47 protein-coding genes and 1 riboswitch (1 of these 48 only partly in view) are annotated in these 57,671 nt (G+C 56.3%); of the genes, 21 read left to right on the top strand and 26 right to left on the bottom strand.

The features are described from left to right. The 7 genes from rimM to gcvA form a co-directional block, all read left to right on the top strand. Positions 1–123, top strand: the end of a protein-coding gene (gene rimM / locus DFP90_RS15065) for a ribosome maturation factor RimM (protein WP_115937333.1). The gene continues 420 nt to the left of window position 1, outside the view; 123 of the gene's 543 nt are visible here — the last part of the coding sequence; its start codon lies beyond the left edge, outside the window; it ends in the stop codon at positions 121–123. Further along, on the top strand, positions 120–824 hold the full coding sequence (gene trmD / locus DFP90_RS15070; protein WP_115937334.1) for a tRNA (guanosine(37)-N1)-methyltransferase TrmD: 705 nt from the start codon (positions 120–122) through the stop codon (positions 822–824). The genes rimM and trmD overlap by 4 nt, the downstream gene beginning before the upstream one ends. Before the next feature lie 62 nt (positions 825–886). Further along, positions 887–1,267: a 50S ribosomal protein L19 gene (rplS, locus tag DFP90_RS15075; RefSeq protein ID WP_115937335.1), complete on the top strand. Its 381-nt coding sequence runs from the start codon at positions 887–889 to the stop codon at positions 1,265–1,267. A 227-nt stretch (positions 1,268–1,494) separates the two neighbouring features. Further along, a complete protein-coding gene (gene leuC / locus DFP90_RS15080; protein WP_115937336.1) occupies positions 1,495–2,901 on the top strand; it encodes a 3-isopropylmalate dehydratase large subunit in 1,407 nt (468 codons plus the stop codon). Further along, positions 2,901–3,074, top strand: coding sequence for a hypothetical protein (locus DFP90_RS22930; RefSeq protein ID WP_181905383.1), 174 nt, complete (start codon positions 2,901–2,903; stop codon positions 3,072–3,074). Before leuC ends, DFP90_RS22930 begins: the two co-directional genes overlap by 1 nt. Before the next feature lie 15 nt (positions 3,075–3,089). After that, positions 3,090–3,710 carry a 3-isopropylmalate dehydratase small subunit gene (gene leuD, locus DFP90_RS15085; RefSeq protein ID WP_115937337.1) on the top strand — a complete coding sequence of 207 codons (621 nt, stop codon included), beginning with the start codon at positions 3,090–3,092 and terminating at the stop codon, positions 3,708–3,710. A gap of 199 nt (positions 3,711–3,909) precedes the next feature. Beyond that, positions 3,910–4,818: a transcriptional regulator GcvA gene (gcvA, locus tag DFP90_RS15090; RefSeq protein ID WP_115937338.1), complete on the top strand. Its 909-nt coding sequence runs from the start codon at positions 3,910–3,912 to the stop codon at positions 4,816–4,818. Between the two features lie 36 nt (positions 4,819–4,854). Here gcvA and DFP90_RS15095 read toward each other — a convergent pair whose 3' ends face one another. After that, complete coding sequence (locus tag DFP90_RS15095; RefSeq protein ID WP_115937339.1) at positions 4,855–6,960, bottom strand: methyl-accepting chemotaxis protein; 2,106 nt, start codon at positions 6,958–6,960, stop codon at positions 4,855–4,857. Positions 6,961–7,133: 173 nt separating this feature from the next. Continuing rightward, entirely contained in the window at positions 7,134–7,586 is a 453-nt protein-coding gene (locus tag DFP90_RS15100) for a hypothetical protein (RefSeq protein WP_115937340.1), read from the bottom strand. A 281-nt stretch (positions 7,587–7,867) separates the two neighbouring features. On the opposite strand from DFP90_RS15100, the gene leuB reads away from it, so the two are divergent. From leuB to DFP90_RS15115, 3 genes are all read left to right on the top strand, one after another. Further along, on the top strand, positions 7,868–8,980 hold the full coding sequence (leuB, locus tag DFP90_RS15105) for a 3-isopropylmalate dehydrogenase (protein ID WP_115937341.1): 1,113 nt from the start codon (positions 7,868–7,870) through the stop codon (positions 8,978–8,980). 403 nt (positions 8,981–9,383) lie between these two features. Then, a complete protein-coding gene (locus DFP90_RS15110; protein ID WP_115937342.1) occupies positions 9,384–10,400 on the top strand; it encodes an aspartate-semialdehyde dehydrogenase in 1,017 nt (338 codons plus the stop codon). Between the two features lie 60 nt (positions 10,401–10,460). Then, the gene (locus tag DFP90_RS15115) at positions 10,461–11,930 is read left to right on the top strand and encodes a tetratricopeptide repeat protein (RefSeq protein ID WP_115937343.1); all 1,470 of its coding nucleotides are present in this window, start codon (positions 10,461–10,463) and stop codon (positions 11,928–11,930) included. Between the two features lie 49 nt (positions 11,931–11,979). On the opposite strand, the gene DFP90_RS15120 is transcribed toward DFP90_RS15115, so the two are convergent. Beyond that, the gene (locus DFP90_RS15120) at positions 11,980–14,385 is read right to left on the bottom strand and encodes a YbcC family protein (RefSeq protein ID WP_115937344.1); all 2,406 of its coding nucleotides are present in this window, start codon (positions 14,383–14,385) and stop codon (positions 11,980–11,982) included. A 1-nt stretch (position 14,386) separates the two neighbouring features. Continuing rightward, positions 14,387–15,973 carry a proton-conducting transporter transmembrane domain-containing protein gene (locus DFP90_RS15125; RefSeq protein WP_245957087.1) on the bottom strand — a complete coding sequence of 529 codons (1,587 nt, stop codon included), beginning with the start codon at positions 15,971–15,973 and terminating at the stop codon, positions 14,387–14,389. 102 nt (positions 15,974–16,075) lie between these two features. Here DFP90_RS15125 and DFP90_RS15130 point away from each other — a divergent pair, with 102 nt between their 5' ends. The 3 genes from DFP90_RS15130 to DFP90_RS15140 all read left to right on the top strand — a co-directional run bounded on the left by DFP90_RS15130 (position 16,076) and on the right by DFP90_RS15140 (position 18,092). Further along, the gene (locus DFP90_RS15130; protein WP_115937346.1) at positions 16,076–16,981 is read left to right on the top strand and encodes a LysR family transcriptional regulator; all 906 of its coding nucleotides are present in this window, start codon (positions 16,076–16,078) and stop codon (positions 16,979–16,981) included. 75 nt (positions 16,982–17,056) lie between these two features. Next, entirely contained in the window at positions 17,057–17,533 is a 477-nt protein-coding gene (locus DFP90_RS15135) for a MarR family winged helix-turn-helix transcriptional regulator (RefSeq protein WP_115937347.1), read from the top strand. 133 nt (positions 17,534–17,666) lie between these two features. After that, a complete protein-coding gene (locus DFP90_RS15140) occupies positions 17,667–18,092 on the top strand; it encodes an organic hydroperoxide resistance protein (protein ID WP_115937348.1) in 426 nt (141 codons plus the stop codon). 102 nt (positions 18,093–18,194) lie between these two features. Here the strand turns inward: DFP90_RS15140 and fghA are convergent, their stop codons facing one another. Further along, positions 18,195–19,034 carry an S-formylglutathione hydrolase gene (gene fghA, locus DFP90_RS15145; RefSeq protein WP_115937349.1) on the bottom strand — a complete coding sequence of 280 codons (840 nt, stop codon included), beginning with the start codon at positions 19,032–19,034 and terminating at the stop codon, positions 18,195–18,197. A 362-nt stretch (positions 19,035–19,396) separates the two neighbouring features. Between fghA and DFP90_RS15150 the strand changes: the two genes are divergently transcribed. Both DFP90_RS15150 and DFP90_RS15155 read left to right on the top strand, forming a co-directional pair. Beyond that, positions 19,397–20,173, top strand: a complete 777-nt coding sequence (locus tag DFP90_RS15150; RefSeq protein WP_115937350.1) for a class I SAM-dependent methyltransferase — start codon at positions 19,397–19,399, stop codon at positions 20,171–20,173. Positions 20,174–20,189: 16 nt separating this feature from the next. After that, the gene (locus tag DFP90_RS15155) at positions 20,190–21,281 is read left to right on the top strand and encodes a hypothetical protein (protein WP_115937351.1); all 1,092 of its coding nucleotides are present in this window, start codon (positions 20,190–20,192) and stop codon (positions 21,279–21,281) included. A 58-nt stretch (positions 21,282–21,339) separates the two neighbouring features. On the opposite strand, the gene DFP90_RS15160 is transcribed toward DFP90_RS15155, so the two are convergent. Continuing rightward, positions 21,340–22,452 (bottom strand): S-(hydroxymethyl)glutathione dehydrogenase/class III alcohol dehydrogenase, encoded by a 1,113-nt coding sequence (locus tag DFP90_RS15160; protein WP_115937352.1) that lies wholly within the window; start codon positions 22,450–22,452, stop codon positions 21,340–21,342. A 214-nt stretch (positions 22,453–22,666) separates the two neighbouring features. After that, a riboswitch (cyclic di-GMP riboswitch) is annotated at positions 22,667–22,794 on the top strand. A 10-nt stretch (positions 22,795–22,804) separates the two neighbouring features. Here DFP90_RS15160 and DFP90_RS15165 point away from each other — a divergent pair. Beyond that, positions 22,805–23,356, top strand: coding sequence for a hypothetical protein (locus tag DFP90_RS15165; RefSeq protein WP_115937353.1), 552 nt, complete (start codon positions 22,805–22,807; stop codon positions 23,354–23,356). Positions 23,357–23,433: 77 nt separating this feature from the next. On the opposite strand, the gene DFP90_RS15170 is transcribed toward DFP90_RS15165, so the two are convergent. Beyond that, on the bottom strand, positions 23,434–24,249 hold the full coding sequence (locus DFP90_RS15170; RefSeq protein WP_147301026.1) for a hypothetical protein: 816 nt from the start codon (positions 24,247–24,249) through the stop codon (positions 23,434–23,436). Positions 24,250–24,495: 246 nt separating this feature from the next. Here DFP90_RS15170 and DFP90_RS15175 point away from each other — a divergent pair, with 246 nt between their 5' ends. Then, complete coding sequence (locus DFP90_RS15175; RefSeq protein WP_181905384.1) at positions 24,496–26,667, top strand: putative bifunctional diguanylate cyclase/phosphodiesterase; 2,172 nt, start codon at positions 24,496–24,498, stop codon at positions 26,665–26,667. A 63-nt stretch (positions 26,668–26,730) separates the two neighbouring features. Next, complete coding sequence (locus DFP90_RS15180) at positions 26,731–27,198, top strand: MmcB family DNA repair protein (RefSeq protein WP_115937356.1); 468 nt, start codon at positions 26,731–26,733, stop codon at positions 27,196–27,198. A 3-nt stretch (positions 27,199–27,201) separates the two neighbouring features. Here the strand turns inward: DFP90_RS15180 and rfaE1 are convergent, their stop codons facing one another. The 11 genes from rfaE1 to DFP90_RS15235 all read right to left on the bottom strand — a co-directional run bounded on the left by rfaE1 (position 27,202) and on the right by DFP90_RS15235 (position 40,401). After that, the gene (gene rfaE1, locus DFP90_RS15185; RefSeq protein WP_115937357.1) at positions 27,202–28,674 is read right to left on the bottom strand and encodes a D-glycero-beta-D-manno-heptose-7-phosphate kinase; all 1,473 of its coding nucleotides are present in this window, start codon (positions 28,672–28,674) and stop codon (positions 27,202–27,204) included. A 127-nt stretch (positions 28,675–28,801) separates the two neighbouring features. After that, positions 28,802–29,230, bottom strand: coding sequence for a universal stress protein (locus DFP90_RS15190; RefSeq protein WP_115937358.1), 429 nt, complete (start codon positions 29,228–29,230; stop codon positions 28,802–28,804). A gap of 16 nt (positions 29,231–29,246) precedes the next feature. Beyond that, a complete protein-coding gene (locus tag DFP90_RS15195; protein WP_218044689.1) occupies positions 29,247–32,069 on the bottom strand; it encodes a TRAP transporter permease in 2,823 nt (940 codons plus the stop codon). 152 nt (positions 32,070–32,221) lie between these two features. Further along, the gene (locus DFP90_RS15200) at positions 32,222–33,190 is read right to left on the bottom strand and encodes a TAXI family TRAP transporter solute-binding subunit (RefSeq protein ID WP_115937359.1); all 969 of its coding nucleotides are present in this window, start codon (positions 33,188–33,190) and stop codon (positions 32,222–32,224) included. Between the two features lie 348 nt (positions 33,191–33,538). Then, on the bottom strand, positions 33,539–34,360 hold the full coding sequence (locus DFP90_RS15205) for a beta-keto acid cleavage family enzyme (RefSeq protein WP_115937360.1): 822 nt from the start codon (positions 34,358–34,360) through the stop codon (positions 33,539–33,541). Next, a complete protein-coding gene (locus DFP90_RS15210; protein ID WP_115937361.1) occupies positions 34,360–35,697 on the bottom strand; it encodes an aspartate aminotransferase family protein in 1,338 nt (445 codons plus the stop codon). The genes DFP90_RS15205 and DFP90_RS15210 overlap by 1 nt, the downstream gene beginning before the upstream one ends. 155 nt (positions 35,698–35,852) lie before the next feature. Then, positions 35,853–36,785 carry a LysR substrate-binding domain-containing protein gene (locus DFP90_RS15215; RefSeq protein WP_115937362.1) on the bottom strand — a complete coding sequence of 311 codons (933 nt, stop codon included), beginning with the start codon at positions 36,783–36,785 and terminating at the stop codon, positions 35,853–35,855. Between the two features lie 4 nt (positions 36,786–36,789). Beyond that, positions 36,790–37,440, bottom strand: coding sequence for an ABC-type transport auxiliary lipoprotein family protein (locus DFP90_RS15220; RefSeq protein ID WP_115937363.1), 651 nt, complete (start codon positions 37,438–37,440; stop codon positions 36,790–36,792). Continuing rightward, the gene (locus DFP90_RS15225; RefSeq protein WP_115937364.1) at positions 37,437–38,474 is read right to left on the bottom strand and encodes an MlaD family protein; all 1,038 of its coding nucleotides are present in this window, start codon (positions 38,472–38,474) and stop codon (positions 37,437–37,439) included. The genes DFP90_RS15220 and DFP90_RS15225 overlap by 4 nt, the downstream gene beginning before the upstream one ends. A 2-nt stretch (positions 38,475–38,476) precedes the next feature. Continuing rightward, the gene (locus tag DFP90_RS15230) at positions 38,477–39,259 is read right to left on the bottom strand and encodes an ABC transporter ATP-binding protein (RefSeq protein ID WP_115937365.1); all 783 of its coding nucleotides are present in this window, start codon (positions 39,257–39,259) and stop codon (positions 38,477–38,479) included. Continuing rightward, positions 39,259–40,401: an ABC transporter permease gene (locus tag DFP90_RS15235; protein WP_245957088.1), complete on the bottom strand. Its 1,143-nt coding sequence runs from the start codon at positions 40,399–40,401 to the stop codon at positions 39,259–39,261. The genes DFP90_RS15230 and DFP90_RS15235 overlap by 1 nt, the downstream gene beginning before the upstream one ends. A 143-nt stretch (positions 40,402–40,544) precedes the next feature. Here DFP90_RS15235 and DFP90_RS15240 point away from each other — a divergent pair, with 143 nt between their 5' ends. Then, a complete protein-coding gene (locus DFP90_RS15240) occupies positions 40,545–41,060 on the top strand; it encodes an adenine phosphoribosyltransferase (protein ID WP_115937367.1) in 516 nt (171 codons plus the stop codon). Here DFP90_RS15240 and DFP90_RS15245 read toward each other — a convergent pair whose 3' ends face one another. From DFP90_RS15245 to DFP90_RS15255, 3 genes are all read right to left on the bottom strand, one after another. Beyond that, positions 41,061–42,269: an amidase gene (locus DFP90_RS15245; RefSeq protein WP_115937368.1), complete on the bottom strand. Its 1,209-nt coding sequence runs from the start codon at positions 42,267–42,269 to the stop codon at positions 41,061–41,063. It abuts the gene before it with no gap. A gap of 73 nt (positions 42,270–42,342) precedes the next feature. After that, positions 42,343–43,404, bottom strand: coding sequence for a catalase family protein (locus DFP90_RS15250; RefSeq protein WP_115937369.1), 1,062 nt, complete (start codon positions 43,402–43,404; stop codon positions 42,343–42,345). Next, positions 43,405–44,811, bottom strand: a complete 1,407-nt coding sequence (locus tag DFP90_RS15255) for a c-type cytochrome (protein WP_147301027.1) — start codon at positions 44,809–44,811, stop codon at positions 43,405–43,407. Positions 44,812–44,892: 81 nt separating this feature from the next. Between DFP90_RS15255 and DFP90_RS15260 the strand changes: the two genes are divergently transcribed. Then, complete coding sequence (locus DFP90_RS15260) at positions 44,893–46,857, top strand: peroxidase family protein (RefSeq protein ID WP_218044690.1); 1,965 nt, start codon at positions 44,893–44,895, stop codon at positions 46,855–46,857. Positions 46,858–47,016: 159 nt separating this feature from the next. Beyond that, on the top strand, positions 47,017–47,838 hold the full coding sequence (locus DFP90_RS15265; protein ID WP_115937371.1) for an alpha/beta fold hydrolase: 822 nt from the start codon (positions 47,017–47,019) through the stop codon (positions 47,836–47,838). A gap of 22 nt (positions 47,839–47,860) precedes the next feature. Here DFP90_RS15265 and DFP90_RS15270 read toward each other — a convergent pair whose 3' ends face one another. The 5 genes from DFP90_RS15270 to DFP90_RS15290 all read right to left on the bottom strand — a co-directional run bounded on the left by DFP90_RS15270 (position 47,861) and on the right by DFP90_RS15290 (position 57,645). After that, entirely contained in the window at positions 47,861–48,319 is a 459-nt protein-coding gene (locus DFP90_RS15270) for a lysozyme inhibitor LprI family protein (protein ID WP_115937372.1), read from the bottom strand. Then, positions 48,316–48,831, bottom strand: coding sequence for a P-loop nucleotide/nucleoside kinase family protein (locus tag DFP90_RS15275; protein ID WP_115937373.1), 516 nt, complete (start codon positions 48,829–48,831; stop codon positions 48,316–48,318). Before DFP90_RS15275 ends, DFP90_RS15270 begins: the two co-directional genes overlap by 4 nt. Positions 48,832–48,855: 24 nt before the next feature. Beyond that, positions 48,856–50,175 carry an HlyD family type I secretion periplasmic adaptor subunit gene (locus DFP90_RS15280; protein ID WP_115937374.1) on the bottom strand — a complete coding sequence of 440 codons (1,320 nt, stop codon included), beginning with the start codon at positions 50,173–50,175 and terminating at the stop codon, positions 48,856–48,858. Positions 50,176–50,221: 46 nt separating this feature from the next. After that, positions 50,222–52,765 (bottom strand): type I secretion system permease/ATPase, encoded by a 2,544-nt coding sequence (locus DFP90_RS15285; RefSeq protein WP_218044691.1) that lies wholly within the window; start codon positions 52,763–52,765, stop codon positions 50,222–50,224. A 191-nt stretch (positions 52,766–52,956) separates the two neighbouring features. After that, on the bottom strand, positions 52,957–57,645 hold the full coding sequence (locus DFP90_RS15290; RefSeq protein ID WP_115937375.1) for a cadherin-like domain-containing protein: 4,689 nt from the start codon (positions 57,643–57,645) through the stop codon (positions 52,957–52,959). Positions 57,646–57,671: the final 26 nt, after the last annotated feature.

Here is a 57,671-nt window from a genome sequence, read left to right on the forward strand (position 1 = left end):
ATGCTCCCCTTTGATAAGGAAACCGTTCTGGAGGTCGATCTGGAAAATGGCCGCCTGGTCATCAATCCACCGGTCATGGTTGTTGCTTCCGAAGATGCAGAAAGCCAGGGAGAGGCCTCATGACCGCCCCCTGGCAGGCAAAGATACTCACCCTTTTCCCGGAAATGTTTCCGGGTTCATTGGGCCAATCCATTCCCGGTCGCGCTTTGAATGCGGGTATCTGGGAATTGGAAACGGTGCAGATTCGTGACTTTGCCACCGACAAACATAAAAGCGTGGATGACACGCCGTTTGGCGGCGGTGCCGGCATGGTGATGCGGCCCGATGTGGTGGATGCGGCCATCGGCTCGGTTGAAGAAACCGGCTGTCCTGTTGTTTACCTGAGCCCGCGCGGCCAGGTCTTCAATCAGGAACTGGCAAGTGAACTGGCCGAAGGCCCGGGGGTCACCCTGGTCTGTGGCCGATATGAAGGCATCGACCAACGGGTTCTGGACAAGCGCCAGGTGCGTGAGATCAGCCTGGGTGATTTTGTCCTGTCCGGCGGCGAGCCCGCGGCCCTGGCCCTGCTGGATGCCGTTGTCCGTTTGTTGCCGGGTGCGCTTGGTGCCAATGAGTCCTTGAACGAGGAAAGCTTCAGCAGCGGATTGCTTGAATATCCGCATTATACCAGGCCTGCACAATGGGAAGGCCGGGATGTCCCGGAAATCCTACTGAGCGGCCATCATGAGAAGATCAGCGCCTGGCGCCTGGCGGAAGCAGAGAAAGTGACGCGCGAACGCCGCCCCGATCTCTGGAAACGCTATGAGTCAGGCATGAACCGTTAGGCCTCTGGCCCCGTTATCGGGTGTATGCCTGCTAGTCATTTGAGTGAAGAAGGACTGGAACTATGAACATTATCGAACAGCTCGAAAAAGAGCAGATTGAAAAACGCACCCCGGAAGGCGGTCACCCGGAATTCCAGGCTGGTGACACCGTCCGCGTCAACGTGAAGGTTGTCGAGGGCAACCGTGAGCGTGTGCAGGCATTTGAAGGCGTTTGCATCGGCCGCAAAAATGCCGGCCTGAACAGCTCTTTCACCGTACGCAAGCTGTCCTACGGCGAAGGCGTTGAGCGTGTATTCCCGCTCTACAGCCCGCGTCTGGATTCCGTTGAAGTCATTCGCCGCGGTAAAGTCCGTCGCGCGAAACTGTACTACCTGCGTGGTCGTACCGGTAAATCCGCACGTATCGCAGAACGTCGCGACACCAAAAAAGCGTCTGCCGAATAAGCAACGCTTGACCGGGCAGAAAGGGACTTGTTCCCGAAAGCCCGATAGTATCCAGCCCTCGCGTCTGGTACACAGTCGCTTCACGATTATCCGCAAAGGCAGACCCTGTGCTGCCTTTGCGGAAGCGTGTCCGGGTTGTTTACGTCCCCAGCCGGAAAACCAAAATCAACCGGCCGGAACCTTATAATCCAAGGGGACATTGGTCAGGAATTCAGGAGAGGAAGAACATGGGCTCACCCCGTACGCTCTTTGACAAGATCTGGGACTCTCATGTGGTCGACGTGCAGGAAGACGGAACCTGCCTGCTTTATATCGATCGCCACATGGTTCACGAAGTCACCAGCCCACAGGCATTTGAAGGGCTGCGGAATGCGGGCCGTCCGGTCCGGCGCACGGGTCAGACGCTGGCGGTTGCCGACCATAACGTTCCCACCGAAGGGCGCGACAAGGGTATTGCGGATGAAGAGAGCCGCACCCAGGTTGAGACGCTGGCCGCCAACTGTGCGGAATTTGGTGTTCCCTATCTTGAAATGAATGATATCCGCCAGGGTATTGTGCATATTGTCGGCCCGGAACAGGGTTTCACCCTGCCCGGCATGACCATTGTCTGCGGTGATTCCCACACCGCCACCCATGGTGCTTTTGGCTCGCTTGCCTTTGGTATCGGCACCTCCGAGGTAGAACATGTTCTGGCCACCCAGACCCTGCTGCAAAAGCCTGCCAAAAACATGCGCATCACCGTTGAAGGGCCGCTGCGTCCGGGCCTGACCGCCAAGGATCTGACGCTTGCCATCATCGGCAAGATCGGTACCGCGGGCGGAACCGGTTATGTCATCGAATATGCCGGCGAAGCCATCATGGCGCTTTCCATGGAGGGCCGCATGACGGTCTGCAACATGGCCATCGAAGGCGGCGCACGTGCCGGCCTGATTGCACCGGACCAGACCACCTTTGATTACGTCAAGGGCCGCCCGATGGCACCTGAGGGTGCCGATTGGGACAAGGCCGTGGAATATTGGTCCTCCCTGCCTTCGGATGAAGGCGCGGCATATGATGTTGAAATCAAGCTGCACACCGACGAAATCGCACCGCAGGTCACCTGGGGCACCAGCCCTGAAGACGTGATTGCCGTCACAGAGAATGTGCCAAATCCGGCCGACATCAACGACAAGAACAAAGCTGCCGCCGTACAGCGCGCCCTGGATTACATGGGCCTGACCGCCGGTCAGCCGATGACCGACGTCAAGATCGACACGGTCTTCATCGGATCCTGCACCAACGGCCGGATCGAAGATTTACGCGAAGTGGCAGCCATCGCCAAGGGCCGCAAGGTCGCAGAAGGCGTACGCACCCTGATCGTACCGGGTTCCGGCCTGGTCAAGCGCCAGGCAGAAGAAGAAGGCCTGGACAAAATCTTCAAAGAAGCAGGCTTTGACTGGCGTGAGCCAGGCTGTTCCATGTGCCTGGCCATGAATGCCGACAAACTGGCACCGGGCGAACGTTGCGCCTCCACCTCGAACCGCAATTTCGAAGGCCGTCAGGGCCGTGGCGGCCGAACCCATCTGGTCAGCCCAGGCATGGCAGCCGCCGCCGCGATCAAAGGCCATTTGGCCGACGTGCGGGAGTTCCTGTAATGCGTATGGCAACCAAACAGCAGGAAGGAGACTGGCTGAGCAATCTGCTTGGTCGGGATCTGACCGTCAATGGCTGGCAGGTGGATATCGCCGTGCCCGCCAATGATGATGAAGAATTTGACTTTGAGGACGCCATGGAATGGCTCGACCTCAAAGGCCTGAAAATTCGTTGAGGGGAGGCCAAAGCCATGCAGAAATTCACCCAACTGACCGGCATTGCCGCACCGCTGGACTTGATCAATATCGACACCGATATGATCATCCCGAAACAGTTCCTGAAAACCATCCATCGCACGGGTTTAGGCAAAAACCTGTTCGACGAGATGCGTTATGACGACAATGGCCAGCCCATTGCCGACTTCGTATTGAACAAAGAACCCTACACAGCCGCACAGATCCTGGTTGCAGGTGACAATTTCGGTTGCGGTTCTTCCCGTGAGCACGCACCCTGGGCGCTCCTGGATTTTGGTATCCGCTGCGTGATCGCGCCCAGCTTTGCCGATATTTTCTACAATAACTGCTTCAAGAACGGCATCCTGCCGATCAAACTTCCGCGTGAAACCGTGGACCAGTTGATGGAAAAGGCGGAACGTGGTGGCAATGCCATGTTCACGATTGATCTGGAAAATCAGGACGTGGTTGATCCGGACGGCAACAAGCATGCTTTTGAGGTAGATGAATTCCGCCGCCATTGCCTGCTCAACGGCCTGGATGACATTGCGCTGACCCTTCAGAAAGATGAGAAAATCACATCCTACGAAGGCAAACGTGCCGATGAAGCCCCTTGGGTTGCCCTGCAACAGGGGTAATGTATCCGGAGCCATCCGATATATTTGCAAAAACGGTCGGACTTTCCGGCCGTTTTTTTTTGCCCCAAGAGGCTAACAGGAACCTGCCAGCTACCATATATTGAAAAAAACCGCGACAAACACCACTCATTTAGAGTAAACTGGTGCCAGAAAGATCGCATTCCGGCGATTTCCTGACAAGAACCACCGGACTTGGATCATGAGTTTTCCTGATAATAAACTACCATCCCTGAAGGGCCTGAGGGCGGTCGAATCCGTTAATCGCTTGGGCAGTTTCACAGCCGCCGCCGCCGAGTTGGCGGTGACCCAGGGCGCGATCAGCCGCCTGGTAAGCGGTGTGGAACAGGATCTTGGCGTCAAACTGTTTGAACGCTCCGGGCCGAAATTCACCACCACAGAGGCCGGTGCCCGCTATGCCGATGCGCTGGGCGAGGCTTTCCAGCTTCTGGGGGCTGCAACACGTTCCGTCTCGGAGCAATCGGTTGCAGACAGGCTGACCATATCGGTCCCGCCTTCCTTTGCCGCAAAGTGGCTGACCCCACGCCTGGGCGCCTTTCTGGCCCTTTGTCCCAAGGCGGATCTCCGGATCAGCATATCGCAACAGCCGAGCGATTTTGATGATGGTGTGGATCTGTCGATTCTCCATGGTTTGGGCAATTGGCCGGACATGCATTGCCAGCTTTTGATGTCGGAAACCCTCTTTCCTGTCTGCAGCCCCGATTTCGTGACACGGCATGGACCGATGGCAACCATTCAGAATCTGGAAGGCAAACCCCTATTGCAAGCCAAGGGTCCGGAAAGTTGGCAGGATTGGATCAGTTTCGCCGCCTCGCAGCCGGTCAATATTGACGCCTGTTCCGGTACTTTCTTCAATGACGGTATTTCGCTCTATCAGGCCGCTGTGGATGGGCATGGCATTGCGCTCGGCCGGTCGGTTCTAGTCTCACAGGATCTGGAGGAAGGCCGGTTAATTGCGCCTTTCCGTCAGGAATTTGCATCAGCTCACGGATATTATCTGGTCTGGCCAAAGGACCGCCTGCCCCCCAAACATTTCGACCGGTTCCGTCGCTGGCTCGAGACCCAGACAAAGAAAAGCCGGGATCAATAATCCCGGCTCTTCCCTACACCTGATAGATTTGGACGATTATTCCGCCCTGATCCGGGCCAGGAAATTGTCGATCTCTTTTTTCAACTGCTGAGCCTGATCATTGAGATCATTGGCCGCCTCACTGAACTGCTGGGCCGACTGACCGGTTTGGGATGCCGACTCTTTCATGCCGTTCACATTGGCGGAAACCTCGTTGGTGCCGGCAGCCGCTTGTTGCACGCTGCTGGAGATTTCCCGGGTTGCCGCTTCCTGCTGTTCGACCGCGGCAGCAATGGTCGTGGCGATGGCATGAATAGAAGTGATGGTTTCCCCGACGCCGCGAATGGCATCGACCGTTTCACGGGTTTCCGCCTGAATGGTCGAAATTTGGGTTCCGATTTCCTGGGTCGCCTTGCCGGTCTGTGTCGCAAGCGACTTCACTTCATTGGCCACGACGGCAAACCCCTTGCCCGCCTCACCGGCACGGGCCGCCTCAATGGTGGCGTTCAACGCCAGCAGATTGGTCTGATCGGCGATATCATTGATCAGTTTGACCACTTCATCAATTCGATCTACGGCCCCGGCCAGCGACTCTACCATGCCGTTGGCGCGACCAACCTCTTCCACTGCGTTATTGGCAACACCGGCGGATTTGGAAACCTGCTGCGAGATTTCATTGATGGATGCGGACAGTTCTTCCGTTGATGCGGCCACCGTCTGGACATTCACCGAGGCTTGTTCCGCCGCCCCGGCCGCCGCCACAGCCTGCCCTTCGGATTGTTCCGCAATGGTGCTCATCTGATTAGCGGAATTTGACATCTGCCCGGAGGAGCCGGAGACATTCTCCACAACCCGACCGACGGAAGCCTGAAATTCATCTGCCAGAGCCAGCCGCGTCTTCTTCTGATCTTCGATCGCGCGCATTTCAGCTTCCGCGCGTTCAGTTTCCATCTGCTGGACTTTGGCGGCATTCTGCTTGAATTGCTCAAGAGCCTTGTTGACCTGACCCACTTCATCTCCACGGTCCTGACCGGTGATCTCAACCTCATATTGGCCATTTTGCAGCGCATTGATCACACCGATGCTCTTTTCCAGGGGCCGACGGATCAGGGTCACACTGAAAAAGACCAGGGCCCCTAAGATAATCAGCACAACAATCACGCCGCCAACGATCATTTCATTGCGAAGCGTGTTCGCATCTTCAACAATCTTGTCTTTCGGGATATTAACCACCACCGACCAGGGGGTGTTGGTGCGCGGCACTTGGACCGGTATAAACACCCGGACGAAATCACCATCTTCCTCAGTCCAGGATTCCCCTTCCTGGAGTTTGGGAATGGCATTAATGAAAGTCTGTCTGCTGCCTTCAATCTCACTGATCACCTTGCCCAACAGGCTCTGGTCCGGATAAGCCGCCCATTTCCCTTTATAGGAAATCACATAGACACTGCCAGTCTCAAACGGGGTCAGTTTGGCAAATTCGGCCGCCATGTCGTTGAGCATGATATCAACACCAGCAACGCCCAGGACCTTGCCACTCTTGTCATTAATCGGAACTGCAAAGGAGGGTAGCAATACACCGCCATCCCCCAGGTCTTCATAAAATACCGGGTCAATCACAGTCGGCCGGTTTTCCCGCCGGGGAATATTGTAATAATCATATCCCTCATCCTGGGTGGTATCCATGTCCGCCAAGCCGGTCAGATGCCATCCTTCGACACCTTTACCGTAATTGTAGAAATAGGTGGCATAGCGGCCGGTATTGGGGTCGTTCAAAACCGAGCTGTCATTCTTATAGTCAGCATCCTTGCCATCGAGCGCATTAGGTTCATACCCGGCCCAGGCCCCGGCAAGATCCTGGTTTTGCTCGAGAATTTCCTTCAGAACAGCATCATAGGCCCGGCGATCATCAACACCGCCATCTTCCTTCATGCCCTTGAAGGTCGCACCGATCACTTCCGCCACTTTCATCGCCTTATCCAGGCGTTTGGAAATCTGCTCCGCGTGATAACGCCCCAGTTCTTCAGCTTTCTCAAGGGTCAGTCTGCGGGTGATTTCGGACGCTTCCATCGACTGCCATGTAATCGCGATGGCGAGGCAGATTGAAATCACGATCCCGCTGATGATCGAAAGCTTTGCCGAAAGTGACAATTTGTTAAACATGATTTTCAAGCCCTATGATTATGTCTGCCGTCGACCGAAAAAACGGCCCGCCATCCCGGACGAACCTCCCGCTCCGGTTCCAACAGATGCAACCCGATCCAACCTTTTTACTTACCAGATAGTTAATAAACAACTAACCACATGTAACAGAAAGGTTTTTCCGGAATTTTAATTCACAAGCTAATGAATTCTATGCGGACCTGCATGCGGCCCTCCCTGAGGTGGGTCGAAATACTGTGCACCGTGAAACCGGAAAGATTCCAGCTCCGACGCATATAGACCATATCATCTAGCAGAAATTCCACCCGGTCGAGCAGCGGCGTTTGCAGACAGTCACTCTTAGTCGACGCCGTCACCGTCGCCCCCTTATCCTCCACCAGGATTGTGGTCTCATACCCCGCTGTCATGAGATGCTGATAAAGCAGGATCGCGCCGGAAGCAGCATTCATCTGTTCTTCACGGTTCGAAAAAATATTATGGAAATTCTCGATGGACCGCTGCAAATCTTCTGCGGAGATCATCTCCGCTTCTTGTTCCGATTCTTCTGTCAGATCAAAATCACCGAACAGATCAATATCATCCCCGCCCCCCGGCGCGGAATCAAACAACTCAAGATCACCAACCATGGAATACGAACCCATTGCTTGCAGCCATTTCAAGAAATCCACTTCATTTATGCAACATTAGGCTACAGTATCTGTCTTAAAAGCTCCTTAATGGTATCCGCAATCAAGAAGGCAACCCTAGTTATTCCCCCCCGGAACAGCAGTATTTTGCGCAAAAGCCGGCCTGCGTGACTGGCCAAACAGGGAAAATGTGGGTACAACCGCCGCAATCAGATTATTCTGAGCCGAATACGGCTAATCTTGAAACGAAATTACGCAAATTCTCAGGAGTGTCCCCGGTCATGGCCACCAACAAAACCCTGCTTATGCTTCCCGGTGACGGGATCGGTCCCGAAGTCTTCAACCAGGTCCGCCGGGTTGTCGACTGGATGGCCAAAAACCGCAGCATCAATTTTGACCTGAAGGAAGGCCTGGTGGGCGGCGCCTGTTATGACGTACATAAACAAGCCATCACCGACGAGACCATGCAGGATGCCCTGGATGCGGATGCGGTCCTGTTCGGCGCGGTCGGCGGCCCGCAATATGACAATGTGGAACGCCATGCGCGGCCCGAAGCCGGCCTGCTGCGCCTGCGCAAGGAAATGGATCTTTTCGCCAACCTGCGCCCGGCCGTTGTGTTTGATGCGCTGCTGGATGCCTCGACCCTGAAACCAGAAGTGATCCAGGGTCTGGACCTGATGATCGTGCGCGAACTGACCAGCGGCGTCTATTTCGGCGAGCCGCGTGGCATGCAGGATTATAATGGCGTTGAACGATGCATTGACACCCAGGCCTACACCAAAGCCGAGGTTGAACGGGTGGCCGCCGTCGCCTTTGATCTGGCCCGCAAACGCAACAGTCGGGTTCATTCGGTGGAAAAAGCCAATGTGATGGAAACCGGTATTTTCTGGCGCAAGACCGTGACCGAGCTGCATGCCAGCGGTGGTTACCAGGATATCGAGCTTGCCCATATGTATGCCGATAACTGTGCCATGCAGCTAATGAAGAACCCGAAACAGTTTGATGTGATCGTCACCGACAACCTGTTTGGCGACCTGCTTTCCGATGCGGCGGCCATGAGCACCGGCTCGCTCGGCATGCTGCCATCCGCCAGCCTGGGCGCGGCAGACGAAAACGGTCAGCGCAAGGCGCTTTACGAGCCGGTACACGGATCCGCCCCGGATATTGCCGGCCAGGACCTGGCAAACCCCAGCGCCATGCTGCTGAGTTTTGCCATGATGCTGCGCTACAGCTTCGGCCTGTTGAAAGATGCCGACATGGTTGAAAACGCCATTCAGAATGTTCTGAAATCCGGCATCCGCACCGGTGATATCATGGCCCCGGGTTGCACCCAGGTGGGCACTACCGGCATGGGGGACGCCATCCTGGCGGAACTGGACAAACTGGTCGGATAATCCGCCATCGGCTTCAGACGATAAACGGGCGCTGTTATTGCGCCCGTTTTTCATATGATGGGAAATAAAATTTCACGTTCCCGCGATAAATTGAATGGAGCCGTCATTTTTCCGCATTGCCCGCTTGATTTTTTGCAGCGCACAGCGTAGAACAGCCCCGGTTTGGTTTTGAAGGGCCTAGGATTAATGGCATTCGCAATGGACAGCATGATGATGGTTGCGCAGAAAATGCGCCACATATCCGCTGTATCCAAAACCACCACCACCAAAACCAAAACCACCAAGACCGGCAGATAGCCGCGAACCTCCGCATGTGCAGACTGAAAGCAGGCCGGGGTTCGAGAACTCCGGCTTTTTTGGTTTGTACGGTATTTTTAAACTGAGATGCAGATTGGTATGAACAATGGGATACAAGGTAGCAGTAGTCGGCGCCACGGGTAATGTGGGCCGCGAGATTCTCAAAACGATGGCCGAACGCGGCTTCCCGGCCAAGGAAGTTGTGGCCCTGGCCTCTTCCCGCTCTGTGGGCGTGGAAATCTCCTATGGCGAAGACAAGACCCTGAAATGCCAGGACCTGGCTACCTTTGATTTCACCGGCACCGACATTGTTCTCTCTTCCCCCGGCGGCAAGATCTCTGCTGAATTTTCCCCAAAGGCAGCTGCGGCCGGCGCGGTCGTGATCGACAATACCTCCCACTTCCGCATGGATCCCGAAGTGCCGCTGGTTGTGCCGGAAGTTAACCCGGAAGCACTCGAAGGCTGGCGCAAAAAAGGTATCATCGCCAACCCGAACTGCTCCACCATCCAAATGGTCGCGGCCCTAAAGCCCCTACATGAAAAATTTGGCATCAAGCGCGTGGTGGTTTCCACCTACCAGTCCGTTTCCGGCGGCGGCAAGGAAGCCATGGATGAGCTGTTCACCCAGACCCGCGCGATTTATGTGAACGATCCGATCGTGAAGGAAAAATTCACCAAGCAGATCGCCTTCAACGTGATCCCCCATATCGATGTCTTCATGGATGACGGCTCGACCAAGGAAGAATGGAAGATGGTGGTCGAAACCAAGAAGATCCTGGATCCGAAAATCAAGGTCAGCGCCACCTGTGTGCGCGTCCCGGTTTTTGTCGGCCATGCGGAAAGCATCAACATCGAATGTGAAAAGGAAATCACGACCGAATCTGCCCGCGAAGCCTTCAAGGAAGCCGACGGTGTGACCGTGGTCGATTTCCGCCAGGATGAAGGCTATGTCACCCCGGAAGAATGCGCCGGTGAAGACGCGGTCTATGTCAGCCGTATCCGCGAAGATATCTCGGTAGAGAACGGCCTGAACTTCTGGTGCGTTTCCGATAACCTGCGTAAGGGCGCTGCCCTCAACACGGTTCAGATCGCTGAAGAGCTGATCAAACGCGACCTGTTGTAATATTTGAAAAAATCGCAACCAACACTCGACCAGTGACACCGGGCCGGTTAAAGTCTTTTCATGGAAAATGAGAAGACCGAAACCGGCCCGGCTCATTCCGGCGCCCCAGAAAGCCCGCAACCGGCAGGCACCTCGCAGGTGACCGCGCGGCCGGATGGCAATGCTTTACTGCAACAGGCGATCGCCCATCATCACAAGGGCCATATCCCTGAAGCCGCCAAATTCTATCGCTCCGCCCTGAAAATCGACCCGAGCCTGGCACCGGCCTGGATCAATCTTGGCGTGCTGCTCCGGCGGGATAACAAACTTGAATCCGCCGTCATGTGCATGCGGCGCGGTCTGCAGCTATCCCCAGATGATGGCTCCAGCTGGTCCAATCTCGGCAATGCTTTGCGCGCCCTTAATCGCCTTGATGAAGCGCAGGAGGCACAGAATCGTGCCCTGGCCCTCAACCCGGAAGCCGCCCAGATCCATTACAATTGTGCGCTCATTCAGCGCGACCGGGGCTGCCTGGATGATGCCCTTCATTCCTTCCGCCGGGCGGAGATGCTGGGCTATGGCAAGCCGGAACTTGAATGGGACCGCTCCCTCACCTTGCTCTTGAAAGGTGAGCTGGAAGAGGGGTTCGAGGCATATGAGGCACGTTGGCAGTTGCCGGAGAGCCCACCGCGCCACCCATCCGTCCCGATCTGGAAAGGGGCGAAGCTGGAAGGCCAGACATTGTTGGTCAGCGCCGAACAGGGCATGGGTGACAGCCTGCAATTCTGCCGCTACCTGCCGATGATCAAGGATCTTGCCGACCGGGTGGTTTTTGAATGCCAACCGCCGCTCGCGCGTCTTCTGCGCAACAGCCCGGAAATGGAGGGGATCGAAATACTCGAGCGGGATGAAACACAACCCGTCGCGGCGCTGGAAAAACAGATCGACATGGATGCGGTCATCCCCCTGCTCAGCCTGCCAAGGATTTTGAAGACCGGCACGGACAACCTGCCCGACAAAGTGCCCTATCTTCATGCCCCCACTGAAGACGCGCCGCGGTTGAAACCCCGCACCGACGGGATCGCGCGTGTCGGTCTGGTCTGGGCCGGAAAACCCTCGCACAAAAATGACCGTAACCGGTCGGTTGGCCTGGAACGGTTCAGCACTCTGCTGGAAATGCCCAATGTACGCTTTTTCAGCTTTCAAAAGGGCGGTCCAGAAGGCCGTATCGAACAGCTGGGCCTGGAGCCAATCATACAGGATCTGTCACCGCATCTGCGTGATTTTGCCGATACGGCGGCCCTACTTGAGGATATGGATCTCCTGATTTCGGTGGATACATCCGTAGCCCATATGGCAGGTGCCCTGGCGCGCCCGGTCTGGGTCCTGCTGCCCTATGCACCGGACTGGCGTTGGCAGATCTGGCGCGATGACAGCCCCTGGTATCCCAGCATGACCCTGTTCCGGCAAACCAGCCCCGGTGACTGGACCGAGGTCTTCCAAAGAGTGCGCACCGCGCTGCGCCAGTTTATTCAGGAAAACCTGGACTAACGCAATTTGACGCCCGGCCTCTCAATCACGAGATACCAGGCGTTTTGTTTCAAGCGGCCGCTGATTGCGATGTCGCTGGCTGGTCTTTTACCGGCTCCCAGGAAAGATCCCTGTCATAGCGCCAGACCATATGGCCCTGATCATCCAACGCAAAAAGATGCAGCCATCCATTGTCGAACAGGGCTTTGACATCTTCATGCTGTTTCAGAATACGGTTCATGGCATCGCGAGGGGCCTCAATACAAACAGTCAGCCTCAGCGGATCATGGATAAAACGGCTGCCGTCATGGACCGACTGCCAGGGCAGCCCCGCCCGGAGCGAACCGCCATTCCCCTCCACCACACCAATGCCGCCCGTGACATTGTGCAAAAGCTTGTTCCCGCCACCAAAAACCCTTGGTGACACGGTGGAGCCGTAATATTGCAGGCTGATCCAGCTGGCCACCACGACCGGGGCGGTCATGATCAATTCCAGCACGGAGAACCCGTCATCCGCGCGCCAGTCATAATCATGCAGGAATGCACTGCCATCCAGCTTCTTGCCGGCAGTTTTCTGCCTCGGCGCCGCAATGAAAGCACTGCATCTCGCCAGGGCCCATTCCGGGCGTATTTCCGACCAGTCCCGGCTGCGTTTCAACAGGTCCTTTTCGGTTTTCGCCCCCGGCAGACGCAGCATGCGTTCGGCCCGGGATGCTTTAGCGGCCCCGTCCAGCCAGGCTTGCACTTTTACCAGCTGTTCGCCCGACGCCTTCCCGCCAAAATCATTAAACAAGGTGACCTTGTCGGTCGTGCTGTCATGCAAGGCGGCGACAAACACCGTGTCTGCCGGTATTTCAATGCCTTTGCCGACAAGCCCGGCCCTCACATCCGACTGATTCAGCAGTCCGGCCAGCAGACGGGCGCTGACATCGCCTGCATGCCCGCCGCAGGCGCCACAGTTCAAGGCACTGGCATGGGGGTTATTCTCAACAGTGGCCCCATGCCCAGCCAGAAGAACGACCGACGCAAACTCAGTGGTCAGCGACATGGCGCGCAGCACTTTTTCCGCAATCGCCAGCCTCGTTTCAAGATCCGGCATAGGATCGAAGACGGGACAGGGTGAAACCGTTTTCACACCCGCCGCGCCAAAGATGGAATCCTTGCACAGCTTGACCAGATATAGCGGCCCCGCCGCCTCGACAAAGGCAAAGGAAGAGACCGCCGCCAACTTGAAACGGCCCCATGCCCTTTTGGCCCGTGCCAGATAGCGGGCCTTCAAATCTGAGGCCTCATCCGTCTGGTCACGGCTTTCCAGTGCAGGGGAAAGCAGGACCGGCAAGCGCCGTTCCGCCTCGTCGGAGGCAAAGCCATGATGCAGGGCGGGAAGGCCGAAAAACCCCGCAAACCCCATCGTCCGGATTTTCGGATCCATGTTTTCCAACGCGCGCCGAAACACTTCGGAACGCACATCAATGCAAAAAGCGGCAATCAGGTCCGGACGTGTTTCCTGTTTCGGGGAAGTTGGCGCCGCCAAGGTTTCACCCAGCCGCCGCTGAGCCGCGATTTCCGCCGCTTCCTGGAAAATCACGTCTATTACCAGGTCCTGATTGGGTTGAAGAGGAGCGGCGTGGGCGGCGCGGGCCGCCAACCATTCGCCTGCGATCGCGTCCCCACAAAGCTCAAACAGCGCCTCTTCCCAGACAAGACGAATGGCCAGCAGATCGATCAGGACCGTGCTGCGGTCGCCTTCCAGTTCTGCCTGCCAAAGCTCATAACGTGCCAGCTGCGCCCATCCGCCCAGCGACATCAACAGCCGGTGGAAATAGGTCGGCAACTCAGCCTCCTGCAGGCCCAGCCGTTCCACAGCCCGGGTAATGGCCCCGGCGGCGGTTTGCGGCGCTTCATCCACATGTGGGGCAAACCCTTGGATCCCCAGAATACCCGGCGTCAGATCACGCGAGGCAAAAGCCCGCCATTGGTGATAGGCACCACCTTCCTTTGGCGCGCTCCACATTGCCTGCCCCGCATCAAAATAGCTGGCCGCCCAGGCCCCGATACGCTCGGCAACCAGCTCCGTACATTCAATATCCAGATGAGCCGTTGCCAACTCCGCCATTGTAGGAACCGCCCGGGGGGCTTCACTTTCCTGGCGCATCGCTGCCTTAAGGATTTCCAGAGTTTTTGGTTTTTCTTCCAGCACCGAGGCCAGCCTGGCCTTTTCAAGATCATCATCCCTGATCTGTCCCTCCGCCCATTGCCGGGCATACCAGGATCGGGGCATAGCGACCCGCGCGCCCGCCACACGGCCAAGGCGCGCACCGGCCATGGTCAGATCCACTTGCGTCTGTCCGAGATAGGGGTTGACGGCAACCGAGGATGAAAGCGGCCACATGGGCGGGATCGCCCGGCCCGCTTCTTCCGCCGCGCGAAGGCAGGCGGCCATAGCCCGGGGCGGCAGGTTCACACTGTCAAACATCTCAAATACCTCCTTCACTGCCGGCTTCAGCGCTGGGTGTGCGCTTGGCGACCCAGCCCCCCAGAAGCCGGTCAAAAACCGCTTTGACATAAAGACCGTTTGCCAGATGGACCCGAATGTCGCGGGCCGCCGGATGGCTGGACCAGGCCGGAAACATGGATTGCGCAAAAGCCACCAATCCGAAACTGATCAGCGATAGAATGATCAGCGCCCATTCCAGGGGCCGGGGGGCGGGCGGAGCCGGCAGCAGATCCTGGGTAAGCCAATAGGTGGCACTTTGCAGGGCGAAATAGCTGACCGAGGCAATCACCGCATAAAGGGCGGTTTTGACGGTCAAAGGCATCGGCGCCTCATCGGCAAAGCCCTGGGCCACCAAATAGGCAACCCCAAAAATCAGGATACCGCCCAAAGCAATGGCCTGCGGTGTTTTTTCCACCAGGCCAAAGACCAGTCCGATCACCAGATATAGACCGAAAGAGACCGTAATCGCCCTGCCGACAGCCCAAGCATTTGGGGCAGCGACAGGACCGGGCCGCCGGATCGCCGCGACATTCAACACCGCATTGCCCGCCGACAGGAACGCATGTGCCTTATAAAGGGAATGGGCCAGGATATGCAGCAGCGCCAACGGGAATAATGCCAGACCGCATTGGAAAATCATAAACCCCATCTGGGCAATGGTGGACCAGGCCAGCGAGGTTTTCACTGTGGGCTGAGTCAGCATCACCAGGCTGGCAAAAAGCGCCGTAAAGCCGCCAATGATGGCCAAAACTGCCAGAACGCTCGGATTGAGCAGCATGATGTCCGCAAACCGGATCAACAGGAAACCGCCCGCATTGATCAGCCCTGCATGCAACAGGGCGGAGACCGGGGTCGGCGTTTCCATCACTTCGGTCAACCAGCCATGGGTCGGAAACTGCGCGGATTTCAACATCGCGGCGACTGCCAGGAAACCACAGGCGACAACAGGGCCGTTGGCGGCGGCACCACTAGCGGCATTCTCAAGGATGAAGGCAATATCGCCCGTGCCGTAACCGGCCCCCAGCAACCCAACCGCAATCAACAATGACAGGTCGGAGAGCCTGGCTGTCATACGCTTCTTTCGTGCCGCGCGCCGGGCATGCATCCGGCCCGGATAGAATAACAGCAATTGGTTGAATGACAGGCTGGTGCAGATCCAGGCAAACAATAGCTGGACCAGGTTGCCGGCGGTTACCAACAGCATGACCGCCGCGATCGTCAATGATATCCAGCCGACAAACTGTGCCTGCCCCGGTTCACCGCGCAGATAGGTTCTTGAATAGCGCAGCACAATCCAGCCGACCGTCGCCACCAACAGGAGCATGGCCATGCTGAGCACATCAACACGCGATGAAAACCCAAACCCGTGAAAGGTCAGATCAAGCCCGGTTCCCGTGCCGGAAATCCCCAGCAACACTGTAGAAGCCATAGCCACAAACACGGACAGGACTGCCGCTGTTTCACAAAGCCCCGCCGCCTTGCCACCGCCAATATTCCTGAAACCAAGAGAGATTGCCGACGCAAGAAGCAGCGACAGGACCGCGCCATAGGGTAATAAATACAACACCTGATTTCCCTCTGCCTGATACCAAACTCGCGGGACCATAACAGAAGCATTTCATATTAAAAAAATCATTGTTTATTCATAATCGTTCCATAAAATAGAACAATGAATCATCTCAATTATCATCACCTTCGCTATTTTCGAGCGGTCGCGCATGACGGCAACCTAACCCGCACTGCCGGGCGTTTGAACCTGTCTCAATCCGCGCTCTCCACCCAGATCAGGCAATTGGAAGACAGCATCGGCCATGCTCTGTTCGAGCGCCGGGGCCGGCAATTGGCCCTGACCGAAGTCGGGCGGATCACCCTGGACTATGCCGATGTCATTTTTACCACCGGGGAGGAATTGCTGGTCACTCTGCAAGGGGCCGGGGCTGTCCGCAAGGCCATCCGGATCGGAGCCATGGCGACCCTCTCCCGGAACTTCCAGATCACCTTTCTCCAGCCGTTGCTGGGTCGGGATGATGTGGATATCATTTTGCGATCCGGCACAACCCGTGAATTGCTCCGGGAGTTGGAGGCACTGAATCTGGACATCGTGCTGATGAACCAGCCCTGGCTGCGCGACGCAACAACGAACTTTGTCTCTCATCGCCTGGCCGAGCAGCAGGTCAGCTTGATCGGACGGCCGGATTGTTTTGCCCCGGATGATGATATTGCCAGGCTTCTTGAAAGCTCGCCGGTGATCATACCCACATTGGACAGTAATATCCGTCTGGAATTTGATGCGCTCATAGACCGGCTGGGCATCCAGGCAACCATCGCCGCCGAGGTGGATGACATGGCGATGATGCGCCTGTTAGCCCGTGAGGGGGTCGGTTTGGCCGCCATTTCACCCATCGTCGTCAAGGATGAGCTCAGCACTGGCATGCTGATCGAATATCATCAACTTCCCAATCTCACGGAATCCTTTTATGCGGTTGTACCTGAACGCAAATTCCCCAACCCGATGATCCAGGAACTGCTCCGGCAGAATATGGCGGCCAGGCAGGCATTCCAGCCCCAATCATGAGTCAGCCTTAAAGACTTTTCACGAACTCAAATTAAATCGCTTGAAATAATATCGTGCACGATATATATTCGCCTCATGACAGAGAAACAGGACATATCCCCCTCCGATGACCGTCGGTCGATTGACCCGCTGCTGCTGGACTCACAGCTTTGCTTTTCGCTGTATTCCACTATGCATGCCTTCAACAAGACTTATCGCCGTGTTTTGAAGGGCCTGGACCTGACCTATCCGCAATATCTGGTTATGCTGGTTCTTTGGGAGCGGGATGAGCTGAATGTTTCCGATATTTGTGATCGGCTGCGTCTGGAAACCACCACGGTAACCCCCCTGTTGAAACGGTTGGAAGGCCGTGGCGTGTTGCGCAGGGAACGGTCCAAGCAGGATGAGCGCCAGGTGATCATCAGCTTGACCGATGTCGGCCGGACACTGAAAGAACAAGCCCGCAATATACCGCATTGCATGGCGGAAGCCCTTGAATGCAGCCTGGATGAAATGATCGACCTGCAGGGGCGGCTTGACCGGATCCGGGAAAATCTGTCCAAGCATTTGTAATCTAAACTTAACCTGTCAAAGAGAATGTTTCCCTGAAAGGAACCAAATTCAAATTTCATTATTTTATATCGTGCACGATTTTATATCGTACGATTAATGGAGGCGATGCCTCCTTTTTTAAGGAGAGAAGACCATGACTGTTGAAAACGTACTTTACAAAACCACCATGAAATCCAGCGGCGGTCGGGAAGGCAGCTCGCAGGCGGAAGATGGCAGCCTGGAACTGACCCTGTCGACGCCGAAGGAATTGGGCGGTGCCGGGGGCAACGGTACCAACCCGGAACAGCTTTTTGCCGCCGGATACAGCGCCTGCTTCCTGGGCGCGATGAAATTCGTCGCACAACGCGACAAACTGCCGATCTCACCGGATGTTTCGGTGCAGGCCACTGTTGGCATCGGCACGATCCCGACCGGTTTTGGCATCGAGGTTGATCTACTGATCGATTTGCCCGGTGTTGAGCGTGAACAAGCCCAGGAATTGATCAATCGCGCCCATATCGTCTGCCCCTATTCCAACGCGACCCAGGGCAATATCAATGTGCGCCTGAGCCTTGCCTGAGCTCTACCCTGCCCTAACACCATATCAACAAACTGGATTCAGGATACAGAAAGGTCCGGGAGAAACGCCCGGGCCTTTATTTATTCCCTATATGTCAGACAATTAAGCTTTCAACCGCTTGGCATGCCAGGCAATGTGATCTTCGATGAAAGAGGCAATGAAATAGTAGCTGTGATCATAACCTTCCTGCATCCGCAGGGTCAGCGCCACCGATTTGCGCTCGCAAGCCCGGACAAAAACATCCGGCAATAGCTCTGTTTCCAAGAAGGTATCCGATGCCCCCTGATCGATCAGGATATCCCCGGACCAGCCAAAGGTTTCCACCAGCGCGCTGGCATCATTCTGGCCCCAGGTCGCGATATTATCACCCAGATAATTATTAAACGCTTTTTGACCCCAAGGGCAGTTTGCCGGCGAAACGATCGGCGCAAAAGCGGAGAGGGTTTTAAACAGATCGGGATTTTTAATCGCCAGGGTCAATGCCCCATGGCCGCCCATGGAATGACCGGTGATCCCCATGCGATCAAGATCAACCGGAAAATTATTGGCCAGCACAGCCGGCAATTCCTTCACCACATAATCTTCCATGCGATAATGTTTTGCCCAAGGATCTTCGGTGGCGTTGAGATAAAAACCCGCCCCTTTGCCCAGGTCATAGGCTTGATCATCCGCCACGCCTTCCCCTCTGGGGCTGGTATCGGGCGCAACGACAATCACGCCATGTTCCGCTGCATAGCGCTGGGCGCCTGCCTTGGTGGTGAAATTTTCCCAGGTACAGGTCAGACCGGATAGAAACACCAAAACCGGCAATGGTTTCTTGGCCGCCTCGGCAGGCTGGAATACCGCAAATTCCATATCCGTACCGGTGCTGCTGCTCTGGTGGCGGTATACACCTTGGATTCCACCGAAGCATTTTTGCTCGCTGAGGGTTTCTATGGTCATCTCTGTCGGTCCATTCTGAACTAATTCCTTGTTTTCCTGTTACATTCTTTTGACGCCATTGTCCATTCCAGCTTTCACGACGACCTGAGTCCCAGACATCAGCCGCTTAACCCGAATCTCGAATACTTGGTCACAGGCCAATCAAACGCAAACAACAGAAAATCAAATAATGCATTCTATAATTCCGGATAGGAATCGCATAGAATAATCTATAGAATATTTATAGCATGAAGTAGGATTATTCTCAAAATACTAGAATTCAGCAAGAATTCTCTTAGTGAATATCAAATACTGACTTGGTGTCAGAAACCTGTCTTCCGGTCTCCGGTGCCACAACAACGTCAATAGACCCGGGTGGAAACATGATCATCAGCAATGGCAATCAGGGCCGCATCCTGCCGAAAATTGATGGACAGATATTGCAGGTGCTGATGGATATCCTGGACCAATATCCGGATGAGGCGCTGCAGATCCCACGCATGATTGAAATGCTTGCCGCCGCACGCATCTCCCTGCTCAAGGAAGAGGACATCTCTGTTGCCGACCCCGAGGCAGGCGGCGTCGCGGATTACGCCATCTCCCACAACCTAAACCAACTGAAGGAAATGATCGCACTGGACCGGCCACTGCACCTGATCAATCCCCTGCGTTCCATCGCCCTGGTTATGGAAAGGGTCAAATCATTGAAGGTCCTGACCGTTGGCCCGCGGACCGAGGTGGAAATCTACGGCCTGATCGCCTGTGGATTTGACCCTGTCAATGTCACCGGCCTGGATCTGATCTCCTATTCGCCCTTCATCGATGTCGGCGACATGCATGCCATGCCCTATCCGGACAATAGCTTTGATGTGCTGGTCATGGGTTGGGTCCTAGCCTATTCAACCGATCATGAAACAGCAGCACGCGAAGCCTTGCGCGTCACCAAACCGGGCGGATTTTTTGCGATCGGCTGCCAATATGTCCCCCCCAATGCCGAAGGCGGCTACGACACGCCCAGCAAGAAACTCTTTAATCACACGGATGATATCCTGGCCCTGTTCGGCGACGAGATCGAAGCGGTGTTCTTCCGCCATGACATCCACCCCACCCGCCTCGACAAACCAGGTGCGGTCATGACAATTTTCCAGCGCAAGGGCTGAGAGAGGCTGTTTTAGCATGACAAGCACCAGCAGCTATGAAGATATCAGGCTCTGGTATAACGGGTTGCAGGACTTGATCGAGCGGGATCCTCAATTCACGCCGCTCCGCACTCTTCTGCCCGCTGACGAAGAGGCCAGAAGCCAAGCCGGCAACATGTATCGTCTGCATATGAATGCCATGGCCGCCTGCTATGACGACAATGCCGTCATTGACCTGATGGGTAAAGCCATCGACCGTTACCTGTCCCACGAGATCGCCGTTGGCGGGCTGACCAAAATCCATGAAGGCGTTTCCGAGGAACAATGGCAAGTTTTTTGGGAAAAGGGACTTCATACCGCCACCTCCCTGTCCGCCCCTCAGGTTTCCGACATGATTGCCTTTCTGGAACAACTGCCTGTGCTCGCCAATCGCAGGCATCCCCTGGAACAGGCCGTGGAACGAAAAGCGCTGATCGGACACAGCAATGTCGGCTATGTTCCCCCGCGATTAATGGTCAACTGCCCCGGCCTGTGGGAACTGGCACTGTCTCCGGAAATCATTGCCCTGGCAGGCCGCCTGATGGGCTGTATCCCGACCATTACGGATATCAATGCCTGGTGGAGTTTTGCCGAGGCCACAGATGCTCGCGACGCTCAGCAATTCCATCTGGATTTGGACAGTTATCGTTTCTGCAAACTATTCTTGTATCTTACCGATGTAGATGCCACCGGCGGCCCCCATATATTCGTCGAAACAACCCATGACCCGGACCAACTTGCCCGGCACCGGCCATCCGATCCCGCGCAAGCTGCGGAATTTGACCATTGGCTGAAGGCGCAGTTGCGCAAGACGGATCAGGAAGTGGAACATTATCTGCAGATCGCGCCGACCGAACTGACCGGGCCAAAAGGCAGCTGTTTCCTGGTCAATACCAAGGGCATTCACAAAGGAAAACTGCCGGAGAATAAAGACCGGTTGATTGTCGCGGTCGAATATGCGCCGGTCCCCAGCCTGCATATGCCGGTCATACCCGTGGGCCCAGACGAGCCATTCACACAGAATATTCCCTTCGACACCTTAACCGCCCAACAACGCTATATGACGCGGATGCATCTGTTACCCAAATAAAAGCCCGCTTCCCCCATGACGGAAAGCGGGCTTTTCTTCAACGCGAAACGCCGAATAATCAGTCGAAGGTCACCACCGACCGGATGGATTTGCCTTCATGCATCAGATCAAAGGCGGTGTTAATCTCGTCGAGCGGCATGGTGTGGGTGATCATGCTGTCGATCTCGATCTTGCCATCCATGTACCAGTCGACAATTTTCGGCACATCAGTCCGACCGCGCGCGCCGCCAAAGGCAGTGCCCCGCCAGGACCGGCCGGTGACCAGTTGGAACGGACGGGTGGAGATTTCCTGGCCCGCACCGGCAACGCCGATGATGATGCTCTCGCCCCAGCCTTTATGCGCGCATTCCAACGCCTGACGCATGGTATCGGTCCGGCCGATACATTCAAAGCTGTAATCAGCCCCGCCACCGGTCAGATCCACCAGATAGGGCACCAAATCCCCTTCCACTTCCAGCGGGTTGACAAAATGGGTCATACCATAGCGCTCGGCCAAGGCTTTTTTGTCCGGGTTGATATCAACACCAACAATCATGTTGGCCCCCGCCAGGCGCGCACCCTGGATCACATTGAGACCGATACCGCCCAGGCCAAAGACCACCACATTGGAGCCGATCTCAACCTTTGCGGTATTGATGACCGCGCCAATACCGGTGGTCACCCCACAGCCGATATAGCAAACCTTGTCAAAAGGCGCGTCGGAACGGATTTTCGCCAAAGCGATTTCAGGCAGAACCGTGTGGTTGGAGAAAGTCGAGCACCCCATGTAATGTAATACCGGCTCGCCATTGATGGAAAAGCGGCTGGAACCATCCGGCATCAGGCCCTGGCCCTGGGTAGAGCGGATCGACTGGCACAGGTTGGTTTTCGGATTGAGGCAATATTCGCATTCCCGGCATTCCGGTGTATAGAGAGGAATGACATGATCACCCGGCTTCAGGGATTTCACCCCGGGGCCAACGTCGACGACAACACCAGCACCCTCATGGCCCAGAATAGCCGGGAACATGCCCTCGGGGTCCTCACCAGACAGGGTAAAAGCGTCAGTATGGCACACACCGGTCGCCTTGATTTCAACCAGAACCTCTCCCTCACGCGGACCATCGACGGTCACGCTTTCAACAGACAGCGGCTTACCTGCCTGGAATGCGACTGCGGCACGTGTTTCCATTTTTCATCCCTCTAGTATTGTCGTTAAATCTCTGATCGGTCATGACTGTTCAGACAGACCTTTGCAAAGATAAATTACCCCTGCAAGCCGAAACCGGTCTGTTCAGACCCTGACAGATTTGGCCAAATTTGCGCCAATTTGATAATTATCCCTGCCGTGATGAAAATCACTGACGCCCCAGGGCCACTCTGCTACTATACTCGGATATATGTGTATCCCGACAGAGCAAACCATCGGTAACGGTGGGACGCAAAGTCACCGGCCCGCGTCATTCTTGCGCCATTTTCCCAATCGGAAAGGTGATAAAAAATGACCGAAAGCGCGGGCAGCGGGACTGCCGAAGGAGAGTTTGATGGCAGCTGAAAAGCAAAATAACAACCGGGCATTGCTGATGGCGGTGCTGCTTGTGCTGGGGTTGGCATTCCCAACCGCAGTCGTCTATTTTGCAATAGAGTTTGTCCCCCGCTTCAAAGAGCTCGGCTCCGGTGGCAGTTCGGCCAAATACCATCAATCCGACCTGTACGATCCCGGCGCCGCCTGGCTGCAAACACGCCCCATCATGATCCCGGACGGCCATAAAGGATATCTGATTTTGCGGGCTTATTTGCGCACCAACAATCGCCGTGCCGCGGAATTCATCTGTGTGCATCACCCGCGATTGGCTGATGAGATCCAGGAATTACTGCAGGACAGGCCGGATATTGTCGAAGCCGCCTATTATGGAGAAACCAGCGCGAACCGATTTGTGCAAAAGGCCCTTACAGAGCGGATCGGGTCCGACCTTTTCAACAATACCCTGGTCTCCAACGGCGAAAAGGAAATGATGGCACCGACCGACACCTCCCGTTACGAATGCCATAAGGAGGGCCTGCGCATGGTATTCCGAAAAAAAAGCCGCTCCTGACGGTATCAAAAAGAAACGGGGCCGGATAACCGGCCCCGCATCATTTCTGAAAGATCAGATCATTCAGCGACAGGTTCTTAGTTGCTGTCACCGCCAAAAAGGCCTTTGACCGCATCAGCAGCGCCCTCAACAGCGCCGCCCACGCTCTCGCCGGCACCTTCGGTAACCCCTTTAACAGCGTCCCCGGCCCCTTCCATAACGGCACCGGCACCTTCAACCATGCTGCCCAAATCCAGGGTGGCAACAGATGAAATCACCGCCGTGCTGATGGCATCCAGAACCTTCGCTGCCACTTCCGCCGGGGTCGCCCCGCCGGAATCTTTGCCGATATCGGTCAGGTGGATTTCCGGCAGGCCAACACCCATTTTTTCCCCATCCAGGAAGCCGGCACTGACCGCAACCTCACCATTGCGGATATAGAGATTTTCAATCACGACCTTGGCCCCTTCTTCGGTAGATTCCGCACTGGAACCGCCCGAGCCGCCCATCGCGCTGGTAAAGCTCTCAACATTCTTTTGAATGGCCGCAATGTTGCTGTCCGTGCCGGACAGCTCGTAAATGATGGCCGGGCCATCCACAACCACTTCCCGAACGACGATCACATCCTGACCGACTGAAGAGGTATCCACGGACACGCTCACCGTGCCGAGCGCCATGGCATAGTCGGTTTTAAAACCATCCGGGTTGCCTACCTGCAGACCATTGAGCGCCGCATTGCCTTCGGTAAGTTCCAGGCGCACCCCATCCAGCGTCACATCAACCTTGGTCACCTGGCTGCCCGCTTCTTCAACAGCCGTTTCGACGATTTTGTCCAGGTTCGAGAAAACGTAATAGGCACCACCGGCAATCACCGCGACGATAACCACCAGGCCAATCAGTATCTTTTTCATCATCCACTCCGGAGAACTAGTCTCTGTTAAAAGCAAAAATCTGTTTACCATCATAGTGATTTGCCCATCAGAGGCAAAATAGAATCCTGCGACGTCGCAAAGATTTAACCGACCTCCCCCACCATGGTTGACAGAGACAGCATAACTGTAGAATGCTCTTCTCCAATCAATGAGGGGCGCGCAGGATCGCTCCCGTTTTTTCTACAGGGACAGAGTATGGTTCCCCATAGGGGATGTGGGATCATACATATGGGTTGCACGCCATTGAGTGAAAATGCGGATTTGACTTCCGCGACAGCGTCTGGTGCCACAGACGCCGCGGATCGTGACTGGAAAACCGCGCGCCGGAAACCGGCCGCCATCAGCTGTTTGGAATTTCTCGATTCCATGCGCCAGGCCGCCCTGCAGGTGACCGAAGATGGCGATGTGGTCGCTGCCAACAGGCACGCCGCCCGCATGACCGGGCGGCATATTGATGCGCTGCGCAATAAACCTTTAGATCTGATCCTGCCCTGGCTCAATCCTGAGAATACTGCCCGTTGGCTGCTGGAACTGGCCCAGCATGATATTCCGTTGGAAACCGAGATCCTGCAATTCAACGGCACGCGCATGCCCGTATTTCTGCAAGTCCGCAAACCGGATATCCTGGCTGCCGACCATTATCTTCTGAGTCTGCAGGAACGCCCCCAGCAAGAACAGATGCCGGAAGACCTGCTGCTTTCCGAACAGCGCCTGCGCCAGGCGGTCGAGATTTTTGACCTCTGCCATTTCGATTGGGAGCTGGATAACGGTCGCGCAACCTATGATGGGGAATGGCCCCGGTTGACCGGGCTGACTCCAGAAACCCACGATCCGCTGGATATCCATTGGCTTCTGGATCTGTTACACGCGGAAGACCACGGCATGGTCTTCATGGAACTGACCGCTTTGCGGCAGGGAAGAAAGCGGCGGTTTGACTGTGAAGTGCGGCTCGAGGCGGATAAAGGTGAAGAAGACCGCTGGTACCGCATGCGCGCCCAGGCAATCCGAGGGGAGAATGGCAAGCCCGAGCGCGTGATCGGCGCATTACAAGACATCTCCACCTATAAATCCACCGAACAGCAGGCCGCCCTCATCGTGCAACAGGACGCACTGACCGGGCTGCCCAACCGACAACATCTGCTCAACCAGATCCATCGTGTCATGGATACGGGAGATGCGGGCGCAAAAACGCCCTTTGCACTGATCATGATCGATGTGGACCGGTTCCGTTATGTCAACGAAAGCCTGGGGCATGAATTAGGGGATTCCATCCTGCGCATTCTAGCCACAAGGATCCAGAAACATCTGCGCCAGGAAGATCTGGTCGCACGCCTGTCCGGCGATCAGTTCGCCGTGTTGGCGCAGGGGGTCAGCCCCGGCCGCGCAGTCCAGGCACGCATCATACGCATTCGCCGCAAGATCGCCGAAACCCTGCATGTAACCGACGAGATTCCGGTCAATCTGGATATCAATGTCGGCATCCGTTACTGGAATGGCAAAGAACGGCTTTCCGCCGAGGAAATTCTGCGCGATGCCAGCGTCGCCCTGCATCATGCCAAAGAAACCGGCACCACCCGTGTGGTCGAATATTTCCCGGAATTGCAACGCCGGATGATGGAAACCGTCCGGTTCGAAAATGATATCCGCGAAGCCATCCGCAATGACGGCGTGGAAGTCCATTATCAGCCGATCATCGAAGCCCATACCGGGCGACCGATCGGCTTTGAAGCTCTGGTGCGGATGCGCCATCCCGAGCGCGGCCTGATCCCGCCGGCCGACTTTATCGGCATCGCCGAAGAAACCGGTCTGATTGGTGACCTCTCACGGATTGTGCTGAAAAAGGCGACCCGCCAGCTCGCGGCCTGGAAACGGGAATTCCCCTCCCTGAACGGCCTGACCGTCGCGATTAATCTTTCCCCCAGTCAGTTCGATGACCCTGCCATCATTGATCAGATTGCCAAGGCCCTCGAGAAATCAGGCCTCAGCGGCGACGATATCAAGATCGAGGTGACGGAAAGCATGCTGATGGAGAATACCAGCCAGACCGTCACCATCATGGAAGATATGAAGGATCGCGGCATCCGGATCTGCATTGACGATTTCGGCACCGGCTATTCCTCGTTTTCCCATCTGCGTAATCATGCCTTCGACACGTTGAAAATAGACCGCAGCTTCATCATGCGCATCACCGAAGACAAAAGGGATGCTGAATTGGTCCGCACCATTTTGCAGCTGGGTCAGAATATTGGAATGAATATCATTGTGGAAGGCGTGGAAACCAAGGACCAGCGCACCCTGCTCAGCGATCTTGGTGCTCATCACATGCAGGGCTTTTTGTTCGGCAAACCTCTGCCGGCAAAAGCCATTTCCGACTGGTTAAGCGACTGGGTGCCGGGCTGAGCCTATTTGCAATTTCCCAATTAACCCTTGCCTCACCGTCCTTGGGTATGGCTTATTACCCTCATGAAAGAACAAACAGGAAACATAACCCGTCCCGAAACCACTATTGCGGTCACTCGCGGTGTCATCCGCCTGTTTCATCATATGGGGCTCAACTGCGTGACCGAGCTCAGTCTGATAAACGGCCGACGGGTAGATGTTATGGGGCTGGACCGGAAAGGACAGTTTTCGGTTGTCGAAGTTAAATCCTCGGTCGAGGATTTCCGCACCGACGGCAAATGGGAAGAATATCTTCCCTTTTGCGACCATTTTTATTTTGCGGTCGGCTCGGATTTTCCAACCGAGATCCTGCCCCGCGAAACCGGTCTGATCATGGCCGACAGCTACGGTGCCGAAATCCTGAAACCCAGCCTGCCGGGTGAGATGAACCCGGCCCGGCGCAAAGCCTTAACCTTGCGCTATGCCCGGCATGCCGCAGCACGCTTGATGTCTATTGGCGGGCTGGATGCCATCCTGCCGGAAGAAGGCTGAGGGCTATTTATCGCCATTCATCTTGGCAATGGTGTTGGTTGTGGACTGGCCTTGAACCAGATCGGCCAATATGACCTTGCCGCCCCAGCTCTGCACCTCCTGTGCCCCAACCACGGTTTCAATCGTATAATCCGCACCCTTGATCAACACATCCGGCTTGAGGCTGTTGATCACGGTCATCGGGGTATCCTCGCCAAAAACCACAACCGCATCCACATTGGCAAGCGACGCCAGCACCGTGGCGCGGCTGACCTCATTCTGCAAGGGTCGGCTATCGCCCTTTAGCCGTTTGACAGAGGCGTCACTGTTCAGCCCAACGACCAACCGGTCGCAGGCCGCCCTCGATTGATCGATCAGGGAAATATGCCCCGGATGCAGCAGGTCGAAACAGCCGTTGGTGAAACCGACTTTCAGTCCCTGTCGTTTCCAGGTCTGCACCCGGTCCGCCACGGCCGCCAGCGGCGCAACCTTTTCTTCGCTGGCGCGCCAACGCTCACCATGGACCGCTTTCATGATCTCATGGGGATAGGCTACGGCAGTACCCGCCTTGGCCACAACGACCCCCGCCGCAACATTGGCAAGGGTTGCCGCGTCCAGCATATCAAAACCGGCAGCAAGACCGGCTGCGAAGGTGCCAATCACGGTGTCACCCGCGCCCGCCACATCAAAAACCTCCAATGCTTCTGCGGAGAGATGATGCAGCTTCTCGCCCTCGGCTCCGTGATGGACCAGGGTCATGCCCTGTTCGGAGCGGGTCGCCAGCAGGCCCTGAACCCCGCAGCTGTTCATGATATGGTGGCAGGCCATAACAATCTCCGCATCATTGGATACCGGCATATGGGCTGCCAGCGCCAATTCCTTGCGGTTCGGCGTCAGTAAGGTCGCACCGCGATATTTGTGGAAATCCTCGCCCTTGGGATCAACCAGGACCGGCAGATGCTTCAGATGGGCCGCCTCAATGACTGCGGCAATCACCCGGTTGGACAGAATGCCTTTGCCATAATCGGACAGGATCACCGCGCCGCAATCCTCCATAGCTTCCGCGCAAGCCGCAATCACATGATCTTCCTGCTCCGGCCCCAGCGGCCCGGTTGCTTCCCGGTCCACGCGCAAAAGATGCTGACCACCCGCCAAATAGCGGACCTTGACCGTTGTCGGGCGGCCTTTCAACGTCTGTAATTCCGGTACAACGCCCGGCAATTCCGCAAAAAGGGCCAGCGTCTCCTTCCCTGCGGCATCATCCCCGATTGCCGCTACCAGGCGGCAGCCGACACCCAGCGCCGACAGGTTGCGCGCCACATTGCCCGCCCCACCCAAATGGGATTTTTCACGCGCCACATTCATCACCGGAATCGGTGCTTCCGGTGAAATGCGGTCCACCGCCCCTTCCACGAAGCTGTCGAGCATCAGATCCCCGACACAAAGGACCTTCGCTTTTTCCAGTTTTTCCAGTTGCCCGGCAATATCTGCGCCCATTTCGGTGCGGTTCCCGTCTTTATCCTTAAACCTATTGTTTGCCTACTCCAGCAACGCGCAAGCGTCAAAGAGAAAACGGGGGCTGACCAGCCCCCGCTTCAAAATCTGCAGCCATAACTTGGCGGCTTCAGCCCCGGACCACCAGGACCGAACAGTTTGCATGACGGACCACCCGCGCCGCATTCGGCCCCAACAGGTAATCCTGCATTTTTGGCCGATGCGAGCCTAAGATAATCAGGTCACAATTGATATCCTCACTGACCCGCAGGATTTCCTCATAGGCCGTACCGTGGCCCACGATATGCTGGACCGGGATGCTGTCGGGAATATTCTGCTTCACGAAGTCATGCAGCTGATTATTGGCCTCGGTCAGCATCTTACCTTCATGTTCCTTCGGGAAGAAAGAACCGACAATGCTCATGCCGAAATCAGGCACTACGGTCATCACATGAAGTGTGCTGCCAAATTTCTGGGCATATTCGATGGCATTGGGCAGGGATTTTTCATAGGCCTTCGGCTGCCCCAGGTCGATTGCCAACAGAATGTGATTAAACATATTCTCTCTCCTTCCCTCAGGCTGTCGCCGCATTCAGGCCTTGCGCCTGCATGCGCCGCCGCTGCAACAAAATGATCAGGCCCAGCAACAGCAACGCCGGAATGTAAAACAATTCCTTGGCCGGCTGCGCCGCCGGCACCAGAACCGTCAGGATTTTCTGATCAAAATCAAACCCCGCATTCTGGGCCGGGCTGTCATAGGTGGCGTTATCCACAATCACCTCATCCCCGTTTTCCAGCAGTTCCAGGCCAAAATCAAACAGGCGGTCCTGGCCGGAACCGGCGGGCCCCAGATTAACGATCGCGGTGAAGACGCGGACGTCCCCCACGTCATCCAACCCTTCGACAATCAGACGCATCTCCGCCCCTTCGGGCAGGTTCTCCGCCGCTTGGAAGACCTGGGCAGGTGCCTGCTCTTCATAGGGCGGAACGGCGATATCCATCCAGAAACCCGGACGGAACAGGGTGAAGGCGATCAGAATGAGGGCCAGGCTCTCCCACAATTTGGAACGAGCAAAGAAATAGCCCTGGCTGCCTGCAGTAAAGAGCAACATAGCCGCTGTCGCCACAATGAAGACAATCACCCCTTCCATCGGCGTCACATCAATCAAGAGCAGATCGGTGTTGAAGATGAACAGGAATGGCAGCAGGGCCGTGCGAAGGCTGTAGAAGAAGGCCACAAACCCGGTCCGGATCGGGTCGCCCCCGGAAACGGCAGCGGCGGCAAAACTGGCCAGCCCCACCGGCGGGGTCACATCCGCCATAATGCCGAAATAGAAAACGAAGAGATGCACCGCGATCAGCGGCACAATCAGCCCGTTTTCCAGCCCCAGCTCCACAATCACCGGCGCCAGCAAAGACGAGACAACGATATAGTTCGCCGTCGTCGGCAGGCCCATGCCCAAGATCAGGCTCAGGATCGCGGTGAAGATCAGGATCAACATGATCTGCCCCATGGAGATGATCTCCACAATATCGACAAACACACTGCCGACACCGGTCTGGGAGACAGCACCAACGATAATGCCGGCCGCAGCGGTTGCGATACCGATACCGATCATGTTGCGTGCGCCCGAAATCATGCCGTCAATCAGATCCCGGAAACTCTCCTCCAGCTTGCCAACCGTGCTCTCGCCCCGGAACATGGCAAAAAGATGCTTCTGGGTCAGCAGGATAAAGATCATCAGCGCCACCGCCCAAAATGCGGACAGGCTCGGCGAGAGACGCTCTACCATCAGGCACCAGATCAAAACACCAACCGGCAGCAGGAAATGCAGACCAGACCGAATGGTTGGCCCCGGTTCCGGCAATGAAATAATCGGACTATTCGGATCATCCACTTCCAGATCAGGCTCTTTCGCACATCTTGAGGCCAGCCAGACATAAGTGGCAATCAAGAGCATACCGACCACATAGGGGGTGGCCGTTCCGCCCAGATGGGTTCGGATCAGATCCAGCAGGAAAGCGATCCCGAAGGAGATGACAACCGCATTACCCAGAACCAGGGCAAAGGTGGAAATCACCTTCATCTTCACATCTTCACCGGCCTTGTTGAAATAAACCGTTTTCAAGATCAACTGAACCGCCACAATCCCAACAACCGCCAACAGACGGGCAATGTTGCTTTCCAGCGCCAGCCAGGCTTCCATGATCCAGTAAACGCCACCAGCCAGGGCCAGAATACCCGTCGCCGACATCAGGAAAGAAATCGCGGCCCATTTCGCGGGCTTCGGCTCGCCCGCACGCGGCAGGCCCTCCATGCCCTTTTTCATGGCTTCCAGATGCACGATATAGACCAGCGCGATATAGGAAATCACCGCCGGAATGAAGGCATGCTTGACCACGTCGAAATAGGGGATATTGACATATTCCACCATCAGGAAAGCCGCAGCCCCCATGACCGGCGGCATGATCTGGCCGTTAACGGAAGAAGCCACTTCCACCGCCCCGGATTTCTCGCGTGAGAATCCCACCCGTTTCATCATCGGAATGGTAAAGGTACCCGTGGTCACAACATTGGCAATGGAGGACCCAGAAATCAGACCGGTCATACCGGACGCCACCACAGCCGCCTTGGCCGGGCCGCCACGCAAATGCCCCATCAGGGAGAAAGCAACTTTAATGAAATAGTTCCCGGCCCCGGCCTTATCAAGGAGCGCACCAAACAGCACGAACAGGAAAACCAGATCCGTGGAAACGCCCAGCGCAATCCCGAAAACCCCTTCGGTCGAGATCCATTGGTGATAGGCAACGGAATCAAAGCTGGCCCCTTTCCAGGCCAGAATGCCCGGCGCATGCGGCCCCAGGAAAGTATAGGCCAGGAAAATCATCGCCACCACCATCAACGGTGGGCCAAGCGCACGCCTTGTCGCCTCCAACAGCAGCAAAATGCCGACGCAGGCGACAATCACATCCATGGTGTTGGCCGCATTCGGTCGGTCCGACAGGCGGGTTCCGACGATGGAACCAACAAATTCAGTATTAAAAAGGAACAAATAAAACGCACAAAGCGCGCCCATGATCGCCAACACCCAATCGGCCAGCGGAATACGACGGCGCGGCGACATTTTGAACGCCGGATAGGCCATGAATGCCAAACCAATAGCAATGGCAAGATGGATCGAACGCATCTCGCCACTATTGAAAACGCCAACCCCCAGCGCATAGGAGAATGGCGCGGAATACCAGATTTGCAACAAAGACCAGAACAGAGCGACACCCGCCATCAGCTTGACCACCGCTTGGTTGGTGGGCTGACGTCCCCCGGTATCGGTTGAGGCAACCAGATCCTCCAATTCGTCATTGGAAAGCTGGGTGCTGGGATTGTTTTGCTCGCTCATCGCGACTACCCCCATTTATTGATTATTTTCAATTATTTCCGGCCTCCCCTATCATTCCCTTGGAACCGGAAATGCGGCGATCATGGCCGCTTCATTATATTCTATAATGCAAAACGGGCGGGGTCACCCCCGCCCGCAAGATCAGATCCGGATTACATCCAGCCCTGTTCTTTATAATATTTGACCGCACCCGGATGCAGCGGAGCGGACAGGTTGTTTTTGATCATGTTCTCTGCTTTCAGGTGACCAAAAGCCGGATGCATCTTTTTGAAACGGTCCAGATTATCGAAAACAGCTTTCACGATCTGGTAAACGGTTTCGTCATCGGTGTTGGTGGAAGCAACGAAGGTTGCACCAACACCAAAGGTGGTGACGTCTTCATCGTTGCCGTTATACATGCCGCCCGGAACAGTCGCGAAGGCATAATAATCAGCGCCTTCAACAAGGCCGCGAACCGCATCGTTATCGACAGTTACCAAGTTGCTGTCACAAGAGGTCGTGGCTTCCTTGATGGAACCGTTCGGATGGCCTGCGGTGAAGACGATGGCATCCACTTTGTTATCGCAAAGGGCAGCCGCCTGTTCGGAGGATTTCAGCTCGGAAGCGAGCGCAAAATCATCCATGGTCCAGCCCATTTTCTCCATGACGACTTCCATGGTGCCGCGCTGGCCGGAACCCGGGTTGCCAACGTTCACGCGCTTGCCTTTCAGATCGTCAAAGGTCTTGATGCCGGCATCTTTGCGCGCCAGAACGGTGAACGGCTCCGGATGCACGGAGAATACCGCCCGCAACTCTTCAAAAGCGCCTTCCGGGAATTTGTCAGGTGCGGTGCCGTTATAGGCATGATACTGCCAATCGGACTGGGCAACCCCCATATCCAGGTCGCCCTTGCGGATCCCGTTGATGTTAGCAACGGAACCACCGGTGGTGTGGGTGCATTTGATGTCGTGATCGCTGGTGCCACGATTGACCAGACGGCAGATCGCGCCGCCAACCTGATAATAAACGCCGGTCTGACCGCCGGTGCCGATGGTGATGAACTTTTCGGCCTGCGCGGTGGCAGCGACCATGGTCAACCCTGCCAAAGCGGCTGCAGCCACTGAAAGTTTCCTGATAAGCATTCCCAAACTCCTTAACGCTTGTCTGTTCCCTGTGGTTATTGAACAGGTTCCTGCGATTTATGCGGAAACCCGATCTTTTTCCGGCGGATGATCCATACAGGACCAGGCCATCCACCCCACCGGCTCCCTTAATTGGAAACCGGTAACTTGATAAAAGAGAAACGCGTACAAAATTCAGCTATCAGAAGGGCCGCCGGATCAAACCGGCTTTGTGATCCCCCGATCTTTCCGGCCCAAAAACCCGCCGGAATAACGGCCCCCAAAAGGCCCGCGCCAAAACACTGAGGGAAATTATGGCCTTATGCCCTTGTCAGCGTCAACCTTGCACACATACTCCCTTTCAAAACCCTATCCCATGCCCAGGAGCTTCCGGGCTTCCGCCGCCGATGCGACAGAACGTCCCATAAACCCTGCCTGACCGCCCACCTGGGCCACCAAAGCCGCATTATCCGGCGCAATCGTGCCGTCCGCCAGCAACAGATTATTCTCGAACCCGACCCGGCAATGCCCGCCAAGACCGGCCGCGGTCAGTGCGCAAGCCCCTTCCAGGGCACCGAATGCACAAACCGACCAGTCACAATCCATTCCATCCGCGGCCGCAAGAAACGGCAACAGATCCGATGGATCAGAGGTCATGCCGGGCGAATACCGGCCCAGCACAAAAAGCACATGAGGACCGGGGTCAGGAATAACCCCGGACGTTAGGAGGTCCCGGAAATAACGGATATCCTCCTTAGAATAAAGAATATATTGCGGGAATATTCCCGCATCCCGCAAATGGGTGAAAAAGGCAGCGGCTTTTTCCTCCATCGCCGGGCCGGGACAGATCTCCCGGATCGCCAGCGAGACCGCTTCCGGTGCCAGTTCCCTTACCATCACCATCTGCTGATCGGCGTTATAGATCCCCACCGATTCCGTGGTCGCCTGGATGATCAGATCCTTGCCCACCCGATTGCGGACAGCACGAATCGCCGCGCGATAGGCCTCCACATCCAGGCTGTGCCGCCCCTCTTCATCCCGGACATGCAGATGAATCATCGCAGCCCCTGCCTCAAGGCAATCCGCCGCGGTTTGCGCCAGTTCATCGGGACTGATCGGCAGGGCCGCATGATCCGTTTTCAGTTTGCGCGCGCCATTGGGCGCGACCGTGATGATCAACGGATCGGGCATCACGCCACCCCGGCGGCACGAAGCGCCGCCTCTATGGAATCGCCCAGCTTTTCCGTAATCTCTGCCACGTGGGTTTCATTGATAATAAATGGTGGTGCCAACAGCACATGATTGCCCTGTTTGCCATCAATGGTCCCACCGCCCGGATAACAGATCAGGCCGCGTTCCATGGCTTCCCGCTTGATCAGGCCGTCAATCTTGAGCCCCGGGTCCAGCGGTTCCTTGCTCACCCGGTCTGCCACCAGTTCAATGCCCCGGAACAGACCGCGTCCGCGGATATCACCAATATTGGCATGATTGCCCAGTCTGTCATGTAGGGCCGCATCCAGTTTGTCACCCATGGTCCGCACATTGGCCAAAAGGTCATCTTCCTCAATGGCCCGCTGAACCGCCAATGCCGCCGCACAGGCGGTCGGGTGCCCCATATAGGTATGGCCATGCTGGAAGAACCCGCTGCCATTGCGGATGGTGTCATAAATTTCTGAAGTGCACATCATCGCGCCGATCGGCATATAGCCGGCCCCAAGCCCTTTTGCGGTGGCCAGCAGGTCCGGCGCTACCCCATCCTGTTCACAGGCAAAAAGCGTTCCGGTGCGGCCCATACCGCACATCACCTCATCCAGGATCAACAGGATGCCGTTTTTATCGCAGATCTCGCGAATGCGTTTGAAATAGCCGGGCACGGGGGCCAGCGCTCCGGCTGTCGCGCCCACCACCGGTTCCGCCACAAAGGCGATCACCTTTTCCGGACCGACTTCTTTCAGCCGGCTTTCCAATTCATCAGCAACGCGCAAGCCATAGGCCTCGTCACTCTCGTCTGGCTGACGGTCACGATAACCATAACAGGGACTGACATGTTCCGCGTCAATCAGCATCGGCGCAAACGGCGTACGCCGCCATTCATTGCCGCCAACGGAGAGCGCCCCCAGCGTATTGCCGTGGTAACTCTGCCGCCGGGCGATGAACAGACTGCGCTGGCCTTCGCCTTTTTCCAGGAAATATTGCCGCGCGAGTTTGAGGGATGCTTCCACCGCTTCGGAGCCGCCGGAGACAAAATAGACATGATTGATCTGGCCGGGCGCACGGGAGACCAGGTGATCCGCCAGTTGTTCTGCCGGTTCACTGGTGAAGAAACCGGTATGGGCAAAGGCGATCTGATCCACCTGGTCCTTGATGGCCTGAATAACGCGCGGATGCGAATGACCAAGACAGGACACGGCGGCCCCGCCAGACGCATCAATGTATTTTTTTCCCTCCGTATCCACGATATACGGGCCGTCCCCTTTGGCAGCGACGGGCATGGCAGCCTTTAGCTGCCGATGGAAGACATGTGTCATTGAACCTCTACTACACTCACGCGCCTGTCTCAGGCGTAATCCCATGCTTAAAATCCTGCGGACCTTCCCGCAGACGTTTCCAAGAGCCTAGGGTGAAGTTCAATAGGCGGGCAATCGAATTATTTTCGCTATCTCTGTGATTTTTTCTCACAGCACTATTCGGTCTGAAGCAGATTTTCGACCGTTTGTCGTTCCAATTGGTAACGCGCTACGGTGCCAGACAGCCAGCGCCGGAAAGCGGCTACCTTTTCGGTCTTTTCATGATGCAGAGGGTAATAGAGGCAATAGACATGGCGCGCTTTGATCACCGGCCCAAAAGGGACCGATAACCGTCCGTCAATCAGGGCGCGGGCCGCAAGCACGCTGCCTGCGGCGATCACACCTTGCCCGTCCACAGCTGCCTGTAGAGCCAGTTGGGAGTCGGAATAAAAACGCCCTCTGGAAAAATCAGGTGCCGTCAGGCCTGCCGCACGGAACAGGGCACGCCAGGCTTCGCCATCATCATCGTGAATAAGCATCTGCGCCTGAAGGCCTGACGGGTCTTCAATGCCCTTTCCGGCCAATAATCCCGGCGCACAGGCGGCAAAAGTATCCACTTCAATCAGTGGATCGGCCCCCAGTCCCGCCATCGGTGGCGCGTCCCAGCGGATTGCCAAGTCAAATAATCCTTCGGCAAATCCCTGCGGATTGAATTTCCGAGACGGGCTCAGGCTCAGCGTCAGGTCAGGATGTTCCGCCTGAAACTCCGACAGCCGGGGCATGAGCCAGAGCGCGGCAAAGGCGGAGGTGACATTGATCGACAGGCCTTCACCCGTTCCCTGTTGCAGCAGATGGCGTGACGTTTCCTCCAGCTCGCCCAGGATTTTTTCGACCGTCTGGAACAAGCGCTGGCCTGCGGCATTCAGCTTGATACGCCCCTTGACCCTTGAAAAGAGCGGCTGGCGATACCAGTCTTCCAGGCTTTTCACCTGGCGGCTGATCGCACCGTGGGTAACATGCAATTCTTCCGCTGCACGGGTGAAACTGGCGTGGCGCGCCGCCGCTTCAAAGGATCTCAAGGCATTCAGGGGCGGTAACGGTCGCCTCACGTTATCAACTCCCTACCCGGCCCTTGTCGCGCCAGACTTCTTCCCCGGACTTTAACGCCCAGCCAACAATCCGCTTCATGACTTTGCCAAGTGCTTCGTCATAAGCAACAATCACCATGTCCAAATTCTTATCTTCTGCCTTTACCGTCTTTTCCACGGTTTTGGAAGCGACGATCACCCGTTCCGGCATCTTGATCAGTTTGGCATTCATCCGGACCCGCACCGTCGGCCCGGCACCATCTCCATCCAAATATTCCGCCTGAAATTCCCGTAAATCCGACTGCATGATGAAATCAGCACGAAGACCAATCGTCTGCCGACCAACCGAGACGATCTTGCCGGAGTTTTCAAACGATTCGATCAGCAGCGCCTGAATCATCTTCGGTGCCGAATCGGTCCAGTTGGCATGACTATAATATTTCAACTCCATCGCCGTCTGGCGCAGCGCGATCCTGGAATTGCCGATACCATTTGCCGTGATCGGCACATCTACCAACAGCTGCCAATCCACGGTTGGCAGGCCTTCTTCAAAGGTGCTTTTCGGGCTCAGGACAAAAATCCGTCCCGGATCGCCGCCGCCCGGCAATTCGACCGAACAGGCCGTGAACGCGGCCAACAATCCCAGGACCGCCATCTTATTCAGAATGTTCCTCATTCCAGATCATATCCCTGCTGGTTGTCGCCAAAGAAAAAACGGGCCGGATCCCGTTCGATCTCGGCAGAAAGATGAGTCAGGTTGGAAACCAATAAGCGCGTTTCCGCCATCAATTGGGTGAATTCATAAAGCCCAGCATTGGTGAAATGGTCCACTTGCTCGCGATTGTCGGACAGAATATCGCCCGCCTCCGTCGCGGCATAGGTAATGGATTTCGCCGCTGCATCCATATTCTCGGCCACCTGGCGCATTTGCCGGGCCACCTCCACCATTTCATCCATGGTGACACGCGCCTTCCTGGCAGTCGGCCCAACCTCCGGCCGCAATTCCGCGGTCAGGGTCGAAATATCGCGCATGGTGCTATCGGCATTTTCCAAAATCGGCCGGACCCGCAACAAGGTTTCATTCATTTCCGCAGTCAATTTCCGGGCGTCGGCCAGCAATTGCTTCATCTCCCCCGATCCTTCCGCCAGCGCGCCGGAAAAGGCACTGACATTTTCCAGGGTTTTCGCGATATTTTCCTGATTGGCGGGGTTAAGCAGCAGATTGGCCCGGTCCACCAGGGCAATGAATCGATTGATCAGTTCCGGCGCCTGGTCAAAAACCTCCTGCAATTGGGAAGAGGTCGCCTGGATCACCGGGTACTTTTCACCCTTTCCGGCTTTCAGATCGGGCGCATCGTGGGTCCCGCCAGAAATCTGGACATACCCGACCCCGGTCAGCCCCTGAAATTCCATACTGGCGCTGGCATCCTCCTTGATCGGGGTGTCCGATTGGATCTCGATCGTGACCCGCACCTGCTCCACATTATCCTTATTGATGCCAATATCATGGACAACTCCGACCGGCACCCCGCGATAGCGCACCGGATTGCCTTCCTTCAATCCGGTGACCGACCCTTCGAAGAGAATATCGTAAAAGGCTGACTTCTGATCCAGCTCCGAACCTGAAAGCCAGATGATCGCCGCGACTAAGGTCACCAGACACCCCAGAACGAACGAGCCCACCAGAATATAACTTGCTTTCGTTTCCATCGTCAGCGCGCTCCCGTCATGTGGCCAGCCCCGGAAGCGGAAACCGCCCGGGCGCGGGGACCGTGGAAATAGGCCTGGATCCAGGGATGATCATCCTTCATATGATCCGCCAGGGTCGAGACCCGGACCTTGCCATCCACCAGCACCGCAATACGGTCACAGATCGCGGCAAGGCTGTCGAGATCATGGGTCACCATGAACACTGTCAGACCCAGGCTGGCCCGCAAGTCCAGGATCAACTGGTCAAAGGCCGCCGCCCCGATCGGATCCAGACCGGCGGTCGGCTCATCTAAGAACAGGATTTCAGGATCCATTGCCAACGCACGGGCGAGGCCCGCCCGTTTGCGCATGCCCCCCGATAACTGGGCGGGCAACTTGGCCCCGGCTTCAGGTGCCAACCCCACCATGGCAATCTTCATCGCGGCAATCCGGTCCAGAAGTCCTTCGGGCAGGGAGAGATTTTCCCGCAGCGGCACCTGAATATTCTCCGCCACCGTCAGGGATGAAAACAAAGCACCATCCTGGAACAAAACCCCGATCCGGCTGCGCACCGCCTCGACTGCAGCGGGATCAGCCGCCTCGATATCATGATCCAGCAGGCGTATATGGCCGGCACTTGGCTTTTGCAGGCCGATCACACTGCGTAACAAAACCGATTTCCCGGCCCCCGATCCGCCGACCAGCCCCATGATCTCGCCGCGTCGAACGATCAGATCGACACCTTTATGGACCTGATGCGCGCCAAACCGGTTCTCAAGACCCGATATTTCAATCACCCCATCCATCAGCGTATCCCCAGAACCGACATCAAAATGGCGAAAACCGCCGTCGCCAGGATTACCAGCACAATGGATTCCACCACCGACAATGTTGTCATCCGACCGACACTTTCCGCACTGCGCTCCACCTTCAAACCTTCATAACAGCCGACAAGGGCAATGATCATCGCATGGACCGGCGCCTTGACCATACCGATCAGGAAATCCCGCACATGAACCGCCTCCTGCAATTGTCGCAGATATTGCGGGAAGCTAATATCCAGTGCCGTCACGGTCGCCAGCGCACCGCCCAGAAGGCCGCATAAATCGGCAAAAAAGGTGAGCAGCGGTAGTGTGATCATCATTGCCAGAACTCGGGGCAGCACGAGGACCTCAATCGGATCCATGCCCAGGGTCTGCAAGGCGTCAATCTCCTCATTCACGCGCATGGTGCCAATCTGCGCGGTAAAGGCGGATCCGGAGCGCCCGGCCAACAGGATCGCGGTGATCAACACACCCGCTTCCTGCAAAATCGTCAGGCCGATCAGATTAACCGTAAACACTTCCGCGCCGAATTTGCGAAACTGATCTGCCATCAGATAGGCCAACACCACGCCGATCAGGAATTGCAGCAGCCCGACGATCAACATGGCGTCCAGGCCGGTCTGTTCTATCTGGGTGATCAGGGCTTTGGGCCTGAATCGTCTGGGCTGGCGGACCGCGCGCCAGAATACGATAGTCACCAACCCCAGGAAATTTAAGAGGTCCCGCCCTTCCCGCAAAGCCTCAATGCTTCTGCGACCGACATTGCTGACCAGATCGCCCAAACCTGTATGTTTGCTATGCACATCCAGATGCCGGCCGGGGCTGCCCGCATCGCCAACTTGCGCCATCAAGGGTACATAGCGGTCAGAAATGCCATGAAAACCGATCTCGCATCCGTGCCCTTTGAGCATGTGGCCGGCCTGATGCAGCAGCATGGCCCCAGTTGAATCCAATTGGTTAACCTGGCCAAGGTTGATGATCACCTGGCGGCCTTTGAAGTCCCTCAGGCGGCAGATTTCTTCCTCAAGAAAACGGCCATGACCAATCGTCCAGCGACCATTCGCCGACACCTGAAGCCGTGCGCCCTCCTCAACGATATCCAGCCATCCGCCGCTTCGTTCCACCCAGCCTCCCCTTTTTGTGCCTGGTCTCCAGATTGCGAAATGCTGCATTTGTGATTAGGTTAGGACCCAATCATTAAATTTGTGCTTATTCTGTCTTGGTACAGAACAGCAGTATCTCAATTTAAACAGGATGTTAAGTCCCGATGGATCTTAAAGACCATATCCGAACCGTGCCCGATTTCCCCAAACCGGGCATTCTGTTCTACGACATCTCCACACTTCTGGCCCATCCGGCAGCTTGGCGGGAATGTGTCAATCAATTGAAAACGATCATCGCACCGATGAAGCCGGATCTGCTGATCGGCATTGAATCCCGAGGCTTCCTGCCCGCCGCCCCTCTGGCCCTGGAGCTGGGCGTAGGCTTTACCATGGTGCGCAAGAAGGGCAAGCTTCCCGGCGAATGCATTTCCCACGAATATGACCTGGAATACGGGTCAGATATTGTCCAGATCCAGGCGGATGCGGTGAAACCCGGGCAGAAGGTCGTGATCCTGGACGACCTGCTGGCAACTGGCGGCACGTTGCGCGCCGCCATCGAATTATCGCAGAAGGTCGGCGCGGATGTGGCCGGCGCCGCCTGCATCATCGAGCTTTTGGGCCTTGGTGGCCGGGACGGCCTGAATGCACCGTTCCATTCCCTGATTTCATACGAAATCTGATCAAGCCTCCAGCAGCGGCGCCAGGCCGCTGCTGGCCATTCCCGAGATTTCACTGGCGATGTCCAACAGGGTTTCATCACAACCACGCGCCGCGATGATCGACAGCCCAACCGGGCATCCCGCCACCCGCCCCAGCGGCAGGTTCATCTGTGGCACGCCGGTCAGGACGGAAATGCCGGTCAGCTGCAGCGCGCGATAACGGAAATTCTCTAACTGCTCTGCGGACTGACCGCGCAGGGGTGCAATACCCGGCGCAGTCGGGATAGCCATCACCACCCCTTCCGGCAGACGCGCCGCCAATTCGGCGGTTATCCTGGCCCGGATCTCCATTGCCTTGTCGCGTTCTTCACGCGTGATGGTTGCCACCCAGTTGAACCGGTCAGAAACACCCGGCCCGAATTTCGGCTTATTGTTAGTGATCCAATCCCCGTGGCAATGCCAGATCTCATAGCCCTGGCAGATCCGGAAGGGCATGAACCAGTCTTCCAAGCTGCCGGATCGGGCCAGGTCCGTTTCATCCGCGCCACCGGTCATCGCCGCCAAGCGCATGACCGCCGGGGCAAGCGCTTCCCTGGTTTCCGCATCCGCGAGCGACCAGACATCCTCCGGCAGCCAGAGCTTGACAATGCCCGGCGCCCGGTCGTTCCAATCATCGAACAAAAACTGCCCGACCTGCTGCATTAAAGATGGATCACGAGCAAACCAGCCAATGGTATCAAAGCTAGGGGCCAGCGGTAAAACCCCTTCCAGGGCGATCCGGTCATGGGTCGGACGCAGGCCAAAGATCCCGCAATAGCTGGCCGGCACGCGCACAGAGCCGCCGGTATCAGTGCCAAGCGCAAAATCGACACACTCGCCGGCAACCGCGGCAGCGGATCCACTGCTGGATCCGCCGGGGATGCGTCCCGGCGCATTGGGATTTTCCGGCGTGCCGTAATGGGCATTTTCCCCATTCAGGGAAAAGGCAAATTCATCAGTGTGGGTTTTGCCGCGCACAGACGCCCCTGCCGCCAAAAGCTTCTGCACCACCGGCGCATGGGCGGCTTCCGCCTGATGGCGTTCCCGCCACAGCGGGTGGCCAAAGCCCGTGACTTGGCCTTTCACATGGAAGAGATCCTTCACCGCAAAACTGCGCCCCGAGAGAGCGCCGCCATCGATACCGTCCAAAGCCAAATCGGCATCAATGAATGCGTCATGCCAGTTTTTCATGAGAGGGCGATCCTTTGTTCAAGCCTGCAGCAGCCACTCCCCGTGAATGGCGGCGCAATCTCCCTGATAGCCGCTATGGGCGGTTCGCCTCAAGTCTTCTTCTCGCCATTTCCAGATAAACATCGCGCCGGGCGCGGTTCACATGCCCCAACGGCCGGTGGGCGACAAGTCCGTTCCAAGGAGAGAAAGCCAGCTGTTCGGCCCTGGACATACTTTGTGCCACCGCCGTTTGATCGTGAGCGTCAATCACGATCCTCGCCAAAGGAATGAAGGCGGTCCCCTCCGGATCCCAATGCACTGTGGCATCTTCAATCGGATGAGATTCGGGATCACGATGCAGATGAATGCCAAACTCGAATTGCCATCCCTTATCGGCCAAACGCTTTGCCAGATCTTCGCTAAACCCATTCCTGGAAATAACTGCCGCGCCGTTGCCTCTTGCGGGCAATGGCCCAGCCCGATCCAGTTCAATTGGCCGAACCATGTATTTTACCGCAAGGTCATCCCCATGCGCATATGGCGTGGTGCTCCAATAACAGCTGGTCAGCAAAGACACCGGAGAGGCACTGGCAAAAGCCTGTGAACGGCGCAGCATCCCGCCATGACACAGCCTCAGCATCAACCATCCCTGCACCATCCAGAATAACCGGGGCAAAAACCGGATCGGATCCTTCCATTTTTTCAAAAATGCCAGAATCCTGGTGAAATACCGGTTGAAGATCCTGTATTCCTCCAGGCTTCGCGTGAAGAAAACGGGATGATCCACCAACAGGAAATCCTGCTCGTTCGGGGCTCCAAAGCCAAGATGTTCCCCCGTCACGCCCTCCAGTTTGATCGACATGCCATGCGCATCAGCCTTGCGGTCATCATACCAGGTCCCGTTTGACAACCGGACCCAGGCCTTGAACCGATCCGGTCTGGCAAAAATGCCATGTTTCAGATGATCGGGCAGATCGTCCCGGATGATAAAGCAGGCCGAAAGACAGCCGTGATGTTTGCCATGCTGCCCCCGTTGAGTGACGCCCTCCCGTTTGGCCAGGGTTTTGAAATTATCATCCACAATAGCCGAAATGATGCTTTCTTCATTCGGCGGGATTTCCTCAAATCCACCGCCGATATCTGTGGCCTCGCTCACTTAAAGACCCTTCAGATATTCAAGCAGCGCCCGTTTTTCATCCGAAGGCAAATCCGTGCCATAAACATGGCCTCCATTATTGTTGCCGGGTAAGGTCACATCGAACAGGAAACCGGTTTGGCAATCGGGTCCGACCCGGTCCAGGTCAAATTCGGCACATCCCCGGTAGAAGCGCGCTGAACGGTTAGATGGCTTCTTCAAGAGATCCGCCAAATTCGGCACGGAGCCGTTATGCAGATAGGGCCCTCGCGCCCAGATGCCGTCCAGTGGCGCGTTCACATATCCTTCGGTCGCCCGGTAATTGGAGAATTGATAGGAATAGCCCCGGCCAACATTGCTGAAATATTCCACCATCTTCGGCGAGAAAAGATCCGCCCGTGCGGTGTCGGTCGCCAGCAAATCCTGATGGGTGACCTGTCCCAGTTTCACCGCCCCCGTATCATGGCAGACACCGCATCCGGCCTTGCGGTAAATCTGCTCGCCCCGTGCGGCCAGCCCCTGGTCGATCTCGCCCGGGAAAGGCGGCGGTGGCAGATCCCGAAGCCAATCCGCAACCCGTTCCACGCTTGAATGTTCAAACAGCCATTCCGATGCCCCCCCGGCCAGGGCCGCCGAAATATTGCGTTCCGTGAGCGAGGCGTTATTGCCGTCCCAATGGAACCAGCCATCTTCGCGGATGCCCTGGTTCCAGACCGAAGGGAAATCCACGGCCCCAACCAAACCATCCTGTTCCGGAGCCAGCCCCCAGCGGGCACGCCAGAAATTGCCGGCATCCGTGCGGCCCGGACCGTGATCCGGACGCTTGTCCATCCAGGCCAGGCTGGCGACCAATCCGCCGACTTCTTCTTCCAGCCGGTTAAAAACCACATAGCGGAACGCCAATTTGTTGAACCAACTGAAAGGGCGGCCATTTTTCTCAGCACTTTCAAAAACCGCGTCCGGGGTCAACCTGGGATCGCGGCTGGCCGCCACCAGGAACCGGATATAGGCCTGCAGGTCGAGGCCGTTGGCAGGCGCACCCATGATCAGGCGCGGCTCGCCCGCCACCATCACCTGATCCGTATGGCAGGTCGCGCAATTGAAACCGACGCGCTGGACACCATATCGGCGCACACTGACACCAATTGGCAGCTCCTGCCCCTCTTCCTGGAGAAAGCCGAAATCCGCATAACCGCCTGGCAATTGGTCCTTAAAAATCTCCGGCAGTTCCCGCCAGATGAGATAGGGATAACCATCCACCTCCGCACCGATGGAACCGTACTTGAAATGGTCGGTCACATCATCGAAATGGGCCGGCGGCCACGGTTTGATGGTCAGTCGTTTAAACTCCAGGGTCAGAACCGCCCCCAGCAGGATCAATACATAGAGCAGCGCCAGCCAGCCCATTGTGCCTTTTTCACGCTTCACGGCCACCGCACTCCTTATTAATTGAGTTTGATCACCAAACACTATATACAATTTATAGAAGAAATCCATGGGAGCATTTATATGAAAACGATAAGTGCGACTTCCAAGAGACGGCTTCTCAACCTGATCTGTGTGATCGTCGGCACCATGATGCTCTATCGCGGCCTGATTAATCTGACGCAATATCCGGGAAATTGGGAACGTATCCTGTTGGGGCCGATCTTTCTGGGCGGTGTCTACGGCATTTATCTCATGTACCGGCGCAAACGCATCGGCTTTTGGATCTTCACTGCCCTCAATTTCCTGGTCGGGATCTGGTTCATTTATATCCTGGAGGATATCTGGTCTCATCATGTCCTGCCCCATATCGTTTTTTCGGCAATCTTTCTGCCCTTCTATTGCGACATGGAACCCGGCAGCGGTCGGCTTGGCCAATTTTTGGGAAAGTCTGGCCGCCGGTTGGTCAATATCGAGATTATTACCCGGCTGATCATCGCGCTTCCCTGGCTGCATAAACTGGTGAACCGGCTGATCATTGATGGTTTGGTAAGCATTGTGCGCACAAGGCCGCACCCCTGGAGCACGGTCCATGATTATGTATCCTGGCGCGGGTTGACGGACCGGAATTGGAGTGCGCGGCACATGCCGCCAACCGATGCCCCCCACAGCGGCAAGCCAGCGCCAAAAGATCTGGCCGCTCTGTTTAGCCGGGGAACGAGACCTCAGGCCCATTGCCCAAAATCAACGCTGTTATTCCCGACTTTTGCGCAATATCTGACCGACGGTTTCATCCGGACCGTCTCCGACCAATCCGACCCTGATTTTTTCAAGAAGAATACATCCAATCATCAGATCGATCTCTGCCCGCTATACGGCCGCACTGTCGAACAGACCCAGGTCTTGCGGGTGAATAATCCGCAGCGCCAGGATTTCGGGAAACTGAAATCGCAAATGATCGGGGACGAGGAATTCGCCCCCTATCTTTTTCTAAACGGCAAACCTGACCCTCAATTTACCACCCTGGATGAACCTTTGGGCCTGGACGATATTCTGAAACAATGCAACAGCAGCGATCCAAAGATCAAAAATCACGCAATTCTGCGGCGCGACCACCTTTTCGCCTTTGGCGGGGACCGGGTGAATTCAGTGCCCCAGGCATCAATGCTGAACACCTTGTTATTGCGGGAACATAACCGCTTGGCCGGGGAATTCGTGACCAGAAATCCAGAATGGGATGATGACCGGGTCTTTGAGACCGCACGCAATGTGGTGATTGTAGAATTCATCAAAATTGTCGTTGAGGAATATATCAACCATATCGCGCCGCTGCGTCTTCCCCTGATGGCTGATCCTTCCATCGCCTGGCAGGCACCCTGGAACAAACCGAACTGGATCACCACTGAATTCAGCCTGCTTTACCGCTGGCATTCGCTGATCCCCGACACCGTCACCTGGGGCGGCTCCGACTATCCCGTCGAACTGACATTCATGAACAACCTGCCCTTGATCAATGGCGGCATGCTTCAGGGTTTTTTGGATATGAGCGCGCAAAAGGCCGGTGCTTTGGGGCCGTTTAACACCAATAAAAGCCTGGTCGAACGGATCGAGGTTCCCTCCATAGAACAGGGCCGGGCCTGCCAGTTACAGTCCTTCGTCAATTATCAAGGCTATATCCAGCGCACGCCTCCGGCCAGTTTCGCGGAATTGTCCAGCGACCCGGCGGTTGTGCAATTACTGGACACACTCTATGACGGGCGGATCGAGGATATGGATTATTACATCGGCCTGTTTGCGGAAGACCGGATTGAAAATTCACCCCTGCCGCAAACCATCCTGACCATGGTGGCCATTGATGCCTTCTCCCAGGCATTAACAAACCCGCTCTTATCGGAGCATGTGTTTAACAGCGAGACTTTTTCCGATTATGGCTGGGAACAATTGCGGGGGGTTTCCTGTCTTGCCGATCTGCTAGCGCGGAATAGCAGTGCCTCGCCGGAACAATTACGAGATGTCCACATGACCCGTCGGGATTGGCGTTTTAAGTGATGGGCACGCATTCTTGCGACAATGGCTGGCGGTTGTTTTGCCCATTTTTCTGAACACGGCCCCTACTTGACCAGTGCTCATAGGGCGGTTGCATGGAACCGGTTTCCGAAATAGCCTGTGCACCTATCCTCATTTCTGCCGAATTGTCAGACCTGCCCCATGAAATGCACCATCAATAATGCCGAAATCCATTATGAAATCCGCGGAGAAGGCCGGCCGATTGTTCTGATCCATGGATTTTGCCTGGACCGGCGGGCCCTGACCCATCCCCTGGAGCCGATCCTGGAGGCGCAAGGCGGTTGGAAACGGATTTATCTGGATCTGCCCGGCATGGGCCGCAGCCCCGCCTCCAAATCCATTGAAAACTCGGATCAGATGCTGGCCAGTGTCTCGGCCTTCATTGGCCAGATTCTGGGCGACGAGACCTACACGCTTTTTGGCTATTCCTACGGCGGCTACCTGGCCCAGGGTTTGGTGCGGGAACAGCCGGAACGCATCACGGGTGTGGCCCTGCTCTGCCCTGTTATCTTCGCCCCGCATGAGGAACGAAGCCTGCCGCCGGAAACCTGCCTGGTCCGAGACGATGCCTTCTTGGATGCCATCCCCGCGGACCAGCGCGCGGAATTTGAAACCAATACCGTGATCCAGACGCAAGCCGTTTGGGAACGGACCCAACGGGAGATCCAAGCCGGGCTTGATTGTGCAAAAGGGGATTATTGCGACCGGCTCCAGGCTTTGGGATACCGGTTTTCCTTTCCGGTTTTTCCCCTGTCCAAACCCTTTGATAAGCCATCTTTGGTCCTGACCGGGCGGCAGGATAACATTGTCGGCTCCCTCGACCAATTCAACCTGGCGGAAAGCTACCCGCGCGCCACTATCGCCAGCCTGGACCGGGCCGGCCACCACCTGCAGATCGAGCAGGATCGCCTGTTTGATATCCTGGTGGCGGACTGGCTGGAGCGCGTTCGCCTGGAAAGGTGATAGAAAGGATCAGTGCAGAAAATCAATGCCTGACGTTTTCGCCGCCGATCACTGATCCGCCACAGACGTTGCCCTCCTGCACACCATTAAGCCACAGGCCCAATTCATCAATCCGCTTTTCCGTCATCTGCTGCCGGATTCCAGTGACGCACATGCCGTAGATCGATCCGTATTCCACCCTAGGGTCCGCCGCCGGGAACCGAAGGTGCAACTGGCTGTCCCGATAGCTTTCCCAAGCCTTCTGATTAACCGCAAGTGCCTCGAGGAAAACCGGATCATCCGCATGGATCGCCTTAATCCTCCTCAATACCGCCTCAAGATACTCATCCGCAGAAGCACTCTCAGCCAGGCCGCAATCTTCCAAAGCGCGCATGGTGAACGCCTCCGGCCAGCATAGATCAGAAGAGAGCGCCGGTTGGCTAAACCAAAATGTCAAAACCAGCAAAAATCCGGCACCGAACCCTGCCCCAGTTCTTGTCATTTCAACGCCTCCAACCGGGTCAATAATTTGTCCAACTGTCCCTGGCTGTCTTCCTGAGCGGTATCCACGCGGATAACATCCTCCTGCCAGGGTTCATATTCCCGACGGATAACCGCCTCCCAATCCGGTTGATATTCACTTTTGTCGGTTCTGTGACGATGTTCAACCCGACGGCGGTGTTCCATTTCATCCGAACAGATCACCTCGATATTGACCAAAGCCGCCTCGGCCTTCCCGGCCGCGGCCTGAAACATGGCGCGGCTGAGCGCGATCGGATTCACGCAATCGGTGACAACATCCAGGCCGATCCTGAGATTATCAACCGCCAGGTCACAGGCGGCCAGATAACCGGCATCTTCCGCACCAGTTACTTTCAGCTCGGAATGTTTGATTGCTTCCTCAATCGTATCGATACGCAGATAGAGCGCGCCAAGCCGTTTGGCCAGTGCCCGGGCCAAGGTGGTTTTTCCGGTGCCCGGCAGGCCTGAAAAGGCCATTAATTTCGGCTGCATAGATTTCCCCTGCCTGTTGCCGCTTTAGCGTTCGCGCAAAGCGTTGTCTTTTGCTTTCAGGATGGGCTTCATGAGGTAATCAAGGACGGTTTTTTGCCCGGTCAGGATGTCGACCGTGGCGGTCATCCCGGTCCGGATCGGCTTGTCCGCGCCCAGTTTGGTATCCGCCGTGCGGAGCCGAATTCGGTAAAAGGTCTCACCCTGTTCATCTGTGATGGTATCGGGACTGATATCCACCAGGGTCGCGTCCAGACCGCCATAAATTGAAAAATCATAGGCGCTGACCTTGACCACCGCCGGCAGACCAGGCCAAAGCTGGGCCCGGTCGGCGGGTCGGATTCGGGCTTCAACCAAAAGCTTGTCTTCCAGCGGTACGATCTCAACCAGATCATCACCAGGCCGGACCACGCCGCCGATGGTGTTTTTCAACACCTGTTTGACGGTGCCACGCACTGGAGAACGCACATCGGTCCGGACCGCGCGATCCACACCGGCGGTGATCGCTTCTTCCAGCGCGGAGGCTTCCACCTGCACCTGGTTCAACAATTGCTGAGCCTCGGTCCGGAAGGCCTGGCGTTTCTCGTCCACGCGGCCCTTGGCTTCGGCCACCTGGGTCCGGGTTCTGGGTATAGCCAGCTGCACACTGGAAATCTCGGAATTCAGATCCTGCAGCTTCTGCTCCACCCGATAAAGATCCAGGATCGGGGAGATCCCCTCATCCACCAGCGGTTTCAGCAGGTCATATTCCTTCTGGGCAATCTGGCGGGATTTGCGCAATTGCGTAATCCGGGCATTCAGCTCGTTCAATTCCTGCAGCTTCTGTTGATGCTGATTGGCCAGGATTTTCACCTGTTGGGCCAGTTGCGAGCGCCTGGCCTCAAACAGGGACTGTTCCTGGCGGGCGATATCCGGCGCGGTATCCACAACGATATCCGGGAAATCGATCTCCATCGCGCCGCTGATCTCGGCTTTGAGACGGGCAATCTGCCCCTGGAGGTTCATGGATTGCTTGCGTTTTTCTTCCAACTCGGCTTCGGCGGACCGGTTTTCAATGCGCAACAGGACTTCTCCCGCCTGCACTTCCTGGCCTTCCTGGATCAGGAGATCGCTGATGATGCCGCCTTCCAGATGCTGAACCACCTTGGTCTGGCCTGAGGGGATGATTTTCCCTTCGCCCCGCGTCACCTCATCCAGCTCAGCATTATACGCCCAGATGACAAAAATCGCGAAAAAGGCGACGATGAAAAACAGCAACAGATGCGCAACGCGGCTAGTGCCGCGCCCGACAATCGGCCCCATCTCACTATCGGCTATATCCCTTTCCCAGCTTCTATCATCCGTCATCGGATATCTTCCTTCATCGCCCCATCCATAATGGAGCTATATTCTATCACACTTTGGCTGTCTGGATTCGGCCGCTGGCCAATGCTTCCATCACCGCGTCCTTCGGCCCGTCCGCCACCACCCGGCCACCATCCATGACGATCAAGCGGTCCACCAGGCTGAGCAGGGAACCGCGATGGGTCACCATGATCAGGGTCTTGCCAGTCAGGATCGTGCCCAGCCGGGCCTTGAAACGGCTTTCGGACGTGTTGTCCATGGAGCTGGTCGGCTCATCAAACAACAGGATTGGCGGATCGGCCAGCAGGGCGCGTGCCACGGCCACCGCCTGGCGCTGACCGCCCGACAGATTGGCCCCGCGTTCGCCCACGGGCATATCCAAGCCCATGGGATGCTTGGAAGCAAATTCATCCACACCGGCAATGCGGGACGCCCGTAAAATTGCCGCATCATCGGCATAGGGCATGCCCAGCGCGATATTTTCCTTCACTGACCCGAAGAAGAGATAAGAATCCTGTGGCACGGTGCCGATATTGCGGCGCAGATCCGCCGGATCCACCTGTCGGGTATCGGTGCCGTCAATCATGACCGATCCCTCAGTCGGGTCATGCAGTCCCATGATCAGACGTTCAACCGTGCTTTTCCCCGATCCGATCCGGCCGATAATCCCGATTTTTTCACCCGCCTCGATATTGAAGCTGACATCGGTCAATGCCTGGGTCTGGGCATCGGGATAGCCGAAGGAGACATTCTTGAATTCAATATGGCCGGCAAAATTCGGCCGGGTCACGAAATTGCGCCCCTGGGGCCGCTCGACCGGAATCTGCATCATGTCATTCAGGCCGGACAAAGCCTGCTTCGCCTGATGGAACCGGGTCGCGATCGCCGCTACCTGGCCAAGTGGCGCCAGCGCGCGGCCCGACAGGATGGTACAGGCCACCAGCGCGCCCACGGTCATCTCGCCTTCCTGGATCTGATAAACCCCGATCACAACAACACCAACGGTCACGAACTGCATGGCGGCACCGGAGAAATTCATCGCCGCCTGCGCCCATCTGGTCGACAGCATGGAGGATTTCGCGGTCTTGTTGACAAAAACCTCCCAGGCGCGCTGCATCTTACTTTCCGCCGCGGTCAATTTGATGGTTTCAATACCGGTGATGGCCTCTACCAAGATCGCGTGTTTCTGCTGGCTTTCCCGCTGGGTTTCCTTGACCACACGCTGCATCGGCACCTGCATGATCAGGCCGACCACAACCACCATGAAGACCACCGCCGCCGGCACGGCAACGATATACCCGTTGCCGATGACATATACGATCGCCAGGAACAGAAAGATGAAGGGAAGATCGATCAGGGCGGTCAGGGTGCTGGAAGTGAAGAAATCCCGGAGGCTTTCAAATTCCCGCATGGAGTTGGCCAGGGCCCCCGCCGATTGCGGGCGATGGGCCATTTTCATGCCCAGCATCTGCTGGAACAATCGTGCCGCGATCCGCGTATCCGCCGTCTTGCCCGCCACATCCACCAGATAGCCGCGCAGCAGTTTCAGAACAAAATCAAACGTAAAGACAATGCCGACCCCGGCGGCCAGCACCCAAAGGGTTTCTTCCGCGAAATTGGGCACCACCCGGTCATAGACATTCATCACAAAGAGCGGGCTGGCGATGGCAAAGGAGTTGATCACCAGAGCCGCCACAATCACTTCGATATAAAGCGGCCAGGAGGCAAAAACCGTTCCCCAAAACCACCCTTTGGGATCGGCGATTTTTGTATCTTCCGCCCGGGTGTCATAAATGAATTCCGGCCGTGCAAAAAGCGAATAGCCGATATATTCCCGCTGCAGTTCGTCAAAGGCGACCACCTGGCTGCCTGATCCCATTTCCGGCAGAATGATCGTGGCTTTCTGGCCGGCGGAAATCTGGGTCAGCACCGCCGCCCTCTGACCGGACAGCAGAATCACACAAGGCAGGGCCAATCGGGTGATGTTGGTAAGCTCCCGGCGTTGCAACTTTGCGGAAATGCCCGCACGCTCCGCGGCCCGGACAAACAGATCCGGTGTCAGGTGGCCTTCATCCATCGGCAAACCGGAGGTGAGCGCATCGGATGAGATCGGCCGGTCAAGCAGCGAACAAAGGATCGTCAAACAACCCAAAAGTGGATCATCATTAAGCCCAGGCTGCGGCTTTACCTGCCAACTGGGGCCTTTTTCCCGGTCGGTTTTACCCGTCTCATCGGATTTCTGGTCTTCCGGATCTTGCGGAACCCGCTTCGTTTCCGTCTGTCCGATCCCGGTATCAGCCTTGTTTTCATCCGTCACGCCTGCCGGTTTTGGCACGGCAAGCAGGTCCCTTGGCCCTTTTCCGGCATTGGCATCATTGGCAGCAGGCGGGGTGTTGAGCAGACCGTCGCCCTCAGTTTTCGGGCGGCCATGGGGTCTGTCCCCGACGCCCGCCGGCTGGCCTTTTACAGCGGAATCCGTTGATTTTTCAGACTCTTTCGCCCCTTTCCGGCCATCGGCCATAGCCGATGTCACGGAATTCAGCACTTCCGCCAATTTCCTGGCCTCTTCCTGAGGTGACTTGCTTTCGCTCACTTTTTACTTTCCGCGACTTACTGAAACAGCCATTGTTTGATTAAGAATATAGGGGAACTGCCGCAATAAGCCAAAGTAAAACAAAGAAAAGCTGTTGAAATAATAATACAGGCTCTCCGCCCTTAAAAAAACTGTGGCGGCCCCCGAGGGAGCCGCCACCTACCGACGAACGGTCTGGTCTGAGGGGCAGTTTAGACAGGTTGCTCGTCGGAATTCTCACTCAATTTCAAATCTGGCTCGCTGGGTGCCACCAGCACGATCCCCGCATCCTGCGGGGCAGGCGCCGCTGTGGCACCGTCAAAAAGGTCATCGCGCAGCGATAGCAATTCATCCGCATTCAAGGTTCCATTATCATCACTGTCCGCATCAAAATTGGCGATGTTGCCGTCTTGGCCGAGCTCACTGGCATCCACACCGATCAACTTGATCGCTTCACCGTCATCACCAAGCTTGATGATGGTGTCCTGGCCGTCAGCAATGAATGTCATATCCTCACGGTCATAACCGCTGATCACCAATTGATCGATACCCAGCTCAAAATCATGGATCGTATCCACACCATCGCCTTCCCGGAAGAAGAAGACATCCTGTTCCCCATCTCCCGGGACCGTGATTTCAATGTCATCCAGTTGGCTGTCATACCCCTGTGCACCGGTCGCGGAGGCTACCGGCTGCCAGCCGCCGTTGCCGTCCGGCTGTTCCAGCTGATAGACCGCCCCCGCGCCATGGCCATCCAACAACAGGTATAGCTGTTCTCCTGGGGCGACCGTGACGTCACGCGATCCTGCCTCCCAGGTGAAGATATCATCACTGCCGGCGTCCCAGCGGATACGGAAACTCTCACTGCCGCCCTGGTTAAAAAGGCTCAGAACCTGCCCCGCCGGCAATCCGCCATCCGTCAAAACGCCGTGGGATTCAATGGCCGTGTCAACACCATCGACAGACACCTGCCCCACACTGGCTTCACCCCGTTCCGCCAGGCGCTCGGTCACGGATAGCTCACGGCCCCCGACCTCACCGCCCCAGAGCTGATCCCCGCCGACGATTTGGGAAAGGGAGGTATCGTAATCCACATCCAGAACGGCATCATTGAAATCAAGGTCTCCGCCACCTTTAAGATCTTCGAATCCTATCCTGCCATCGTCACCGATCCGCGCGTGGATGATGCCATCCGGATTCATTTCGGACCCGCCGGAGAAATAAGCCGGATTGCCCGTGCCTTTCAGGGGAACGCCGTCATGGGTTACCTCCCACTGGCCTTTGTTATTCTCGGCAAAACCGACGTCATCTCCATCTTCCAGGCCCTTATTCTTCCGCCCCCCGTTAGGCACCAGGAAAAAGCCGATCCGCGCCGGGTCAACCCCGTCCAGGGCAATCGTCGCCACCGATCCAATCGGGGTCTGATGCAGGTTTGCCCAGATGACTTCGCCGACAACCGGCTCACCTGCTTCATTCATCAGGTAATAGCCGACCGTGTTGCTGTAGCCTGCGGATGCGCCCGGATAGGTCAGGGTCAGCCCATTGACAAAAGAAGCCTCACCCTTGTCCCCCAATTCGATCGAACCGGCATCACCAGACCCCATGATCCAATCATTGCCGTTGCCGCCAGACAACAAATCATCCCCGTCCGTGCCCTCGACAATATTATCCGGTGTCAAATCAATCCAGATGGTGGCAGCGCCAACCGCCTGACTGTCTCCATCATGGGATGTTGCGGAAACAGTCAGCTCGAAATCCTGATCGATGGTTGCGGGCACATTCAACCGCAAGCCCCCCAGGTCATCCTCCGTCACGGTCCAACTGCCATCAGCATTCTGGCTGCCGGCCGACAAGGCGGCCCCTTCCGGCAACCCGCCGATGACAATCGCGCCAAGGCTCTCAGAACCGTCAAGATCCGTGAGCCCCACCATCAGGTCGATCGGATAGGAAAGCCCGCCGTCCATCGGATCGAGAAGGGTCGCTTCCACCCGTTCGACCACATAATCACTGGTGTCATTGCCTTGGACCGTGCCGTTGGAATAGGTACCACTGGCCCGGAATATAATCTGATCAAAACCGTTGCCGTCATCCGCGCGCAGATCCAGTTCTGCCCGGTTGCCTTTGCCGCCTGAGAATTCACCGCCGCCGACCGGCGCCCCCTCACGGAACAATTCATAACTGCCGGCTTCATGGCCACCCCGGCCGCCCTCATTCTGGAACAGTCGGCCAATGGTCACCGCCGCGGCTGCAACCGCCTGATCAAAATTGACCAGCAATTCCTCAGAGACATCATGGCCTAGGTCATAACCCAATTGTCCGTCCGGCCCGGCATTGCTGCCCTCGGGCGCAAAACCATTGCGCTCAGGGTTCAGATGATCTGCACTGGCATCGCTGAGCGTGCCATCCGGCGTGACAATTCTGCCCAGCACTTCGAAACCCGCGTCGGTCGCCAAATAGTTGTTCTGGGTGATCGTCACAGAGACAGGATCAATCGAAATGTCGCTCGGCATCCCAACCGACAACGTAACAAGCGGGGCATCGGCAACGGGATTGACCTCAATATTGCCGCCGGCCGATACGGTCTCGCGGCCATCGGTCACATCATAGGTCAGATGAACATTGCCGCTAAAATCCGCATCCGGGGTATAGGTCCAGGTCCCATCCCCATTATCGGTGATTGATCCGCTGCTCACCGCCAGATTTTCAACCAGCAACGTATCCCCATCCGCATCGGAGATGATGGACAACAATGTATCACTGTCGAGGATGATACTGTTATCCTCAGCCGTTTCGAAGGAAAGATCACCAGAAACGGTCGGGGCCACATTGAGATCCACCTCCAAAGTGACTTCCCGGCTGGCTGTGGTGCCATCTTCCGAAGCCATCGCCTTAACGGTCAGGTCAAAATCATCGGTCACACCCGGTTGAACCCGAAGCTCAAGCCCGTCCAGGTCATTAGGTCCCAGCGACCAGCTGCCATCTGCATTCCGGGTGCCGGCAGAAAGTGCCACCCCTTCCGGCAAGCCCTCCAGTTGAAACGTCAGTTCCTCGGATCCATCCAGATCCGTCAGCGCGGCCTCAATCTCAAGCGGATAACCGGTGCCGCCAGCCCAGGGATCAAGGAGGCTGGCCTGAATGTCGGTGATCACATAATCACTGGCGTCATCGACACCCACCTGGCCGTTGTAATAGGTTCCCCAAGCGGAAAAGACGATCTGATCAAAGCCCTGCCCATCATCAGCCGTTAACACCCTGGAACGCTCACCGTTGATATTGCCGTAGAAATCACCGCTGCCCACCAGAAGCCCATCACGATACAGCTCAAAATGCGCCATTTCGTGGGTACCATATCCGGCTACGTTCAAATTCAGTTGGGCAACTGACACAATGGCATCCGAAACCAAATGATCGAAGTTAATCTGCAACTGCTCGGACAGGTTATGATCAAGGCTGTATCCCAACTGGCCGTCGTCGCCAGCATTGGGCCCGCTGGTCGCAAAACCACCCCCATGGGCGGCCACATGATCCGCCGAGGGATCACTCAGGGTACCATCGGCATCAACAATCCGGCCCAACACCGTATAACCGCTGCCCGAGGCAAAATTGCCCTGGTTGATCGAGAGCGAATCCGTTCCCCCCTCAATCGTTGTGCCTTCACCCAGTTGCGCTACCAAATCAGGTTGGTCGGCAATACCAGAAACGACAATATCACTGGCACCAGCCGTCCGGGCGATCCCGTCCGTGATCTCATAGGTTAGATTGACAGTGCCGCTAAAATCCTGTCCTGGTGTGAAAGTCCAGGTGCCATCACCGTTATCTGTGAGGGTCCCGCTATCCGTTGCCAGATTGTCAATCGATAGTCCATCGCCATCAATATCGTTGGCTGAGGCCAGGATTTGCGCCTCCGCGATGATCAGGGAATGATCTTCCTGACCGGTTAAATGGATGCTGGATACTTCCGGCGCATCATTGGTTCCGGTGATGGTGACCTCCACCGTTTCCGTCACCGCGGCCCCTGCAACCCGGACCTGAAAGGTCTCTGTGACAGTTTCACCCTGCTTGAGCTGCTGTACCGTCAGCAGATCATTATCCAGATCATAAGACCACGCCCCGTCGGCGCCGATCGTGAAGCTGCCATAACTGCCGTCAATCGTTCCGGGCTGGAAAAGATTTGAGCCACTGACCGTTAATTGATGACTATCGGTCAGTTGCAGATCTTCCATCACAGCCGCCAACATTTCACCGGTTATGACCGGCAGATCATCACCATCATTGGGATCTCCCTCCGGCAGGTCCGGAAGGCTACCACCGTCATCCGGCAGGTTGGGCACCCGTCCCAACGGCTCAAATTCCCGCGGCAGCGCCCCCGGCAGAGGCAAACCACGGCCGCCGGCCAGCTCGTTGACCGGAAAACCGCCACCCAGATCAAAGCCCCCTTCACCGAATTTCAGCGTATCGGCATAATTGGTGACCGGTGCGGCATAGCCTTCACCGGCTTCCGTCTCGACCCCTTCCAACACTTCCGCCAATGCATCGATGATCCCGAAATCCTCGAGAAGCTGATCCGCTGTCATGAGATTGCCATCCGGCAACAGCAAGACAGGGGGCTGATCGGAGAAGGCAGCATCAATCATGGAGCTGAAAATAATCCGGGAACCATCGGCAAACTGCAGAATGATATCATTCTCAGTCTGCGTTATCTCAGCTTCCTCCAGATTGAAACCGAGCTTCAAAGGCTGGCCGGGCGCGATCAGATAGCGGTCCTGCGCGCCTGCTTCCGGCCGATCAACAAAAATAGTACGCGCCTCCAATTCGGCACGGTTTTCCGTCCCGATTTCGAAAGGCGCTTCCCTTGGCGGCATCGTCTCCAGGGACGTATCAATGTCTTTGGTATCAACCATCACGCGGTAACAATCCGTTATCCGGA

The organism is Aestuariispira insulae (genome assembly GCF_003385955.1).
In the GTDB taxonomy this organism is placed as follows: domain Bacteria; phylum Pseudomonadota; class Alphaproteobacteria; order UBA8366; family Aestuariispiraceae; genus Aestuariispira; species Aestuariispira insulae.

Bases quoted from the DNA above. Each gene is read 5' to 3' on its own strand.
- trmD (WP_115937334.1), top strand. From the start codon at position 120: ATGACCGCCCCCTGGCAGGCAAAGATACTCACCCTTTTCCCGGAAATG.
- rplS (WP_115937335.1), top strand. From the start codon at position 887: ATGAACATTATCGAACAGCTCGAAAAAGAGCAGATTGAAAAACGCACC.
- leuC (WP_115937336.1), top strand. From the start codon at position 1,495: ATGGGCTCACCCCGTACGCTCTTTGACAAGATCTGGGACTCTCATGTG.
- DFP90_RS22930 (WP_181905383.1), top strand. From the start codon at position 2,901: ATGCGTATGGCAACCAAACAGCAGGAAGGAGACTGGCTGAGCAATCTG.
- leuD (WP_115937337.1), top strand. From the start codon at position 3,090: ATGCAGAAATTCACCCAACTGACCGGCATTGCCGCACCGCTGGACTTG.
- gcvA (WP_115937338.1), top strand. From the start codon at position 3,910: ATGAGTTTTCCTGATAATAAACTACCATCCCTGAAGGGCCTGAGGGCG.
- DFP90_RS15095 (WP_115937339.1), bottom strand. From the start codon at position 6,960: ATGTTTAACAAATTGTCACTTTCGGCAAAGCTTTCGATCATCAGCGGG.
- DFP90_RS15100 (WP_115937340.1), bottom strand. From the start codon at position 7,586: ATGGTTGGTGATCTTGAGTTGTTTGATTCCGCGCCGGGGGGCGGGGAT.
- leuB (WP_115937341.1), top strand. From the start codon at position 7,868: ATGGCCACCAACAAAACCCTGCTTATGCTTCCCGGTGACGGGATCGGT.
- DFP90_RS15110 (WP_115937342.1), top strand. From the start codon at position 9,384: ATGGGATACAAGGTAGCAGTAGTCGGCGCCACGGGTAATGTGGGCCGC.
- DFP90_RS15115 (WP_115937343.1), top strand. From the start codon at position 10,461: ATGGAAAATGAGAAGACCGAAACCGGCCCGGCTCATTCCGGCGCCCCA.
- DFP90_RS15120 (WP_115937344.1), bottom strand. From the start codon at position 14,385: ATGTTTGACAGTGTGAACCTGCCGCCCCGGGCTATGGCCGCCTGCCTT.
- DFP90_RS15130 (WP_115937346.1), top strand. From the start codon at position 16,076: ATGAATCATCTCAATTATCATCACCTTCGCTATTTTCGAGCGGTCGCG.
- DFP90_RS15135 (WP_115937347.1), top strand. From the start codon at position 17,057: ATGACAGAGAAACAGGACATATCCCCCTCCGATGACCGTCGGTCGATT.
- DFP90_RS15140 (WP_115937348.1), top strand. From the start codon at position 17,667: ATGACTGTTGAAAACGTACTTTACAAAACCACCATGAAATCCAGCGGC.
- fghA (WP_115937349.1), bottom strand. From the start codon at position 19,034: ATGACCATAGAAACCCTCAGCGAGCAAAAATGCTTCGGTGGAATCCAA.
- DFP90_RS15150 (WP_115937350.1), top strand. From the start codon at position 19,397: ATGATCATCAGCAATGGCAATCAGGGCCGCATCCTGCCGAAAATTGAT.
- DFP90_RS15155 (WP_115937351.1), top strand. From the start codon at position 20,190: ATGACAAGCACCAGCAGCTATGAAGATATCAGGCTCTGGTATAACGGG.
- DFP90_RS15160 (WP_115937352.1), bottom strand. From the start codon at position 22,452: ATGGAAACACGTGCCGCAGTCGCATTCCAGGCAGGTAAGCCGCTGTCT.
- DFP90_RS15165 (WP_115937353.1), top strand. From the start codon at position 22,805: ATGGCAGCTGAAAAGCAAAATAACAACCGGGCATTGCTGATGGCGGTG.
- DFP90_RS15170 (WP_147301026.1), bottom strand. From the start codon at position 24,249: ATGATGAAAAAGATACTGATTGGCCTGGTGGTTATCGTCGCGGTGATT.
- DFP90_RS15175 (WP_181905384.1), top strand. From the start codon at position 24,496: ATGGGTTGCACGCCATTGAGTGAAAATGCGGATTTGACTTCCGCGACA.
- DFP90_RS15180 (WP_115937356.1), top strand. From the start codon at position 26,731: ATGAAAGAACAAACAGGAAACATAACCCGTCCCGAAACCACTATTGCG.
- rfaE1 (WP_115937357.1), bottom strand. From the start codon at position 28,674: ATGGGCGCAGATATTGCCGGGCAACTGGAAAAACTGGAAAAAGCGAAG.
- DFP90_RS15190 (WP_115937358.1), bottom strand. From the start codon at position 29,230: ATGTTTAATCACATTCTGTTGGCAATCGACCTGGGGCAGCCGAAGGCC.
- DFP90_RS15195 (WP_218044689.1), bottom strand. From the start codon at position 32,069: ATGAGCGAGCAAAACAATCCCAGCACCCAGCTTTCCAATGACGAATTG.
- DFP90_RS15200 (WP_115937359.1), bottom strand. From the start codon at position 33,190: ATGCTTATCAGGAAACTTTCAGTGGCTGCAGCCGCTTTGGCAGGGTTG.
- DFP90_RS15205 (WP_115937360.1), bottom strand. From the start codon at position 34,360: ATGCCCGATCCGTTGATCATCACGGTCGCGCCCAATGGCGCGCGCAAA.
- DFP90_RS15210 (WP_115937361.1), bottom strand. From the start codon at position 35,697: ATGACACATGTCTTCCATCGGCAGCTAAAGGCTGCCATGCCCGTCGCT.
- DFP90_RS15220 (WP_115937363.1), bottom strand. From the start codon at position 37,440: ATGAGGAACATTCTGAATAAGATGGCGGTCCTGGGATTGTTGGCCGCG.
- DFP90_RS15225 (WP_115937364.1), bottom strand. From the start codon at position 38,474: ATGGAAACGAAAGCAAGTTATATTCTGGTGGGCTCGTTCGTTCTGGGG.
- DFP90_RS15230 (WP_115937365.1), bottom strand. From the start codon at position 39,259: ATGGATGGGGTGATTGAAATATCGGGTCTTGAGAACCGGTTTGGCGCG.
- DFP90_RS15240 (WP_115937367.1), top strand. From the start codon at position 40,545: ATGGATCTTAAAGACCATATCCGAACCGTGCCCGATTTCCCCAAACCG.
- DFP90_RS15245 (WP_115937368.1), bottom strand. From the start codon at position 42,269: ATGAAAAACTGGCATGACGCATTCATTGATGCCGATTTGGCTTTGGAC.
- DFP90_RS15260 (WP_218044690.1), top strand. From the start codon at position 44,893: ATGAAAACGATAAGTGCGACTTCCAAGAGACGGCTTCTCAACCTGATC.
- DFP90_RS15265 (WP_115937371.1), top strand. From the start codon at position 47,017: ATGAAATGCACCATCAATAATGCCGAAATCCATTATGAAATCCGCGGA.
- DFP90_RS15270 (WP_115937372.1), bottom strand. From the start codon at position 48,319: ATGACAAGAACTGGGGCAGGGTTCGGTGCCGGATTTTTGCTGGTTTTG.
- DFP90_RS15275 (WP_115937373.1), bottom strand. From the start codon at position 48,831: ATGCAGCCGAAATTAATGGCCTTTTCAGGCCTGCCGGGCACCGGAAAA.
- DFP90_RS15280 (WP_115937374.1), bottom strand. From the start codon at position 50,175: ATGACGGATGATAGAAGCTGGGAAAGGGATATAGCCGATAGTGAGATG.
- DFP90_RS15290 (WP_115937375.1), bottom strand. From the start codon at position 57,645: ATGGTTGATACCAAAGACATTGATACGTCCCTGGAGACGATGCCGCCA.